46 protein-coding genes (1 of these 46 running past the window's edge) are annotated in these 46,204 nt (G+C 71.5%); 23 read left to right on the top strand and 23 right to left on the bottom strand.

Translation table 11 applies throughout. The features are described from left to right. Positions 1-170 precede the first annotated feature (170 nt). The 6 genes from BUB75_RS39030 to BUB75_RS39005 form a co-directional block, all read right to left on the bottom strand. Entirely contained in the window at positions 171-953 is a 783-nt protein-coding gene (locus tag BUB75_RS39030; protein WP_073264914.1) for an MBL fold metallo-hydrolase, read from the bottom strand. Between the two features lie 44 nt (positions 954-997). Continuing rightward, complete coding sequence (locus BUB75_RS39025; RefSeq protein WP_073264913.1) at positions 998-1,960, bottom strand: zinc-binding dehydrogenase; 963 nt, start codon at positions 1,958-1,960, stop codon at positions 998-1,000. A 76-nt stretch (positions 1,961-2,036) separates the two neighbouring features. Then, on the bottom strand, positions 2,037-2,405 hold the full coding sequence (locus tag BUB75_RS39020; protein ID WP_073264904.1) for a MerR family transcriptional regulator: 369 nt from the start codon (positions 2,403-2,405) through the stop codon (positions 2,037-2,039). A gap of 63 nt (positions 2,406-2,468) precedes the next feature. After that, entirely contained in the window at positions 2,469-3,521 is a 1,053-nt protein-coding gene (locus tag BUB75_RS39015) for an ABC transporter substrate-binding protein (RefSeq protein ID WP_073264901.1), read from the bottom strand. A gap of 20 nt (positions 3,522-3,541) precedes the next feature. Continuing rightward, positions 3,542-4,405 (bottom strand): ABC transporter permease, encoded by an 864-nt coding sequence (locus tag BUB75_RS39010; RefSeq protein WP_218618043.1) that lies wholly within the window; start codon positions 4,403-4,405, stop codon positions 3,542-3,544. Then, positions 4,402-5,244 carry an ABC transporter ATP-binding protein gene (locus BUB75_RS39005; RefSeq protein ID WP_073264900.1) on the bottom strand — a complete coding sequence of 281 codons (843 nt, stop codon included), beginning with the start codon at positions 5,242-5,244 and terminating at the stop codon, positions 4,402-4,404. Before BUB75_RS39005 ends, BUB75_RS39010 begins: the two co-directional genes overlap by 4 nt. Positions 5,245-5,571: 327 nt before the next feature. Here BUB75_RS39005 and BUB75_RS39000 point away from each other — a divergent pair, with 327 nt between their 5' ends. Further along, positions 5,572-6,489 (top strand): TauD/TfdA dioxygenase family protein, encoded by a 918-nt coding sequence (locus BUB75_RS39000; RefSeq protein WP_073264899.1) that lies wholly within the window; start codon positions 5,572-5,574, stop codon positions 6,487-6,489. A gap of 65 nt (positions 6,490-6,554) precedes the next feature. After that, on the top strand, positions 6,555-7,976 hold the full coding sequence (locus tag BUB75_RS38995) for an MFS transporter (protein ID WP_073264898.1): 1,422 nt from the start codon (positions 6,555-6,557) through the stop codon (positions 7,974-7,976). Here BUB75_RS38995 and BUB75_RS38990 read toward each other — a convergent pair. Genes BUB75_RS38990 through BUB75_RS38980 form a run of 3 tightly spaced genes read right to left on the bottom strand, consistent with a single transcriptional unit; the run spans position 7,963 to position 9,716 of the window. After that, complete coding sequence (locus BUB75_RS38990; protein ID WP_073264897.1) at positions 7,963-8,469, bottom strand: Clp protease N-terminal domain-containing protein; 507 nt, start codon at positions 8,467-8,469, stop codon at positions 7,963-7,965. The genes BUB75_RS38995 and BUB75_RS38990 overlap by 14 nt on opposite strands. A gap of 10 nt (positions 8,470-8,479) precedes the next feature. Beyond that, positions 8,480-8,701 carry a hypothetical protein gene (locus BUB75_RS38985; RefSeq protein WP_073264896.1) on the bottom strand — a complete coding sequence of 74 codons (222 nt, stop codon included), beginning with the start codon at positions 8,699-8,701 and terminating at the stop codon, positions 8,480-8,482. 10 nt (positions 8,702-8,711) lie between these two features. Further along, positions 8,712-9,716: an alpha/beta fold hydrolase gene (locus BUB75_RS38980; protein WP_073264895.1), complete on the bottom strand. Its 1,005-nt coding sequence runs from the start codon at positions 9,714-9,716 to the stop codon at positions 8,712-8,714. A gap of 87 nt (positions 9,717-9,803) precedes the next feature. On the opposite strand from BUB75_RS38980, the gene BUB75_RS38975 reads away from it, so the two are divergent. The 5 genes from BUB75_RS38975 to BUB75_RS38955 all read left to right on the top strand — a co-directional run bounded on the left by BUB75_RS38975 (position 9,804) and on the right by BUB75_RS38955 (position 15,765). Continuing rightward, positions 9,804-10,532 (top strand): TetR/AcrR family transcriptional regulator, encoded by a 729-nt coding sequence (locus BUB75_RS38975; protein WP_073264894.1) that lies wholly within the window; start codon positions 9,804-9,806, stop codon positions 10,530-10,532. Positions 10,533-10,603: 71 nt separating this feature from the next. Further along, the gene (locus tag BUB75_RS38970) at positions 10,604-11,347 is read left to right on the top strand and encodes an ABC transporter ATP-binding protein (RefSeq protein ID WP_073264893.1); all 744 of its coding nucleotides are present in this window, start codon (positions 10,604-10,606) and stop codon (positions 11,345-11,347) included. After that, positions 11,347-13,857 carry an ABC transporter permease gene (locus tag BUB75_RS38965; protein ID WP_218618042.1) on the top strand — a complete coding sequence of 837 codons (2,511 nt, stop codon included), beginning with the start codon at positions 11,347-11,349 and terminating at the stop codon, positions 13,855-13,857. Before BUB75_RS38970 ends, BUB75_RS38965 begins: the two co-directional genes overlap by 1 nt. Positions 13,858-13,900: 43 nt before the next feature. After that, positions 13,901-15,133, top strand: a complete 1,233-nt coding sequence (locus BUB75_RS38960) for a sensor histidine kinase (RefSeq protein ID WP_073264949.1) — start codon at positions 13,901-13,903, stop codon at positions 15,131-15,133. Beyond that, positions 15,121-15,765: a response regulator transcription factor gene (locus tag BUB75_RS38955; RefSeq protein WP_073264891.1), complete on the top strand. Its 645-nt coding sequence runs from the start codon at positions 15,121-15,123 to the stop codon at positions 15,763-15,765. The genes BUB75_RS38960 and BUB75_RS38955 overlap by 13 nt, the downstream gene beginning before the upstream one ends. On the opposite strand, the gene BUB75_RS38950 is transcribed toward BUB75_RS38955, so the two are convergent. Continuing rightward, positions 15,755-16,369: a TetR/AcrR family transcriptional regulator gene (locus BUB75_RS38950; protein ID WP_073264890.1), complete on the bottom strand. Its 615-nt coding sequence runs from the start codon at positions 16,367-16,369 to the stop codon at positions 15,755-15,757. The genes BUB75_RS38955 and BUB75_RS38950 overlap by 11 nt on opposite strands. 60 nt (positions 16,370-16,429) lie before the next feature. Here BUB75_RS38950 and BUB75_RS38945 point away from each other — a divergent pair, with 60 nt between their 5' ends. The 3 genes from BUB75_RS38945 (at position 16,430) to BUB75_RS38935 (ending at position 22,466) form a co-directional block, all read left to right on the top strand. Further along, the gene (locus BUB75_RS38945; RefSeq protein WP_073264888.1) at positions 16,430-17,341 is read left to right on the top strand and encodes an NAD-dependent epimerase/dehydratase family protein; all 912 of its coding nucleotides are present in this window, start codon (positions 16,430-16,432) and stop codon (positions 17,339-17,341) included. Positions 17,342-17,388: 47 nt separating this feature from the next. After that, the gene (locus BUB75_RS38940; RefSeq protein ID WP_073264886.1) at positions 17,389-19,614 is read left to right on the top strand and encodes an Hsp70 family protein; all 2,226 of its coding nucleotides are present in this window, start codon (positions 17,389-17,391) and stop codon (positions 19,612-19,614) included. Positions 19,615-19,700: 86 nt separating this feature from the next. Continuing rightward, positions 19,701-22,466 (top strand): helix-turn-helix transcriptional regulator, encoded by a 2,766-nt coding sequence (locus tag BUB75_RS38935; RefSeq protein WP_084742242.1) that lies wholly within the window; start codon positions 19,701-19,703, stop codon positions 22,464-22,466. Here BUB75_RS38935 and BUB75_RS38930 read toward each other — a convergent pair. Then, entirely contained in the window at positions 22,429-23,607 is a 1,179-nt protein-coding gene (locus BUB75_RS38930) for an MFS transporter (RefSeq protein WP_073264884.1), read from the bottom strand. The two genes, BUB75_RS38935 and BUB75_RS38930, sit on opposite strands and share 38 nt — an antisense overlap. 61 nt (positions 23,608-23,668) lie before the next feature. On the opposite strand from BUB75_RS38930, the gene BUB75_RS38925 reads away from it, so the two are divergent. Continuing rightward, entirely contained in the window at positions 23,669-24,679 is a 1,011-nt protein-coding gene (locus tag BUB75_RS38925; RefSeq protein ID WP_073264882.1) for an ArsR/SmtB family transcription factor, read from the top strand. Here BUB75_RS38925 and BUB75_RS38920 read toward each other — a convergent pair. The 3 genes from BUB75_RS38920 to BUB75_RS38910 are packed head-to-tail and all read right to left on the bottom strand — an operon-like array spanning position 24,673 to position 27,686. Further along, positions 24,673-25,074, bottom strand: coding sequence for an ester cyclase (locus BUB75_RS38920; protein ID WP_073264880.1), 402 nt, complete (start codon positions 25,072-25,074; stop codon positions 24,673-24,675). The genes BUB75_RS38925 and BUB75_RS38920 overlap by 7 nt on opposite strands. A gap of 48 nt (positions 25,075-25,122) precedes the next feature. After that, positions 25,123-25,758 (bottom strand): LuxR C-terminal-related transcriptional regulator, encoded by a 636-nt coding sequence (locus BUB75_RS38915; RefSeq protein ID WP_245806376.1) that lies wholly within the window; start codon positions 25,756-25,758, stop codon positions 25,123-25,125. Continuing rightward, the gene (locus BUB75_RS38910) at positions 25,758-27,686 is read right to left on the bottom strand and encodes a sensor histidine kinase (protein WP_073264876.1); all 1,929 of its coding nucleotides are present in this window, start codon (positions 27,684-27,686) and stop codon (positions 25,758-25,760) included. Before BUB75_RS38910 ends, BUB75_RS38915 begins: the two co-directional genes overlap by 1 nt. 137 nt (positions 27,687-27,823) lie before the next feature. Here BUB75_RS38910 and BUB75_RS38905 point away from each other — a divergent pair, with 137 nt between their 5' ends. From BUB75_RS38905 to BUB75_RS38895, 3 genes are all read left to right on the top strand, one after another. Then, a complete protein-coding gene (locus tag BUB75_RS38905; protein ID WP_073264875.1) occupies positions 27,824-28,390 on the top strand; it encodes a hypothetical protein in 567 nt (188 codons plus the stop codon). Positions 28,391-28,465: 75 nt separating this feature from the next. Continuing rightward, entirely contained in the window at positions 28,466-28,981 is a 516-nt protein-coding gene (locus BUB75_RS38900; RefSeq protein WP_073264874.1) for a GNAT family N-acetyltransferase, read from the top strand. Between the two features lie 30 nt (positions 28,982-29,011). Next, positions 29,012-29,383 (top strand): VOC family protein, encoded by a 372-nt coding sequence (locus BUB75_RS38895; RefSeq protein ID WP_073264873.1) that lies wholly within the window; start codon positions 29,012-29,014, stop codon positions 29,381-29,383. A gap of 26 nt (positions 29,384-29,409) precedes the next feature. Here BUB75_RS38895 and BUB75_RS38890 read toward each other — a convergent pair whose 3' ends face one another. Next, positions 29,410-30,150, bottom strand: coding sequence for a helix-turn-helix domain-containing protein (locus tag BUB75_RS38890; protein ID WP_073264872.1), 741 nt, complete (start codon positions 30,148-30,150; stop codon positions 29,410-29,412). A gap of 233 nt (positions 30,151-30,383) precedes the next feature. On the opposite strand from BUB75_RS38890, the gene BUB75_RS38885 reads away from it, so the two are divergent. The 3 genes from BUB75_RS38885 to BUB75_RS38875 are packed head-to-tail and all read left to right on the top strand — an operon-like array spanning position 30,384 to position 32,828. Beyond that, on the top strand, positions 30,384-31,052 hold the full coding sequence (locus BUB75_RS38885; RefSeq protein ID WP_073264871.1) for a DUF4097 family beta strand repeat-containing protein: 669 nt from the start codon (positions 30,384-30,386) through the stop codon (positions 31,050-31,052). Positions 31,053-31,080: 28 nt separating this feature from the next. Beyond that, entirely contained in the window at positions 31,081-32,049 is a 969-nt protein-coding gene (locus BUB75_RS38880; protein ID WP_073264870.1) for an ATP-binding cassette domain-containing protein, read from the top strand. After that, the gene (locus BUB75_RS38875; RefSeq protein ID WP_073264869.1) at positions 32,046-32,828 is read left to right on the top strand and encodes an ABC transporter permease; all 783 of its coding nucleotides are present in this window, start codon (positions 32,046-32,048) and stop codon (positions 32,826-32,828) included. The genes BUB75_RS38880 and BUB75_RS38875 overlap by 4 nt, the downstream gene beginning before the upstream one ends. A 71-nt stretch (positions 32,829-32,899) precedes the next feature. On the opposite strand, the gene BUB75_RS38870 is transcribed toward BUB75_RS38875, so the two are convergent. Genes BUB75_RS38870 through BUB75_RS38860 form a run of 3 tightly spaced genes read right to left on the bottom strand, consistent with a single transcriptional unit; the run spans position 32,900 to position 36,190 of the window. After that, on the bottom strand, positions 32,900-33,325 hold the full coding sequence (locus tag BUB75_RS38870; protein WP_073264943.1) for a thioesterase family protein: 426 nt from the start codon (positions 33,323-33,325) through the stop codon (positions 32,900-32,902). Between the two features lie 20 nt (positions 33,326-33,345). After that, positions 33,346-33,942 (bottom strand): TetR/AcrR family transcriptional regulator, encoded by a 597-nt coding sequence (locus BUB75_RS38865; RefSeq protein WP_073264868.1) that lies wholly within the window; start codon positions 33,940-33,942, stop codon positions 33,346-33,348. 34 nt (positions 33,943-33,976) lie between these two features. Next, the gene (locus BUB75_RS38860) at positions 33,977-36,190 is read right to left on the bottom strand and encodes an ATP-binding protein (RefSeq protein WP_218618039.1); all 2,214 of its coding nucleotides are present in this window, start codon (positions 36,188-36,190) and stop codon (positions 33,977-33,979) included. Positions 36,191-36,393: 203 nt separating this feature from the next. Between BUB75_RS38860 and BUB75_RS38855 the strand changes: the two genes are divergently transcribed. Both BUB75_RS38855 and BUB75_RS38850 read left to right on the top strand, forming a co-directional pair. After that, entirely contained in the window at positions 36,394-36,849 is a 456-nt protein-coding gene (locus BUB75_RS38855; protein WP_073264866.1) for a carboxymuconolactone decarboxylase family protein, read from the top strand. Between the two features lie 31 nt (positions 36,850-36,880). After that, positions 36,881-37,315 carry an iron chaperone gene (locus BUB75_RS38850; protein ID WP_073264865.1) on the top strand — a complete coding sequence of 145 codons (435 nt, stop codon included), beginning with the start codon at positions 36,881-36,883 and terminating at the stop codon, positions 37,313-37,315. 42 nt (positions 37,316-37,357) lie between these two features. On the opposite strand, the gene BUB75_RS38845 is transcribed toward BUB75_RS38850, so the two are convergent. Both BUB75_RS38845 and BUB75_RS38840 read right to left on the bottom strand, forming a co-directional pair. Then, a complete protein-coding gene (locus BUB75_RS38845; protein ID WP_073264864.1) occupies positions 37,358-37,996 on the bottom strand; it encodes a response regulator in 639 nt (212 codons plus the stop codon). Further along, entirely contained in the window at positions 37,984-39,195 is a 1,212-nt protein-coding gene (locus BUB75_RS38840) for a sensor histidine kinase (RefSeq protein WP_084742240.1), read from the bottom strand. Before BUB75_RS38840 ends, BUB75_RS38845 begins: the two co-directional genes overlap by 13 nt. A gap of 135 nt (positions 39,196-39,330) precedes the next feature. Between BUB75_RS38840 and BUB75_RS38835 the strand changes: the two genes are divergently transcribed. Next, positions 39,331-40,671, top strand: a complete 1,341-nt coding sequence (locus BUB75_RS38835) for an alpha/beta hydrolase (protein ID WP_143175698.1) — start codon at positions 39,331-39,333, stop codon at positions 40,669-40,671. Here the strand turns inward: BUB75_RS38835 and BUB75_RS38830 are convergent. Together BUB75_RS38830 and BUB75_RS38825 are read right to left on the bottom strand one after the other, a co-directional pair. Next, positions 40,647-41,969, bottom strand: coding sequence for an FAD-binding oxidoreductase (locus tag BUB75_RS38830; RefSeq protein WP_073264862.1), 1,323 nt, complete (start codon positions 41,967-41,969; stop codon positions 40,647-40,649). The genes BUB75_RS38835 and BUB75_RS38830 overlap by 25 nt on opposite strands. A gap of 15 nt (positions 41,970-41,984) precedes the next feature. After that, positions 41,985-42,452 (bottom strand): nuclear transport factor 2 family protein, encoded by a 468-nt coding sequence (locus BUB75_RS38825; RefSeq protein ID WP_073264860.1) that lies wholly within the window; start codon positions 42,450-42,452, stop codon positions 41,985-41,987. Positions 42,453-42,576: 124 nt separating this feature from the next. Here BUB75_RS38825 and BUB75_RS38820 point away from each other — a divergent pair, with 124 nt between their 5' ends. From BUB75_RS38820 to BUB75_RS38810, 3 genes are all read left to right on the top strand, one after another. Continuing rightward, a complete protein-coding gene (locus BUB75_RS38820) occupies positions 42,577-43,473 on the top strand; it encodes a LysR family transcriptional regulator (protein WP_073264858.1) in 897 nt (298 codons plus the stop codon). A gap of 98 nt (positions 43,474-43,571) precedes the next feature. Further along, on the top strand, positions 43,572-44,357 hold the full coding sequence (locus BUB75_RS38815; protein WP_073264856.1) for a hypothetical protein: 786 nt from the start codon (positions 43,572-43,574) through the stop codon (positions 44,355-44,357). After that, a complete protein-coding gene (locus BUB75_RS38810; RefSeq protein WP_073264855.1) occupies positions 44,354-44,869 on the top strand; it encodes an RNA polymerase sigma factor in 516 nt (171 codons plus the stop codon). Before BUB75_RS38815 ends, BUB75_RS38810 begins: the two co-directional genes overlap by 4 nt. Before the next feature lie 11 nt (positions 44,870-44,880). On the opposite strand, the gene BUB75_RS38805 is transcribed toward BUB75_RS38810, so the two are convergent. Next, positions 44,881-46,204, bottom strand: partial view of an ABC transporter permease gene (locus BUB75_RS38805; protein WP_073264854.1) — the 3' portion only. 1,160 nt of this gene lie beyond the right edge of the window; the window shows 1,324 of its 2,484 coding nt (coding positions 1,161-2,484); its start codon lies off the right edge, out of view; the stop codon is at positions 44,881-44,883.

The raw sequence follows: 46,204 nt of genomic DNA, 5'->3' as shown, positions 1-46,204 counted from the left end.
CCACTGCAACGACTACGACTACAACGACTGCTACAAGCCGCGCCGCCGTCGCCGCCACCACAAGAAGCGTGACTACTGCTGGGACTACGGCTACTGAGCCGAACCCCCCAACACAAACAAACGGCCGGGAAGCCCCAACGGGCTCCCCGGCCGCTTCACGTGAAGAGGCACTAAGCCAGGTCGGTCGGCACCCCCGGCTCCAGCCACCGAACACGGCTCCGGACGTCGTCGGACGCGGCGTCGAACGTGGCCCGCAAGTGGTCCTGGGGCTCGTGGAAGTGGCTCCAACCCTCGAAGTGCACGGGCACCGCGATCCGCGGCTGCGCCAGCTCGATCAGCCGGATGCCCTCCTCGCCGGTCATCGAATAACGCAGCGGCCCGGTGATCCCGAACTGGACGGCGCCCAGGTGGAGCAGCATCGTGTCGACGTCGATCCGCTCCGGGACCGCCCGCACCTCCGGGTAGAGCACGGTGTCGCCGGTCATCCAGAACTGCCCGTCCGGCCCGCCTTCCCAGGTGAGCGCGAACCCGACCACGTCTCCGACGATCGGGCGGCTCAGCGGCGGACCGTGCCGGCAGGGGGTCGCGGTCACGTTCAGGCTCGGCTTGCCCGGAGCTTCGAGCACGGTGGACGCCCAGGGCAGCAGGCCACGGACGTTCTCCGCGCCCAGCCGGCGCGCTCCGCTCTTCGTAGTGACCACCGCACCGGCGGACGGCAGCACGGCCCGCCCCGCGTCGTCGAGGTTGTCGGCGTGGTGGTCGTGGCTGAGCAGCACCACGTCGATGTCGCCGAGATCCGTCGCCGGTAACGCCGGCCCGGCCACCTTCCGCGACGCCGTGCCCCAACCGAACGTGTACCGGCGTCCGGGCGGGTCGAACGTCGGATCGGTGAGGATCCTCCAGCCGGCGACCTCGACCAACGCGGTCGGACCACCGAGATGGGTCACCTTCATGAAACGTGCCTCCCGTCGAGGGTGAGGCTTCATTGTGGGGGTGCTCAGCAGGGGCGGAGGGCGAGCTTGCCGATCGTGGAACTGGCCTCCATCTCGGCGAGGACCTTTGGTCCGTCTGCCAGGTCGTACACGGTGGGCCGTCCAGGCCGGAGCACCCCTGCCTCGCGGAGCGCGTCGAGCTCGCTCAGCAACTCCGCGAAGAGCGCCGTCCGGCTCAGCACCCCGATGTGCAGGCCCATGACCTGCACCGGGTGGACGAAGTTCAGCTCCCGGTTGCTCACCGACGCCCCGCCTGCCGCCATGCCGTAGACGACCACCCGGCCCGTGATGCGCTTCGCCGACGCCAACGCGGCGCGGAAGAGGTCACCGCCGACCGATTCGAGCACCAGGTCGACGCCTGCGCCGCCGGTCAGCCGGGCGACCTCGGCGACAAGGTCGGTGCTCCGGTGGTCGAGCACGTGGTCGGCCCGCACCGCGTGGTGCTTGCCGGGCGAGGCCACCCCGATCACCGTCGCCCCATAATGCCTGGCCAGCGTCGTCGCGGCCTGGCCGACGCCACCGGCGGCTGCGTGGATCAGCACGGTCTCGCCTGCGGTGAGACGACCCAGCGGCCGGAGTGCAGCCAGCGCCGTCGCCCAGTTGAGGACCAGGCCCAGCGCCTGCTCGTCCGACCAGCCTGGGGGAACCGGCAGCGTACCGGCGGCGGGTAGTACCGCGTACTCGGCGAACGCCCCGTAGCCGGTCCCGACCACGTGCGTACCGATCGTCGGTTCGCCGACCCCCTCGCCCAGCGCTACGACCTCCCCGGCCGCCTCGAAACCCGCCAGGTACGGCGCCTGCGGACCGTCCACGTAGGTGCCGCGGGTCTGCATGACGTCGGCGAAGTTGACGCCCGCGGCGCCGACCCGGATCAGGATTTCATCCGGGCCGGGCACCGGTACCGGCGCATCGGTGATCAGGCGCAGGTCGCGCGGGCCGTCGAGGGAAACCTGCTGCAGTGCTCGCATGGACCGGACGCTAAAACCCTGCCGCTTACGGCAGGGTCAAGCGCGGGCCGCCGGGCGTGCGGCCGAGAGGTACGTGTCAAGCGCGAGCCGCCGTACGTGCCGCCGACAAATAGGCGTCGAGCGCGTCGCGATTCCGCGTCAGGTGGCTGATCCGCTGGTCGAGGTGCACCCGCTGCCGCGCGACCTCTTCGATCAGGTAGTCGCACGGAACCTCCGGCAACAGCTCCGACGGTTCGTCGAGGTAGGGCAGGACCTCCCGGATCAGCCTGGTGGGTAGCCCGTTGTCGAGCAGGCCGCGGATCTGCCGGACGCGTTCCGGCGCACGCTCGTCGAACACCCGGTAGCCGTTGCTGCAGCGGCCCGACTCGATCAGGCCTTCCGCCTCGTAGTGCCGCAGCGCTCGGACGCTGACCCCGGTCGCCTGCGACAGTTCGCCGATCTTCACGCGGTGCCCCTTTCCCTCGACGTCGAACGTAACTCGACGTCGAGGGAGGGGACCACGCGTCGGTCAGGGGCAGCCGTTGGGCTGGAAGGCCTTCTCGACGTACGTCGGATCGATGCGCGCCGCGAGGTCGGCCTTGGCCGGCACGGCCTTGAGCCGGTCCTGGGTCACCAGGAACTCCGCGGTGAGCGTGAAGTTCTCCACGAGCCGTCCGGACTCCACGGTGCCGTCCGGCCCCTTGAACCAGCCGAGTTGCTCACTGTCCGGGACGTACGGGTAGCCCTTGGTCCCGGCGATCGCGTCCGCGGGTTTCACGCCGAGGATGCCCGCGGCCGGAGTGATGTACTTCGCCGCGTCCGGGCCGGTCAGGTGGTTCTGGGCGGCCTTCACCTGGCAGACCAGCGCCTGGACGACCTCGGGGTGCTGCTGCGAGTAGGAGTGCTCGACGACCAGCAGGCCCAGCGCGGCGTACCCGAGCTTCGCGATCTCCGCGGCGGTGACCACGACCCGTCCGCCGTGCTTCTTCAGGTCGAGCAGGTGGCCCTGGCTGACGTACGCGGCGTGGACGCGCCCGGACTTGTAGGCGGCGGCGATCGCGGCTTCGCTCTGGAAGCCGACGACCTCGACCTTGTCGGTCAGCCCTTTGGTCTTGAGCCAGCCTCGCAACTCGAAGTCGAGCGTCGAGCCGATCAGCGCGCCGATCTTCTGCCCCTCGAAGTCGGCGTCGGACTTGATCGTGTCGTCGACCACCAGGCCCGCGGAGTCCAAGCTCTCGACGAAGACGACGTCGATCGTCGTGCCGTTGCCGATCCCGGCCACCGCGGGCGGGTTGCCGACCCCGGAGATACCGGGGAACGCACCACCCTTGAGCTGCGTGATTCCGGCGACGCCGCTGTCGATCGGGACGAGTTTCAGGGTCACCGGCAGCTTGGCGGCCAGCTCCGGGTTGGCAGCGATGACCGACTCGGGGCCGGCCACGGCCCCCTTGAAGTACGCGAACTTCAAGGTCGGCTTGTCGCCGGCGCTCGCCGTGTCGCCCGAACCGCAGGCGGCGGTGAGCGCCAGAACCGGGGCGAGGAGCGCGGCCACCAGGGCGCGACGTCTACGGGATGAGGACACAGAGGACTCCAATGGGGGTTTCAGCGAGTGGAGGGGTCGGCGAAGCGCAGCGCGAGCCGCAACAGGCCGTCGGTGGCGAGCCCGAGCAGAGCGATCAGCACGATTCCGGAGAGCACGAGCGTGGTCTGCAGGTAGTTGCCTGCCTGCAGCGTCACGAAGCCGACGCCCTCGGTCGCGCCGACCAGTTCGGCGGCGATGATCGCCGACCACGCGCCACCGAGCGCCAGCCGCGCGCCGACGATCAGGCCCGGCAACGCGGCTCGTAGCCGCACCAGCGCGAGCGTGCGGAGCGTCCCCGCCCCCAACGCCCGGCTCGCCTGCTCCAGTTCGCGCGGGACGGCGTCCAGCGCACCGAGCGTCGCGATCGTCACCATCGGCGCGACACCCAGCGTGATCAGCGCGACCTTGGCGGTCTCCTCGATCCCGAGCCACACGACGAACAGCGGGATGAACGCGAGCGGTGGTACGGGTCGGAGGACGCCCAGCACCGGGTCGATCAGGTAGCGCAGTGCCCGGTTCGACGCCATCGCCGACCCGAGCGCCACCCCGATGGCCGTTCCGAACGCGAAGCCCAGGCCGACCCGCTGGAGGCTGGCCAGCGAGTGCCCGATCAGTGTCTCGCTGGCCGTCGGGTACGGCGTGCCGAGGTACTTGACCAGGTCGGCGAGGGTGGCGGTGACGGTCGGCAGCGTGACCGGGTCGTTGATGACGAGCGCGGCGATCTGCCAGACGACCGCGACGCCGATCAGGCCGGCCAGCCCCACCGCGAGGCGGGTCAGCTTCTGGCGTCGTGCGGATCGTCGCTGCTCGGTCAGTGCGGTGCCCGGCTCGGCGAGCGGCGGCCCCGCCGGGGTCTCCAGGAGCGCTTCGGTCACGGCGGTCACGAGGCCACCTCCGTCAGGCTGGGCAGCGTCGCATCGAGTTCCTCGCGGATGCGCCGCTTGAGCGTCAGGAACTCCAGCGTCTCGGTGTCCTCGACGCTGCGCGGCCGAGGCAGGTCGACGTCGATCGACGCCTTGATCCGGCCCGGTCCGCCGGACATCACGTGCACCCGGTCAGAGAGCAACGCGGCTTCCTCGACGTCGTGGGTGACGAAGACGATCGTCGTCGGGTGCTGCTGCCACAGGTCCAGCAGGAACCGCTGCATCGACGCCCTGGTGATCGCGTCCAGCGCACCGAACGGCTCGTCCATCAGCAGGAGCCGGGGTTTGTTGATCAGGACGCGGGCGAACGCGGCGCGGTGCCGCATACCGCCGGACAGCTCGTGCGGGTAGGCGTCGCGGAAGTCGGCCAGCCCGACGGTGTGCAGCAGGTTCTCCGCCTCGGCGGCGGCCTCGGCCTTCGGACGCCGCCGGGCGCGCGGCCCGTAGAGGACGTTGTCCCAGGTGGTCAGCCAGGGGAACAGCATCGGGCTCTGGAACAGCACACCCCGGTCGGCACCGGGGCCGGTGACGTCCTTGCCGTCGACCGCGACCGAGCCGCTGTCCGCGGGCAGGAACCCGGCCAGGATGTTGAGCAGCGTCGACTTTCCGCAGCCGGACGGGCCGAGCAGCGAGACGAACTCTCCGGGCTCGATCCGCAGGTCGACGTCGTGGAGCGCGGCGCGGTCGGCCTTGGTCCGGCGGCGTCCGCGGAAGCTCTTCCCGACCCCGCGGATCTCGACCGCCGCGCCCGCGGGGCGGGCGTCGGCGGGCGGGTCGGTCGTCGGCGTGTTAGGGGTCATGAGGCCGCCTCCACTGTGTAGTCCCATGAAGAGGGGAGCATCGTGGGGAGTCCTAGCGACCGAGGAGCGGAGCGGAGGAGGTGGACGGGGCGCACGGTCATGGGATGTCCTCGATCCGGGGTCGGGGGCGCCGGGAGCCCTCGGACGAAAGCACCGGCACCGCCGTCCGGGCAAGGTTCTTCGCGAAGCTGAAACAAAACCGATCGGAAAAGTAGAGAATTTGCCTGAGCTGCTGTTACAGCTTCGCCATCGGTCTAGACATGGCCCCGGGCGTCTGTGACCGTTGCGGGCCGAGCGGTCCGCTCGAGTCGTGGAAAGGATTGACCGATGACCAAGAACCTGGACGTCCGCCGGGTCGGTGGCCGGATCGGTGCGGAAGTGGTCGGCGTCGACCTCACCGAGCCGTCCGACGACGTCTTCCCCGAGATCAACGCCGCGCTCCTCGAGCACAAGGTGCTGTTCTTCCGCGGCCAACAGCTGGACGACCGGAGCCAGCAGCGCTTCCTCTCCCGCTTCGGTCCGCTGACCACCGCGCACCCGACCGTGCACTCCGCCGAGGGTGAGGCCAACGTCCTCGAGGTCAGCGGCGAGGAGGGCGTGCGGTCGAACAACTGGCACACCGACGTGACGTTCGTGGTGAGCCCGCCGAAGATCACCTCACTGCGGAGCCTGGTCGTACCGCCGTACGGCGGCGACACCGTGATCGCGAACTCGCAGACCGCCTACCGGGACCTTCCCGAGCCGCTCCGCCACCTCGCCGACCAGCTGTGGGCGGTGCACACCAACGACTACGACTACATCCAGCCGCAGTTCAACACCGACGCCGCCGACGAGTACCGCAAGGAGTTCACGTCCAAGACCTGGGAGACGGCGCACCCGGTGGTTCGTGTGCACCCGGAGACCGGCGAACGAGGGCTGTTCATCGGCGGGTTCGCACAGCGTCTGATCGGGCTGTCGGGCACCGATTCCCGCGACATCCTGCGCCTGCTCCAGACGTACGTGACCCGTCCGGAGAACACGGTCCGGTGGCGGTGGGCGCCCGGTGACCTGGTCGTCTTCGACAACCGCGCCACCCAGCACTACGCGCCGGACGACTACGGCGACCTGCCCCGCACGCTGCACCGGGTGACCGTGGCGGGCGACGTCCCGGTCGGTGTGGACGGTCGATCGAGCTACCGGATCTCCGGCGACGACGCGTCGCACTACACGCCGGTCGCCGAACCGGCGCTGGCCGTGACCGGCTGACAAAGGCCTGCTCCACGGACCGGGCCGACACCGGCCCGGTCCGCCTTCGTAGGAAAGCGAGCTCTGTGACGCCGTTCGCGACGACCGCTCCCGTCCGGGCGCGCCGGTCGGAGACCGTGCTGGCGGTGGTGTTGTGCGTGGCGACCGGCGGATACTCGGTGCTGCAGTCGCTGGTCGTGCCCGCGCTCGGCGTCCTGGAGGATGCGCTCGGCACCACCCCGAACGGCACCGCGTGGATCCTCACCGCCTACCTGCTCAGCGCGTCGATCCTCACGCCGGTGATCGGACGGCTGGGCGACCTCTACGGCAAGAAGCGGGCGTTGGTCGGCGCACTCGTCGCGCTCTGCCTCGGCGCTGGCGTCTCGGCGCTCGCCGACACGCTCGCGGTGATGCTGGCGGGCCGCGTCGTGCAGGGCGCGGGCGGCGCCGTCTTTCCGCTGGCGTTCGCGATGGTCCGGGACGAGTTCCGGCCGAATCGGCGCACGGCGGTCGTCGCCGCGATCTCGGCGGTGCTCAGCGCCGGCGGCGCGCTCGGCACCGTCGTCGCCGGACCGATCGTGACGCTGCTCGACTACCACTGGCTGTTCTGGCTGCCCGCGCTGGTCACGGCGGCGGCCGCCCTGGCCGCGTTGATCGCGGTGCCGGGTGAGGACGGCGTCCGCGCCGGACACCGACCTCCGGTCGGCTGGGTCAGCGCGGGGTTGCTCTCCGGATGGTTGACCCTCCTTCTGCTCGCGATCACGTACTTGCCCGGCGCGCTGCCCACGCTGCCGCTCGCGGTCGGTGCGGCGGTGGTTGCCGGGATCTGGTGGCGGGTCGAGTCGACCTCTCGTCATCCGCTGCTCGATTTGCGGACGCTCCGGCTGCCGGCAGTGCGGGTCACCAACCTGGCGACCGTGCTGCTCGGGTACGGCATGTTCAGTGCCTGGATGCTGATCCCGCTGATGCTCCAGCAGTCGCCGGACAGCGGTATCGGGCTCGGCGCGGACCTCACCGGCGTCGGCCTCTACATGCTCGTGCCGACCGCCGGGACGCTGCTGGTCACGCCGTTCGTGGGCCGCCTGGCCCGGTCTCGTGGCACCCGGTTCCCGCTGTGGCTCGGAGGCCTGCTCGCCGGCCTCGCCTACCTGGCTCTGGCCTGGTTCGGGTGGGCGGGCGGCCCCGGCGGACCGCTGGTGCTCTGCGGGATCATCCTGGTCGAGGGGGCGGGTATCGGTCTGGCGTTCGCCGCGGTGGCGGTCTCGGTGGTCGAGTCGGTGCCTGCCGACCAGGCGGGCGTCGTCTCCGGCGTCAACACGGTCATGCGGACGACCGGCGGCACGCTCGGAAGCACGGTCGCCGGCACCACGCTCGCGGCGATCACCGGCCCGGCGGGCGAGCCGGGTGCTCCGGCGTATCTCCTCGCGTTCACGCTCTGCGCTGCGGCACTCCTCGGCACCGCAGCGGTCGGCCGGCGCTTACCGGTGGCGCCCGTCAGCCAGCCGTGAGCGCCTCGCTCGCTGCGGTGATGAGTGCCGCGCGGTCCACGCCGAGATGCTCCATTACCCGCGCGGTCGTGCCGTGCTCCGGCTCGGCGACCGCGATCACCAGGTGCGCGGCGCGGATGCCGCTCGCGCCGTCGCGCTTGGACAGTTCCACGGCGCGCTGGAACGCCACCTGAAGGCTGCCCGTGCTGCGGTACGGCCCGCGGGACGGCGGTGCCGGCGTGCTCACCGAGCCCCGGCCGTCCGGTCCCGCCTCGACGCCGACCGACCGCAGCGCGTCTGCGTGCACCGCACCGATCGCGTTCCGCACGTCGTCGGCCGTGCGGTCGAACGTGCCCAGCGCGCGACGTCCGGAGTCGTCGGGCAGCGCGAGCGCGGCCAGCAGCAGGTGCTCCGCGGCCGGCGGGCCCTCGCCGGTGCGGGCCGCCTCCTGCTCCGCGGCCGTGAACAGCGTCTTCATCAGGGACATGTCCGCAAACTTCGTGCGCAGACTCATCGTTCTCCTTCTATTCGTCGAGGGGCTTGCGACGCTGCGGCGCGAGCCGCTTGTGCGCGGCCTGGGGTGTCATCCCCAGCGCCGCCCCGATGTCACTCCACGTCCATCCCTGCGCGAGGGCGTGATCGACCGCCGCGCGCTCCAGCGACGCGGCGAGCCTGCGCAAGGCCAGGACCGCCGCGAACGCTTCCGCCGGTCGATCCGCCGGCGGTACCTGCTGTCCTTCACCCACGTCATCAACCTTAGTTGATGGAGGCGCTTTCATCAACCTTGGTTGATAGCACCGGCCGAACCCTGGTGAGCAGCAGGTCGAGGAACTGGTCGGGGTGGCGGAACGACGCGAAGTGGCTGGCGTCCCGGATCAGCGCGAAGTCCTTGACCGGCGCGGTGACCGCGTCGAAGAAACTCCGCGCGGTCTCCGGCGGCGTGATCACGTCGAATTCGCCCTGGAAGACGAAGAACGGGATCGCGAACGTCGTCCCCTCGGCCCACTCGTCGATCGTCACGGACTCCAGCGCGACCTGCTCGGAGAAGTCCATGGCCTGCAGATACGTGCGCGCCTCGCGGAGCTTGTGCAGCGGGGAGAAGAGCAGCGAGCCGACGACGACGGTCTGCAGCGTCTTTCGGGTGAGCGGATCGGAGGCGACCGTGTGCTTGTTGTACTGCGTCCACTGCTCGGTGGTCCACGCCGACTCGTCCGGGCCCATCGCGGTGATCGCGGCCAGCGCCTTGCGCTTGCCCGCCGCGGTGAGCCGGTCGACCAGCGCGTCGTAGGCCGTGTGATCACGTCCGCCGGCGTTGATGTTCTGGTCCGTGCCGACGTAGGCCGAGAAGAGCTCGGGGCGCTGACGCGCCAGCCGCAGGCCGATGACCGACCCGAACGAATTCGCGACCAAGAGCACCTTTTCGACGCCGAGCGCGCCGCGGACGTGGTCGATCACCTCTAACGCGTCCCGGTACAGCTGCCGCAGGCTCATCTCGCCCTGACCGTCCGGCCCACCGCGCCCGAACGTCTTCCCGGCGCCGCGCATGTCCCAGCGCACGATCGTGAAGTGCCGCTCCCAGGCGCGTGTTCGGTGCGTGTAGATCAGGTTCGACGCACCTGGGCCGCCGTGAATCTCGACGATCACCGGGTTTCGCCGGTCGTCGCCCCGGAACGAGATCCACTGGTCGATCCCACTGATGCGGACGAACCCGGATTCGTCGATGCCGTGCGGAGAGGTGATGCGTAGACGCTTCGCAGACATTGCGTAACTCCTAAACTGTTTACGGCTTCAACAGAACGCTTTAAGGTATAAACAGTTCCGGTCCGGGAGTCAAGAGGAGGAGGTCGCATGGCGAGAGGCGCGCAGCCGCGTGACCTGCAGGCAGCCGTCGCGCTGCTGTGGGGGGAACAGGAGCAGCCCACCCGCGGCCCCAAGCCCAGCCTCGACCCCCGCCGCATCGCCGAGGCCGCTGTCGCGGTGGCCGACGCCGAGGGCTTGGACGCCGTCTCGATGAACAAGGTCGCCGCCGCGTTCGGCGTCTCGGCGATGGCCCTGTACCGCTACGTCCCGAGCAAGGCCGAGCTGGTCGAGCTGATGGTCGAGGCCGTGTGCGCGGAGCGGCCGGACCTGTCCGGCGCCGGAGACGACTGGCGAGCCCAGGTGACCGAGTGGGCCCGCCGGCACCTGGAGGTGTTCCAGCAGCACCCCTGGCTGCTCGCGGCCACCGCGATGCGCCGCCAGGCGATGGGCCCGAACCAGCTCGGCTGGATGGACACCGCGCTGGCGGCGCTACGGCCGAGCGGCCTGACCGCAGCCCACCAGCACCGCATCTTCCTGCTGGTCGTCGGCCTGGTCCGCAACCTCGTCCAGCAGTCGTCCGACTACGACGAGGAGCACGAGCGAGAGTGGAACCGCCTCAACGGTGAGCTGCTCGCGCGGCACGCCGATCGGTTCCCCGCGCTGACCGACGCCATCGCCGCCGGCGCGTTCGCCCCTCCGGCCGACGACCCGCTTGAGTTCGGCGTGGCCTGCATCCTCGACGGTGCTCAAGCGCTCATCGAGCGTCAGCAACGGTAGGGCTGTCCCTACCCTCCGGTTTCCCTGCTCGCCGTGTGTTTTCGGCGCCGCCCGCACACGACGCTGATGACATGCGAAACACGAGGTCGGACGGGCCGGTCGTACAGGTCGAGGACGTTACCAAGAGCTATTCCGGGGGTGCGGGCGTACGCGCGCTGGACCGGGTGTCCGTGGCGTTCGCACCGGGGACGTTCAACGCGGTGATGGGCCCGTCGGGCTCCGGGAAGTCGACGCTCCTGCAGTGCGCGGCCGGGCTCGACAAGCCGGACAGCGGTCGCGTCACGGTGGCCGGCGAGGACTTCACGCGGCTGTCGGAACCGCGGCTCACCCGAGCGCGGCGCCGTGCGGTCGGGTTCGTGTTCCAGTCGTACAACCTGCTGGACTCGCTGTCGGTCTGGGAGAACATCCTGCTGCCGCAGCGGCTGGCCGGTACGCGTCCCGACCGCGCCTGGGCTCGCGAGGTCGTCGGACGCGTCGGTCTGTCCGGACGCGAGCAGGACCGCCCCGCTCAGCTGTCCGGCGGCCAGCGTCAGCGGGTCGCGCTGGCCCGGGCGCTGGCTGCCCGGCCCGCGGTGATCTTCGCGGACGAGCCGACCGGCGCACTCGACCTGTCGACCGGCCGCGAGGTCCTCGCGCTGCTCCGCGAGGCCGTCGACGCGTTCGGCGCCACGATCGTCATGGTGACGCACGATCCGGCGGCCGCCGCGTGGGCGGACCGGGTGGTGTTCCTGGCCGACGGCCGCATCGTCACCGAACTGGCCGACCCGACCGCGGAGAAGGTCGCCGCGCAGATGATGGCGGTGAGCGTCCGATGATGCGGCTCGCCATCGGCATCCTCCGTCAGCACCGCGGTTCCTATGTCGGGACGTTCCTCGCCGCGGTGCTCGCCACCGCACTACTCGCCGGCGCCGGTCTGCTGCTGTCCTCGGTGCTGACCGCGAAGCCACCGGCCAACCGGTTTGCCGCCGCGCCGATCGTCGTCTCGGGCGACCGGGAGGTGAGCCTGACCACCACCACGCGGAAGGAGAAGGAGGGGAAGCCGGACAAGGTCAAGACGAAGACGAAGACCGAGCGGCTGACCGGCGCCGGGACGCTCCCGGCCGATCTGCGGCAGCGACTCGCGGCCCTGCCGGGCGTGTCGAAGACGATCGGGGACACCGCGTTCCCGATGGTTCTCTCGACCGAAGCGGGCCGACCGGTGCGCGGCGCTCAGGACGCTCCGGTGATCGGACACGGGTGGAGTTCGGCCGCGCTCACCCCGTTCACGCTGCGCGAAGGCCGAGCGCCGTCGACGGGTGACGTCGTCGTCGACGCGAACCTCGCCGCCGCAGGCGAGCTGTCGATCGGCAGCACCGTGCGCGTCACGACGAGGACCGGCGAACGCACGCTGCGCGTCGTCGGCATCGCTGCTCCGTCCGGCCGGGATTCACTGGCCGCGCAGGGCGCGGTGTTCGTCGCCGACCGCGAGGTCGCCGCGATCGCCGGCACCGATCTGCCGACGGCGATCGGGATCGTGCCCTCCCCCGGCGCCGACGTGCTCGAGGCGGTCCGCGATGCGGCAGGCGACGCACCGGTACTGACCGGCGACGACCGGGTGCGCGCCGATCTGCCCGGCGCGATGCCGGATTACATCGGTCCGATCTCGATCTTCGGCTTCACGATCGGCATCACCGCGTTCGCCGCGGTTTTCGTGCTGACCGGCACCGTGGCGCTGAGCGTGCGGCAGCGGCTGCGGGAACTCGCGTTGCTGCGCACCGTCGGCGCCACGCCGGGGCAGCTCCGCCGGTTGCTCGGCCGGGAGAGCGTCGTCCTCGGGCTGATCGCCGCGGTTCCGGCGCTGCCGCTGGGCGTCGTCGTCGCGCACGTCGTCGCCGCCCGGTTCCGGACGCTCGACGCCGTGCCCGCCCAGTTCACGGTCACCACGAACGTGGTCGTCCTGCTCGCAGCCGCCGCCGCGGGCACGCTGGTGACGTTCGTCGCCGCCCGGGTCGCGAGTCGCCGGGCCGTGCGCATCGCGCCGACCCAGGCGCTGTCGGAGACCGCGGCCACGCCGCGCGGGGGTAACGCCGTCCGCGGGGTGCTCGCGGTGATCACCGCAGCCGGCGGGGTCGCGGTCCTGACGTTCGTGCCGCTCGGTGGCCCGTTCGGCATGGGGATGAGCTTCGTGTCCTCGGCCCTGCTGCTGTGTGCGGTCGCCGCGCTCGGCCCGCTGGTGGTGCGGCCGCTCACCGCGGTGTTCGGCCGGCTGGCCACGCTCGGCGGAGTCACCGGTCGGCTGGCGGGCACCGTGACCCGGGTGGAGAGCAGGCGGGTGGCAGCGGTCGCGGTCCCGCTGGCGCTGATGTTCGCGATCAACGCGCCGATGCTGCTGAATAGCTCGTTACTCGCCCGGATCACGGCTGACGAGCAGCGCGCCCGGTTCGCGGCGGCCGACGCGCAGGTCACCGCGCCGACCGGCCTGCCGCTGGCCACCGCGGAAGCGCTGAGCCGCCTGTCCGGAGTCACCGGCACCGCGGCGACCGTGCCCACCCGCGTGATCGTCGCGAAGGGCGGCAAGCCCGAGGACTACGTCGCGCAGGGCCTCCTGACGACCGGTCGGGACAGCGTCCTCGATCTCGACGTCCGCGACGGCGCCCTGGCCGGGGACGGCACGTTCGCCGCGAGCCGCTATCTCACCGAGCTGTCCGGCTGGCACGTCGGTGAGGACGTCGAGCTCTGGCTCGCCGACGGACACCAGGTGACGCTGCGGCTGGCTGCGGTGTACGAGCGGGCCCGTGGATTCGGCGACCTGGCGCTGCCCGCGACGCTGGTGGCCGCGCACGATCCTCGGGGCCTGGTCAGCACGGTGTCGCTGCGCTACTCGGGTGAGGTCCCGGAGCAGATCCGGGCTCAGTGGCCGACGCTGCGGATCACCCCCTCGCTCGACGCCGCCCGCGCCGCCGACGCCCAGAACCAGCAGGGGGCCTGGGAGCTGATGGTCGTCATCTCGCTCGGCTTCACCGCGATCGCGGTCGTCAACACGTTCGCGATCGCCGCGACCGCACGCCGCAGGGAGTACACCGACCTGTGGCTGGCCGGCGCGACCACCGGCCAGGTGCAGGGCATGACGGCTCGGGAGGCCGCGATCACCGTTGGCATCGGGCTCTGCCTCGGTGCGGCGGTCACCACGATCGTGGTCGGCGCGTTCAGCACCGCGCAGGACGGGATCTTCCGCCTCGTCCCGGACGTCAGCATCTACCTGGGCCTGCTCGGCGGCATCGCCGCTCTCGGGCTGGCGGCCGGGACGCTGCCCACCCGCCTGGTCCTGCGCACCCGGACGCGCTGACGTGCTCACCGTCGCCCGCGCCGTGCGGTCTACCATCCTGGCGATGGTCAAAACGGTGGCGCGGGCGCTGGCATACCTGGTCAGCAGCATCGTCGCCGGAGCCGTCGGCGCCGCTTGGACGCTCGCGTCCGGCCTGCTGGTCACGCTGCTGATGGTGACCCAACTCGGTGGCCCGGCGTTTCTCGGTGCCGCGTGGGTCACCCGCCGCCTGGCCGCGCTCGAACGCCGTCGCGCCGGATGGGTCCTGGGGCAACCCATCGACCCGCCGTACACGCCGGTGAGCGGGACCCTCCGGGAACGCGTTGCCGGAACGGCGGCGCAGCCGGCCACCTGGCGGGACCTGGCTTGGCTGGTGACGCTGTTCCCGCTCGGGCTGACGTTCGGTGTCGCGGGCGTCGTGGTCGCCGCCGTCGACCTGGGGGCGATCCTCGCGCCCATCTGGGCCTGGGCGGTGCCGAACCCGCACGCCCCGTGGCCGATGAAGCCGCTGATGACCACAACGCCGGGGCGAATCGGTCTCACGTTCATCGGTCTGGCGCTGCTGCCGGTCGCGGTCTGGCTGGTCCGGACGCTCGCCCGGTGGCAGGCCACGCTGGCGCGGGTGCTGCTCGCGCCGGGGCTCCACGTCCGGCTGGTGCAGGAGACCGCACGCCTGGCGTCGACCCGGGCGCGAGTCGTGGACGCGCAGGCCGCCGAACTGCGCCGGATCGAACGAGACCTGCACGACGGCGCTCAAGCCCGCATCGTCGCGGCCGGGATGACGCTGGCACTCGCCGCCCGCCGAGCCCGCACCAGCGCAACAGCCGATCCCGACCTCGCCGACCGTATCGAGCTGGCCCGCCGCCAACTCGACGACGCACAAGCCGAACTACGCCGCTTGGTCCGGGGAATCCACCCGCCGATCCTCACCGACCGCGGCCTGCACGCCGCCCTCGCCGCGCTGGCCGCCGACAGCCCGCTCAGCGTCGAGCTGCGCGGCGACCCCGACGCCCGCTATCCGGCCGCGGTGGAGTCCGCCGCGTACTTCGTCGTCGCCGAGGGGCTGGCCAACGCGGCGAAACACGCCGACGCGGACACCTGCACCGTCGAGCTGGCCCGAGACCGGAACGTCCTCCGGATCACGATCACCGACGACGGCAACGGTGGTGCCGATCCGCAGGGCAGCGGGCTCGACGGGCTGCGCCGCCGGGTGGAGGCCCTCGACGGCGTGCTCACCGTCACCAGTCCCCCCGGCGGCCCGACCGTCCTGCACACGGAGTTGCCATGCGAATCGTGATCGCCGAAGACCTGCTCCTGCTGCGCGACGGCGTCGTGCGGTTGCTGACCGACACCGGCCACACGGTCGTCGCCGCGGTCGACAACGCACCCGCGCTGCTCGACGCCGTCACCGACCACCAGCCGGACCTCTCGATCGTCGATGTCCGCCTGCCGCCCGGCTTCCGCGACGAGGGGCTCCGGGCCGCGCTCCAGCTCCGCGCCTCCGACCCGGGCATCCGCGTGCTGATCCTGTCCCAGTACGTCGAGCGCGCGTACGCCGCGGAGCTGCTCGCCGACGGCAACGGAGGCGTCGGTTACCTGCTCAAGGACCGCGTCACGGCGCTGGACGACTTCCTCGACGCGATCGAGCGGGTCGCCGCGGGCGGCATCGTCATGGACCCCGAGGTCGTGCGGCAGCTCTTCGCCCGGAACGGCCGCCGCACCGGGCTCGAGGCGCTGACGCCACGGGAGCGCGAGGTCCTCGGCCTGATGGCGCAGGGGTTGTCGAACTCCGCGATCTGCGCGTCGCTGGTGCTGGCGCCGGTGTCGGTGGAGAAGCACATCACGAACATCTTCGCGAAGCTGGAGCTGCCGCCCGCCGACGACAGCCACCGTCGCGTCCGCGCGGTGTTGGCCTACCTCAACCAGTAGCGGCGGCCGGGCGGGGGGCGAGGCCCCGTAGCAGCGCGTCGAACGCGCCGTCCCAGTGGCGACGGGCCTCGTCGGCGCCGCCCAGCGCGCCGCGCAGTTCCAGGCTGCACAGGCCGTGGGCGAGGGCGTTGATGCGAACGGCGAGGTCGAGGGGCTCGGCCGGCTCGAAGACGCCCTCGTTCACGCAGCGGACGACGGCCGCGACCAGCGTGTCGAACGTCGGCTGGATCAGCGCGCCGGTCTCGGCGTCGGGGCGGAACTCAGGAACCGGCCGCCCGAACATCAGCTCGTAGAGGTGCGGGTTGGTCAGTGCGCTGGTGCGGTAGGCCCGCCCGAGCGCGAGCAGATCGCCGAGGGCGTCGTCGGTGCGGGGAACCGCCGCGAACGCTTCGCCGAGACGTTCGAATCCGGCCAGGAACATCTCCCGGACCAGGCCTGCCTTGTCGCCGAAGAGGCTGTACACCGCGGTCGTGGAGACGCCTGCCTGCTGGGCGACGCGGCGGGTGCTCAGCGCGGAAGGCCCTTCGGCGGCCAGGAGCCTGCCGCCCGCGTCGACGAGCTCGTGTCGCAGCTCGACGTAGTCCCGGTTTCTCGGTCTTGCCATGACGTCGAACCTAGCATAACGTCGTTACATAACAGCGTTACCAAACACGGGAGAGCCCTCATGCCCGACCTTCACGTCGTCCTCGGCGCCACCGGAGCCATCGGCGCGGCCGTCGTGGCCGAACTCGACGCCCGCGGGTATCAGGTCCGCGCGGTCAGCCGCGGAGGCACCGGGTTCCGCGCCGACATCACGACCACCGAGGGCGCGATCGCCGCCTGCGCGGACGCCGCCGTCGTCTACCAGTGCGCACAACCGCCGTACGGGCGCTGGTCCGAGGAATTCCCCGGCCTGACCCGGTCCGTCATCGCCGGTGTCGAGGCCGCCGGAGCGAAGCTGGTCATGGCCGACAACCTCTACGTCTACGGACCGGTCGACGGCCCGATGACCGAGAACCTCCCGCACACCGCCACCAACCCCAAGGGCCGCGTTCGCGCCGAGGTCGACCGCCTGATCCTCGACGCCCACCGGTCCGGCCGGATCCGGGCCACGCTGGGGCGCGCCTCCGACTACTACGGCCCCGGCGGCGTCAACACGACCCTCGGCCCGACCATCTTCGCCGCTGCGCTGGCCGGGAAGACCGCGCGGTGGGTCGGCGATCTCGACCAGCCGCACACCGTCCACTACCTGCCCGACGTCGCCGCCGGTCTGGTCACGCTCGGGGAGCGCGCGCAGGCCGACGGGCGCGCCTGGCACTTACCGGCCGCGGCGCCAGTCACCGGCCGGGAGTTCCTGGGCTTCGTCCGGGAAGCCGTCGGAGGCAACCTGAAGACCGCCGGGCTCGACCGCGGCATGCAGCGCCTGATCGGGCTGTTCAACCCGGTCGTGCGCGAGCTCGGCGAGACCTGGTACCAGCGCGATCGCCCGTTCGTCGCGGACGACTCCGCCTACCGGGATGCGTTCGGGCCCGCCCACGTCACCCCGCACGCCGAGGGCGTGGCCGCAACGCTCGACTGGTACCGGCGGAATTCCTGAGCCCGTGAGCGCCGTTGAGCACCCGGGCGGCGCTCTATTGTGGTCGCGTGGCAGCGGAGGGTTTCCGGCTCGGCGTCGACTTCGGCACCTCCAGCACGGTGGCCGCGCTCCGCAGCCCCGACGGCCGGATCCGCCCGTTGCTCTTCGACGCCTCGCCGCTGCTGTCCTCGGCCGTCTACGCCGGATCCGAGCTGCTGACGGGCGCGGACGCCGAGCGCGCCGGCTTCGTGGATCCGGGCGGGCTGGAGCCCAACCCGAAGCAGCGGATCGACGACGGCACGGTCTTGCTGGGCACGCGCGGGATACCGGTGGTCGACCTGATCGCGGCGGTGCTCGGGCGGGTCGCGGAGGAGGCGCGGCGGGTGGCGGGCGAGCCGCTGACCGACGTCGTCCTGACTCATCCGGCGTCCTGGCGCCGCGCGCGGCTGAACCTGCTGACCGAAGCCGCCGAACGCGCCGGCCTGGGACACGTTGGCTTCGTTCCGGAACCGGTCGCCGCTGCCACGTACTTCGCTGACGTCCTGGGGCAGCGGACCGCACCCGGTCGCTGCCTGGTGATCTACGACCTCGGAGCCGGGACGTTCGACGTCAGCGTCGTCCGGTCGGAGAGCTCGGCTCCGGAGGTCGTCGCAACGGCCGGGCTGCCGAACCTGGGTGGTCTGGACCTGGACGCGCTGGTCGTTGCGCACGCCAGAGCCTTGACCGGGGAGAACACCGACGAGTGGGAGCGGCTGGACCGTCCGCAGACGCGCGCCGACCAGCACGCGCGTAACACGCTGTGGCGAGGGGCGCGCGCGGCAAAGGAGCAGCTGTCCCGCCACTCCATGGCCGACGTCCACGTCCCGCTGGTCGAGTCGACGCTGCACCTGACCCGGGAGGAGTTCGAGAAGCTCGCGTTACCCCACCTGGAGCGGACGACGGCGCTGACCTCCCGGGTACTGCGGGACGCCGGGATTCCGCCGGACGACGTGAGCGGCGTGTTCCTGGTCGGCGGTTCGTCGCGGATCCCGCTCGCGAGCACGCTGCTGCACCGGACGCTGGAGATCGCACCGACGGCGCTGGACCAGCCCGAACTCGTCGTCGCGGAAGGCAGCCTGCACGCGAGCCGGCACGCGAGTGGGCACGCGAGCGGGCACGCGACCCCGCACGCGAGCGGGCACCCGAAGCCGCACGCGGCCTCGGTACGCACCGAAACCCCGGACGTTCTCGATACCGCGGAGACCCTGGAGACTCCTCCGCGATGGCGACTCCCGCGTCCGGCGTGGATCGCGGCCACCGCGGCGATACTCGTCATCGCGGTTGCCGCCGTTCTGCTCCGGGGCATGCTGCCGGGCGGCTCCGGCGGAGCGATCACCGGCGCCAAGTTCCTCGACACGCTCGACGGCAAGACCACCGGCGGCGACCAGCCGATTCGCAGCATCGCGTTCAGCCCGGACAGCACGATGCTGCTCACCGGTGGCGACACCCGGGTGCCACAGCTGTGGGACCTCGAGGCCCGCGACGTCACCGTGGAGTTCAGCACCGGCTACCAGGTGGCGGTCAGCGACGTCGCGTTCAGCCCCGATGGCAAGACCATCGCGTTCGTCGGCGGCCCGCTGAAGCTGTGGGACGTCGCGAACAACGAGCAGCGTGCCGGCGACGTCGGCTACGAACAGACCTTCGGCGTGACCGCGGTCGCGTTCAGTCCCACGGAGCCGCTGCTCGCGACCAGCGGCAACGACGGCGACGTGCTGTTCTGGAACACGACGACCGGCGCGCTGATCGGCGAGCGGCTGGAGGTGTACCAGAACGGCGACGTCACGCACGTGGCGTTCAGCCCGGACGGAAAATTGCTGGCCACCGCGGGCGGCGATGGCGCGATCCGATTCTGGGACGTCCGCACCCGCAAGCCGGTCGGTGCGGCGCTCACCGGGCATGACGGCGACGTGAACAGCCTCGCGTTCACCAGCACGGGTGGCACGCTGGTCAGCGGTGGCGAGGACGGCACCATCCGGTTCTGGAACGTCGCCGACCGGGAACCGATCGGCGAGCCGCTGACCGGCCACGACGGCCCGGTCTTCGAGGTCGCGTTTCACCGGGACGTGCGGACGGTGGCGAGCGCGGGCAAGGACGGCACCGTCCGGCTGTGGGACTTCATCGACCGCGAACAAATCGGCGAACCGCTGACCGGTCACGAGTCAGACGTCTACGACGTCGCGTTCAGCCCCGACGGCAAGTACCTCGCCAGCGCGGGTAAGGACCGCACGACTCGCCTGTGGGAGCTGCAGTCCTAGGTGGCCCCCCGTTCGGCGGTGACGCCGACTATCCTGAGCGGAGAATTAGTACATAACGGACCCATCCGGGTAGGTGCGCGATCGTCGTGGTAAGTGACCGGATCGTGGGCCGGGACCGGGAACGGCACCACCTCGCGGCACTGATCAGCGGTCTGCCGTCGGCCGGAGGGGCACTGCTCCTGAGCGGGGACCCCGGCGTGGGCAAGACCACGCTGCTCGACTTCGCCGCACGGCTCGCCGCAGGCCGGAACGACGTCCGCCGGCTGCGTGGCACCGAGTCCGCGGCACCGCTGCCGTTCGCGGCGCTCGGCGAACTGCTGTTCCCGTTCCGGCACCACCGCGCGCTGCTGCCGCGAGTGCAGCGGGCGAGCCTGGAAGCCGCGCTGGCGTGGGGTGAACCCCGCGCGGTGAGCCCGTACGCGGTCTGCATGGCCGCGCTGAACGTGCTCTCCCAGGCCGGTCAGCGCTATCCGCTGGTCCTGCTCATCGACGATCTGCAGTGGATCGACCCGGACTCCGACCAGGTACTCCGGTTCGTGGCCAGGCGACTCGCACCGGAGCGCGTCGCGCTGGTCGCCACGAGCCGGGATCCGGCGGACTCCACTACCGGAATTCCGAGCCTGGAGGTCGGCGGGCTGGCGGACAACGAATGCCGGCTGCTCCTCGACGCCCACGGGCTCTCGGTCGCGCCGGACGTGATGGCCACCGCGCTCGCGTTCGCCCAGGGCAACCCGCTGGTCCTGCTCGAATACACACATCGGCTGACGCCCGCCCAGCGCCGTGGGGAGGCACTACCGCCGACTGCGGTGAACGTCGTCGGTGGCCGGGCCGAGCAGGGCTGGGTCACCCGGCTGCGATCGCTGCCGCGCTCGACCCAGCGCGCGCTCGCCGTGCTCGCCGCCGCGCGGGAGACGACGCCGGACGTGGTGGAGCGTGCCCTGACCGCGTGCGGCCTGTCGTCCCACGACCTCGTCCCCGCCGAGGCCGGCCGTCTGGTGATCGCCGACGAGCGCGGTTACGACTTCGTCCATCCGATCCTGCGCGGGGTAACGCTGAGCGGAATGCCCGCGCCGGATCGCCGGGACATCTATCGAATGCTGGCTGCGGCGACCACCGGCGCCTGCCGCGCGTGGTACCTGGCCGGTGCGGTCGTCGGCCCGGACGAGGAGGTCGCCGACAACTTGGTCCAGGCGGCGTCCGAGGCCCGCCGGTGCGGTTCGTTCCTGGCCGCCGCGCAGGCCTGGCACCGGGCCGCCGAGCTGACACCGCAGCCGGAGAACTCCGCGGTCCGGATGCTGCACGGCGCCCGGGACGCGTTCCTCGGCGGCTCCTGCGACGACACCGCGGCGTGGTGTGCGACGGCGCTGAGCGCGACGACCGACCCACAACTCCGCGCCGACCTCGCGCTGTTGCAGGGCCGCGCCCTCACCTGGATGGGCCGGCTCGCCCAGGCACACCGGGTGATGAGCACAGCAGCCGAGGCGGTCGCGCCGACCGACACCGCTCGCGCGTGCCTGCTCGCCGGTGAATCCGCCGTCCCCGCGGGCATGCACGGAGACGTGGCAGGCAGCATCCGGGCCGCATTTCGTTGCGTCGAGTTCGCCGGGCCGGAACGGCGTCGGAACGGCATGGGCTCGCTGTTCCTCGGCCTGGCGCTCTCGGTGAGCAGCCGGATCGCGGAGGCCCAGGCCGAGCTGGATGACGCGCTGACGGCGCTGGCCACCGCGGATCCGGTCGACGCCGCCGACGTCGTCGGCCTGCTGGCCCAGGGCTGCGTGTTCCTGGAACGGTACGAGGACGCCCAGCGCCTGTTCCACCGGGTGCTGGAAGGCGCCGGCCGGGTGGACAACCCGATCGCGCACGCGTTCGCGTTCGGAGCGCGCAGCGCCCTGGGCTGGTGGCTGGGGCAGTGGCCGAGCGCGTACGCCGACGGCCTCGCCGCCGCATCGCAGGGTCGTGCACTGCGCCAGACCGGCGTCGCCGGAATGGCACTGTTCACGCTGGCCAGGCTGGACGCCGCTCGGGGTGATCACGCCGCGTGTGCCAGGCACGTTCGGGAAGCGACCGAGTCCCTGGACTTCTCCGAGTTCCGGACGATGCCGCTGAGCCGCGACGTCGTACTCGGCCTGGACTGCCTGACCCGCGGTGATTCGGCCGACGCCGCCGTCCACCTCGACCGGGCACGGGAGATGTCCGTTCGGTACGGCTGCACAAATCCGACCCTCCAACCGTTCGCGGCCGACCTGGTCGAAGCGCACGTCCGGTCGGGGAATCCGCAGGCTGCGAGGGATGCGCTCGGCTGGCTCGACGAGTCGGCCGAGCAGACCGGCCTCGTGTGGCCTGCCGCCGTCGCCGCCCGCTGCCACGGGCTGCTGGCCGAGGATCCCGACGCCGCGGACGCGGAGTACGAACGGGCGTTGGAGCTGCACGAGAAGCGTCCGGCGCCCTACGAGCGGGCCCGCACGTTGCTCTGCCGGGGTGAGGCGCTGCGCCGCAGCCGCCGCAACGCCCGATCCCGGGAGCCGCTGCTGGCCGCGCACCGCACGTTCGCGACGCTCGGCGCCCGGCCGTGGGTCGCGCGGTGCGAGGCCGAGCTGGCCGCGGGCGGGCACCAGCCACCGGGGCAGCGTCCGCCGGACGGACTCGACCGGCTCACCCCGCAGGAGCTCCAGGTGGCCCGGATGGTGGCCGACGGCCTGAGCAACGCGGAGATCGGCGCCGCGCTGTTCGTCTCGGCGAAGACCGTCGAGGCGCACCTGACGCGCAGCTACCGAAAGCTCGAGATCAGGTCGCGCACCGCGCTGACCCGTCTCGTCACCGCGGGCGGCCTAGCTGACTCACCACCCCGCTGACGCAGAGCAGCGCGACCGCACCGCCGCCCGCGATGACCAGGTGCACGGGGAAGAACTCGGCCGCCAACCCGGCGAGCGCCATGCCCAGGCCCTGCGTCGTCATCATGCCTGCGGTCAGCAGGGTCATCGCCCGGCCGCGGAGCTCCTCGGGTACGGCGGCGAGAAACCAGTCGTCCAGGCCGAACCTGTAGACGATGCCGCACCCGATACCGATCTGGCAGAGCAGCGCCCAGCCCACGCTCGGCTGCGCCAGGTACCCGAGCCCCGGCAGCGTCGCCAGCACCACCACCGGCCGCGACAGCCGGACCCTGGACCGATGGCTGAGCAGGTTCCCGGCGAGCAACGAGCCGCCGATCGCGCCGATCGGCATCCCGCACATCAGGATCCCCAACGCCGCCGGCCCTTCCCCCACCGCCGCGACGTAGGGCGTCAGCAGCACCTCGGACACCACGACGAACAGCGGCGGCACCCAGGCGTACAGGAGCAGCGCGCGGATCCGCCGGTCGGCGAACAGCTGCCGGATGCCGGTGAGCGACGCGATCGCCACCGTGCTGTCGCGGGCCGGGCGGGCGCGGGTGCCGAGCCCGAGCAGTACGGCGGACGCCAGGAACGTGCCGACGGTCAGCCCCAGCACGGCGCGGGGCTCGACGACCGTGAGCAGCAACCCGCCGGCGCCGAAGCCACCCAGCTGCGCGCCCTGCGACGTCACGCGAAGGGCGGAGTTCCCGAGAACAAAACGTTCCGGCCCGTCCAGCACGTCGCTCAGCGTCGCGGCCCGCGTCCCCACGAAGACCGGCGCGATCACGGCCAGCAGACAGCGCAGCACGAGCAGCCCGGCGACCGGAACGCCGGGCAGCGCCAGCCCGACGGCGCAGCAGGCGCAGACCAGATCACAGACGACGAGCACACGCCGGGCGGGAAACCGGTCGGCGACCGCCGACAGCACGGTGCCGCCGGCCACGTACGGCAGCAGCCCGAGCGCGAACGTCAGCGCGCTGAGCAGCGGCGATCCGGTGAGCCGGTACACCAGCACCGACAGCGCGAGCTCGCAAACCACGGTGCCGAGCATCGAGAGGGCGTGCGCGAGGAGAACCGCTCGGAACTCACCGACCGCGAGCACGGCCCGATATCCGAGGACCATGGCCGCAGCGTGCTGGCGTCGATGGGCGCCACCTAGTCTTTCGTCGGGAGGCGAATCACCGATGCCGCTACGCCTACGCTTCGCCGACGAAGATCTCTTACGGTGCCGTTTCGCAGTGTCGCCGCTGTGCGAGACGCACGAGGCGGTGCGGACGCTGCTCCGACCGTCGCGGCACGGCTACCACCACAGCTGGCTCCGCCGGTCCCGGCGGGTGCTGTCCGGCTTGGACCTGGCACCGCTCACACTGCTGATGCCGGCACGCGGCTACACGCCGGACTTCCTCGGTCCGCCGCCGGCTGCGCCTCTCGGCCGGGTGGCCGACTTCAGTGCTGAGATCGACGCTCTGCGCGGCACCGATCCGGACCTGGCCTTCCAGGAAATGACCAGGTCGTTCGCCAGTTGCGGCGCGGACCCGGAGACCCCGGCGCGGCGTGCGTTGCTCGCCGACCCGGCAGCCGCCGTCCACGCGCTGGCCGACGCCACCGAGCGCGCCTGGCACACGCTGGTGGCCGCGGACTGGTCTCGCCTGCGCGGCGTGCTGGAGGCCGACATCGCCGACCGGTCGCGCCGGCTCGCCGAGGGCGGCTTGCGGGCGCTCTTCGACGACCTCCATCCCGACGTCAGCTGGGCCGACGGGACGCTCTCGCTGCGCAGCGGCAGCACGGTGCTCGACCAGGAGCTCGCCGGGCAGGGCCTGCTGCTGATGCCGAGCGTCTTCGCCTGGCCGGACACGATCAGCGGATTCGCACCACCGTGGCAGCCGACCGTGATCTATCCCGCCCGTGGCATGGCGCGCACCTGGCAGACGCCACCCCGGCCACCGTCGGACGCGCTCGCTCGTCTGCTCGGCACCAACCGGGCCGCGCTGCTGTCCGGGCTGGAGGAGCCGACGTCCACGACGACGCTCGCCAGGCTGCACGGGCTGGCTCCGTCCACGGTGTCCGCGCACCTGGCCGTATTGCGCGACGCCGGCCTCGTCAGCGCGCGGCGGCAGGGTCACGAGGTGCTGTACCGACGGACCCAGCTGGGAGCTGACGTCACCTCGTCGGCTCGCATTTCGTCATATCAGTGACCCCACCCCCGCATCTGGTTCTGCAGCGCCTCGACGTCCAGCAGCGACCACACCTGGCTGATGCGGTCGTCCCGGAACCGGTAGAACACGTGCTCGGTGAACACGACCCGGGCCCCGGTCGGCGCCAGGCCCCGGAACGGTTCCCGCGGAGTGCAGTCGAAGCGCAACCGGCAGGCGACGACGTCGCCCTCCACGATCAGGTGCATCACCTCGAAGTACAGGTCGGGGATCCGGCGGACGTCGTCCTCGAGCAACGCGCGGTACTGCCCGGAGGTCATCGACACGTCGTTGTAGGTGAGGTCCTCGCAGACGAACGTCAGCAGGTCGTCGAAACGACGGTGGTTCAACGTCGCGATGTAGTTCGTGTAGTGGCTCCGCAGGTCGAGCGTCGACATCTCGCGACCCCATTCCGGCTTTCCACGGACAGCGCTGAGATACCCGGCTCAGGCGCGGAGGAACGTCAGCACCGCCCGCACGCGCCGGTGCTCGCGCTCGTCGGGGGCCAGGTCGAGCTTGGTGAAGATCGACCGGATGTGCGCCTCCACGGTCTTGATCGCCAGGTGCAGCTCGTCGGCGACCGCTGCGTTCGACAGGCCCTGCGCCATCAGTGCGAGGACCGCGCGTTCGCGTCCGGTCAGCGAGTCGAGCGGGTCCCGCTCGCGACGTCGTGCGACCAGGCGGGTCACCAGCTCCGGGTCGATGACGGTCTGCCCGCCGGCGACCCGCCGCAGGTCGGCGCCGAACGCGGCGAGGTCCGAGACCCGATCCTTGAGCAGGTAGCCGACGCCACCGTCGAACTCGGTGATCAGCCGGAGGGCGTGGTGCACCTCGACGTACTGCGAGAGCAGCATCAGTCCTACGGCGGGCGTGCTCGCCCGGATCGCCGCCGCCGTCTCGATGCCCTCGGCCGAGAAGCCCGGCGGCATGCGCAGGTCGATCACCGCCACGTCGGGCGGGTCGCGGCGGACCAGGTCGAGCAGCCGAGGCCCATCGCCGGCCTGACCGGTCACGACGAAGTCGATCTCGGTGAGGATCCTGGCCAGGCCTTCCCGCAGCAGCACTGCGTCGTCGGCGAGCATCACCCGCACGGGATCACCGTCCGCACTTGCGTGCCGGTCGGCTCGCTGTTGATGACCAGGCGAGCGTCGAGGAGCGCCAGCCGGTCGGTGAGGCCCTCCAGCCCGCTGCCGGGTCGCACGACCGCACCGCCGATCCCGTCATCGGCCACCTCCAGGACGAGCCCGTCGTCGGTCAGCTCGGCGCGCACGGTGACCAGGCCGGCTCCGGCGTGCTTCGCGACGTTGGTCAGGCACTCGCTCAGCACGAAGAACGCCGTGGCCTCGACTTCGGGCGCCAGGCGCCGGCCGACGTCCACGGTCAGGCGGACCGGCACCGCTGATCGGTCGGCCAGAAACTCCACGGCGGCCACCAGACCGTCCTGGGTCAGCACTGCCGGGTGAAGCCCGCGTGCGGTCTCCCGCAGCTCAGCGGTGGCCTCCAACAACTGGACGCGTGCGGCCTCGGCCTTGGCGCTGAGCTCCGCACTGCCCTGCGCCGTCGCCAGCCGGACGAGGCTGCCGAGCTCGAACGCCACGGTCACCAGGCGCTGCTGGACGCCATCGTGCAGATCGCGCTCGACGCGCCGCCGCGCTGCGTCGCCGGCAGCCACCAGACGCTGTGCGGTCGCGCGCAGCTCCAGGATCAGCCCGGCCTGCGCGGCGAGGTCACCGACCAGCCGCCGCTCAGCGGTCGAGAGCACTTCCCCGGGCGGCTTGGTGACGGTGAGGGCGCCCCGGAACCGTCCGTCGTGGACCACCGGGGTGGCCTGCAGCTCGGTCAACGCCCGCGGCGCAGCCGGGAGCGTTGAAGCCGGCCACGCGGACACCGCGCGCAACTCGTCGGGCGGACCGGTCCACAGCACCACCTGACGGGCCCTGGCTCCGTCCGCGATCGTCGCGCAGACGCCGTCGAGCAGGCCACCCGCCGGGGCTGCGAGGTGAGCCGACAACCGGGACAGAGCCTCGTACGGGGTGGCGCGACGCCCGTAGACGAGCCGGTCCGCGGCGCGCTGCACCCGTTGTCGCAGCGGCTCGAACGCCACCGCGACCACCGCGGTGGCGACCAGCGAGAGCATCGTGCCCTGGCCATCGAGCAACTGTCCGACGCCCGCGACGACCACGATGTAGCCGAGCGTCACGGCGACGGCCATCGTGCCGAACACCAGCGTCCGGTTGATGACCGGGTCGATGCCGTAGAGGTGGTACTTCAGGATCGCGGCACCTGCGGCGACCGGGATCGCCGGAACAGCCAGCACGCCGGGTAACGGCGACCGCAGGAGGACCAATCCCCCGACCATGATCAGCGCGGTGGCCGCGCCGGTGAAGACCACCCAGCGCACCTGGCGAGCCTCGTCGCTCGGCGCGCGCGCCAGGCGGACCACCAGGCACACGACGCCGGCCAGCTGGAAGAGCAAGTACGCCACGGCGCGGGCCACGTCGTAGAAGGCAGTGGCGCCCGCACTTCCCGGAAGGCTCAGCGGATGCGGCGCGACGAGCTCGGTGCGCGCGTACTCGACCGGCCACAGCGCGGACACCACGGCGAGCACGAGCCCGGCGACCGCGAGTACGACGACCACCGGCCGCCAACCCGGCGACGGCAGCCGTCCGGTGGGGAAACACATCAGCGTGACGCCGACCAGGACCAGCACCAGCGGCAGCGGCCACACGCCGAACCAACCGATCCAGGACGCACCGGGCAGCGGGCCGGGGTGCAGGCCGTACTGGCGTCCGGCGAACATCAGCGCGTGCGTGACCCCGACAGCGACGAACAGCCACCCCTCCCGGTTGCCCGGTCGCTGCCTGGTCACGTACAGACCGACCGTGGTGAACGCGACCGCGATCAGACCGTTGTGCAGATTCCCGAGGTGCACGCCCAGCGCAAACCCACCGACGACCAGCCCGGACGTGACGGCACCGATCGCCGGGCCGAGTAGTGCGGTCCGGGCCATGTCGGCATCGTGGCAGAGCCGTACGGCAAGCGGATCAGTGCTGACCCTGCACAAGTCCAGGGGCTGCGCTGATGCTGTAGAACGCCGTGGCGACCAACGTCAGGAACGCTCACCGCCGCCCTCTCGAAGGAGTCGCCATGAGGTCAGTTCCGGACTCACCCGTCGACCGGATCCTCACCGCTTCCCTGGTCGTCGCACCGTTGCTCCTGCTGCTCACCGACGTCCTGTACGCGCTCCGCGGTTGGGACGACTCCGGCGCCGCGATCGTCCACGTCCTGGGCTCGGCCGCGTTCCTACTCGTCCTGCTCCGTGTCCTGACGGTCACCGGCGGCGGCGCCTTCGGCGCTGCCTTGCTGATCGTGGGCGTGCTCGGCGGCGCGGGGAACATCGGCTACGGCTTCAACTCGATCCACGTCTCGCTCGGCGACACCGACCTGAATGACGCCTCCGGCGCTGCTGCGCTGATCAAGGTGCTCGGGCTCTGCTTCCCGCTGACGTTGCTGCTCATCGGCCTGGCCTACCGCCGCAGCCAGGCGCCGTGGATCGTCGCGCTGCTGGTGCTCGCGGCGGTGGTCTGGCCGATCGCCCACATCGCCAACCTCGGCTGGCTCGCGGTCCTGGGGAACGTCCTGATCGTCGTCCCGCTCGCCGCAATCGCCGCACCGACCCGCGCGCGGGTCCTCGAACCTGCCGCCGTCGACTGACGCGCCACCCGATCGACCCCCGTGCCGCCGCGCGGGGGTCTCGTCCTCGCCCGCGTTGCGGGCTAGCGTCGTTCCATGCAGACGACGACGCTGTCGGGGACGCTGGTGCGCCTGCGTGTGGCGACCGCGGACGACGTACCGGCACTGGCCGCGATCCGGTCGAAGCCCGAGGTGTACGACCGGTGGCGCGGCGGTGAGGACCTGACCGGCACGGTGGCCGGGGAACTGACCGAAGACGACGTCGTCGTGCTGGCCGTCCAATTCGAGGACCGCGTCGTCGGCGCCATCCAGTGGGGCGAGGAGGAGGACCCGGAGTACCGGCACGCCAGCATCGACATCTACCTGGATCCCGCGGTCCACGGTCGTGGCCTGGGCACGGACGCCGTCCGCACGCTCGCCCGGTATCTGATCGACGAGCGCGGTCACCATCGGCTGGTGATCGATCCGGCCGCCGACAACGAGGCGGCGATCCGGTGTTACGCGAAGGTCGGTTTCCGTCCGGTCGGTGTCATGCGTCGCTACGAGCGCGGCCCGGACGGCGGCTGGCACGACGGGTTGCTGATGGATCTCCTCGCCGAGGAACTGGCCTGAAGTGTCACACCCGCGTTCTACGGTCGGGCCATGACTTGGAAAATCGAACTCGTTCCCATTCCGGTGACCGACGTCGACCGCGCCAAGGCGTTCTACGTGAGCGTCGGGTTCAACGCCGACCATGACCACAAGGTGCACGAAGGCCTGCGGTTCGTGCAGCTGACGCCGCCCGGGTCGGCATGCTCGATCGTGATCGGCGACGGCGTCACCGAGCTGGCTCCCGGCACGCAGGAGATCCAGGTCGTGGTCCCCGACGCCGAGGCCGCGCGCGCCCAGTTGCTCGACGCCGGTGCCGAGGCGAGCGAGGTCGACGTCCAGCCCTGGGGCAACTTCGTGTACTTCCGCGATCCCGACGGCAACAAGTGGTCGCTCCAGGCGATCCCGTCCCGCCCCAACGGCTGATCCGCCGGGGCGCCCTAGAAGTGGCGTCAGGAGTCGCGTTCCGCGGGAGGGTCTGCGTCGACCTTCGAGTGGAGGACCGCGCGGGCTTGTTCGGCAGCGCGGATGAGGGCTTCGGTGACGAAGTCGAGGAAGCGGGCGGTGTTCTCCAAACGGGTGCCGGCAGGCGTGCCGACCCCCAGAATGTTGACGCCCTTGCGTGCGGTTTCGACGAGTAGCGCGTTGTCCTTGGCGCTGCGGATCATCGACTGGTACCAGAGGTCATCGTCGACGACGTAGCGCTCGCGGCGGCGCTCGTCGCGGACCCGGCGAACGAGTTCGAGGCCCTCCAGGAGCGCGACCGCCTTGGAGACCGACGCCGGGCTGACCTGCAGACGCTGGGCCAGTTCGGACGCGGTGAGGCTGCCGGAGTCGGTGGTGTAGAGGCAGGACAGCACCCGGGCCATCATCTTGGGCAGGCCTGAGGTCATGTAGACGGTGGTGAGCGTCTCCTCGTACTCGCGGACGGCCTCGGGGTCGCGTCCGTGGACCTGCGGAAGCGCTTGCCTCTCCGCAGGTGTCGCCTGACGGCGCCGGTGCGTGCGCTGCTGGGTAGCGCGCTGGGCCAGGTCGGCGCGGTAGCCGGTAGGGCCGCCGTTGCGCATCACTTCACGCGTGATCGTCGAGGTCGGCCGATCGAGGCCGCGAGCGATCTCGGCATAGGCGAGGCCGTCCGCTAGTCCCAGCGCGATCTGCTGGCGTTCCTGCTGGGTGAGTCTGCCTCCCGGCATCGCGGTTCCCCCTCGGTGTTCGGTGAGGCCTCCAACATAGCGTTCACTCTCATCCTATTGCAACGCTATTCGCCTCTCGTTGCGTTACCTTACAGGATCGTTGCAACAATATTTAGGCTCTGAGCTGCTGTTTTATCGATGTGGCGCAACTTCGTTGTTGCCTGATCTTTGAACGCAACGTAGCTTTTGCGTTGTCGGAAACACCGGCAAGCAGCCACACCGAGGAGCCCACGATGACCACGTTCGCCACCCCCGCCCCGATCGCCGCCGAGCTGAACGTCCCCGCCGGCCGGGTCCAGTTCGTCGCCGCTGACCGGACCGACACCACGGTCGAGGTCCGGCCCGCCGATGCCTCGAAGAACCGGGACGTCAAGGCCGCCGAGCGGACCACCGTCGACTACGCCGACGGCGTGCTGCGGATCCAGGCCCCCGCCGGGACCAACGCACTGCTCGGCGCGACCGGGTCGGTCGAGGTCACCGTGCAGCTGCCGGCCGGCTCCCGGGTCCGGACCCACTCGGCCGCGACCGAGTTCCGGGCCATCGGACGGCTGGGCGAGGTCAGCGTCGAAGGTGCGTACCAGGCGATCACGATCGACGAAGCCACCAGCGTGCAGCTGACCGCGATCGACGGGAGCGTCGAGATCGGCCGGCTCAACGGGCCGGCGCAGATCAGCACCCAGCGCGGTGACATCCGGGTCGTCGAAGCGGCCGGGCCCGGCACCGTCGAACTGACCACCCAGTCCGGGAACATCCAGATCTCTGCCGCCGCGGGCGTCTCGGCCTCGCTTGACGCCGGGACCGGTTACGGCCGAGTCAGCAACGCGCTGAAGAACGACGGCGTCGCCGGCCTGGAGATCCGCGCCACGACCTCCCACGGCGACATCACCGCCCGCAGCCTCTGACCCGCTGCCACCTCACCAGGAGAAACCCATGACCACCCTGGCCATCGCCGCCACCGGACTCCGCAAGTCCTACGGCGACAAGACCGTCCTGGACGGCGTCGACCTCACCGTCCCCGAAGGCACCATCTTCTCCCTGCTCGGCCCCAACGGCGCCGGCAAGACCACCACCGTCCAGATCCTCTCCACGCTCACCCGCGCCGACGCGGGTGAGGTCCAGGTCGCCGGCTACGACCTCACCCGCCAGGCCGACGACGTCCGCGGCGCGATCGGCGTCACCGGCCAGTACTCCGCCGTCGACAAGTTGCTGACCGGCGAAGAAAACCTGCTGCTGATGGCCGACCTGAGGCACCTCTCCAAGCGGGACGGGCGGCAGAAGGCCAAGCAGTTACTCGAGCAGTTCGACCTCGTCGACGCCGCGGCCAAACCCGCCGGAACCTACTCCGGCGGCATGCAGCGACGACTCGACCTGGCCATGACCCTCGTCGGGGACCCCCGCCTGATCTTCCTCGACGAACCCACCACCGGTCTCGACCCCCGCAGCCGCCGCGCGATGTGGCAGATCGTCCGGGAACTCGTCCACAACGGCGTGACGATCTTCCTCACCACCCAGTACCTCGAGGAAGCCGATCAACTCGCCGACCGCATCGCACTCCTCGACCGCGGACACCTCATCGCCGAAGGCACCGCCGACGAACTCAAGCGCCGCATCCCCGGCGGCCACATCCAGCTCACGTTCGCCGACACCCACGCCCTCGACGCAGCCCGTCAGCTCCTCAGCGCCGGCACCCCCGACCCCGAGGCCCTGACCCTCCAGGTCCCCAGTGACGGCGGCGTCGCCCCCATCCGGGAGCTCCTGACCCGCCTCGACCAGCAGGACATCCACGTCGAAGACCTGAGCATCCACACCCCCGACCTCGACGACGTCTTCCTCACCCTCACCGGCCAGCCCGCTACCCCCACCGCCACGGCGGCCCAGACCACGGAGGCCCTCCGATGAGCACCCTCGCCCTCGCCGCCCACGACTCGGCCACGATGGTTCGTCGCCAGCTCAAGCGCCTGATCCGCTACCCGTCCATGACCGTGCAGCTGGTCATCACCCCGGTCATCATCCTGCTGCTGTTCGTCTACGTCCTCGGCGGAACCCTCGGCAACGGTCTGGATACCGGCGGCGGTGGGCGCGGCGCCTACGTCAACTACATTGTCCCCGGCATCCTGCTCATCACCGCGGCGATGGCCGCCACCGGCACCGCCGTCATGGTCGCCACCGACATGACCGAAGGCATCGTCGCCCGGTTCCGCACGATGCGGATCTCCCGCGCCTCGGTCCTCACCGGCCACGTCGTCGGCAGCGTGATCCAGCAGCTCCTCTCGATGGCTGCGCTCCTGGGCATCGCACTGGCGATCGGCTTCCGCCCCAACGCGTCCGCGGTCGAATGGCTCGCCGCTCTCGGGCTGCTCACCCTCTTCGCCGTCGCGATCACCTGGCTCTCGGTCGCCCTCGGGCTGAATGCCTCCACCCCGGAAGCGGCCGGCAACGCGCCCATGCCGCTGATCCTGCTGCCCTTCCTCGGCAGCGGCTTCGTCCCCACCGACTCCATGCCCACCGTCCTGCGCTGGTTCGCCGAGTACCAGCCCTTCACCCCGATCATGGAAACCGTCCGCGGCCTGCTGCTCGGCACCCCGATCGGCAACAGCGGCGCGATCGCCGTCGCCTGGTGCGTCGGACTCGCCGCGGTCGGCTACCTCTGGGCCAAGAAGACCTTCAACAAGGCCTGACCGTGAACGGGCCGAACAGGGCCGCCAGACCCCACCGGGGTCCGGCGGCCCTGAGCCTTTTCCGCCCGCTGTTAGGTCCGCCTCCCGGACAGTCCGAGCATCTCCGGGCGGCGCGCGAACCGGAGCCAGTGCTCACCGGGGTCGGCGACCAGTCGCCGGGCACCGAGGTCCAGCAGGCCGCCCACGCTGTCGACCTCGGCGACCAGGCTGCCGTCGTCCACCCGGTGCAGCTTCTGGTGCACCCGTCCGGTGCGCCCGCCCGGCCAGTCGAACTCGCACGAGACGTCGACCGCGTGCCCGAGCCGCAGCTCCCGGCGGAACCGAACCATCGTCTCCAGCGTCACCGGCCCCAGGCCGGCGCGGCGGACCTCGTCGAGGTCCACGCCGGCCGCCTGGAGCAGCGACCAGCGGGCGTGGTCGGCGTACTGGAGATACACCGCGGTCGTGACGTGCCCCTGTGTGTCCAGCTCGTAGGCCCGAACCTCGACCCGAACCATGAACGCTTCGGTCGTCGTCACTACGCACCCCCGTCGTCGAGGTCGTCGCCGTGCGTGACGACCAGATCGACCACCGCGTCGAGGTGGCGAAGAAACCGGTCGCCGGTCGGATCGACGGTGATCTGCTGATCCACCAGTCCCTTCACGACCGCGGTCAGGACGTCGACATGGGCCCGCCCGACCACGCCGACCTCGGCGAGTGTGCGCCGCCAGACACCGAAGGTGACGCGGGCCAGCTCACGCGCTTCCGGCGATGGCGTGAAACCGGGGACTGTGCGCTGGGCCATCAGCTGGTACCGCTGCGGGTTCTCGACGCAGAATGCGGCGAACGCGGCCGCCGCGGTGCGCACGTCGTGCGGCCTGTTCGCTGCCAACTCGTCCAACCGGGTGCGGAAGTCCTCGTGCCCCTGCCGGTACAGCGCGTCGTACAGCTCCTGCTTGCTGGGGAAGTACCAGGCCAGCGACTGCGGCCGCATGCCCAGCCGGGTCGCGAGCGAACGGAGCGAGATGCCCGCGAGGCCGTCGAGTTCGGCTGATTCCCACGCGGCGGTGAGGATCTCGGTGAGCGTCTCCTGACGGCGCCGAGCCACCCTGTCGGTGACAGTTTTCTCTGTCATAGACAGGGAGAGTACGGCGTTCGACGGGCGGCGTCTACGGAAGCGCGTCCCGCGCTGCGCGGGCGACTTCCTCGTCGTGGGGTCGGCCCAGCGCACGGGCCAGCGCGATGACCCGGTCGAGCAGCACCAGCGCCTCGTCGTCGCGTCCCGCCACCCGGCAGGTCTCGGCGTAGCTGTGCAGGACGTCGATCTCCAACTGGACCTCGGCCAGCGGTTCCAGCAGCTCAGTGGCCCGCCGGTGGTGCTCGATCGCCTCGTCGTACGACCCGGTGATCCGCAGTGCGATGCCGAGGGCGTTGTGACACCACGCCTGGTTGTGCGGCAGTTCGGACACCTGCAACGCCTCGCGGAGCGTCCGCAGCGACTCCGCCGGGTCGTCCGGCGCCAGCGCGAGCCCCAGCGTCACCAGGCCGGCGACCCGAGCGGGCCCCGCGGCCCGAGCAACGGACGCCCGAGCGAGCTCGACGGCCTCACCGGGCCGTCCGAGGTGGAGCGTCACCCACCCCTCGAAGGCCAGCGCTTGGGACTGCCCGGCCGTGTTTCCCACCTTCTCGAACAGCTCGCGTGCCCGCCGGAAGTGCGCCTGTGCCGCTTCGAGGTCACCGAGATCGCGGCGCACGAAGCCGATCCGCAGCGCCAGCGCAGCGGCGACGTCGTCACCGGAAGGCCCAGCCTGCTCGGCCAGCTCGTACGCGGCGAGCGCCTCGGTGAGGCGCCCGGCGGCGGCGCGGGCGTAACCGAGGTCCGCGAGCAGCGCGGCCCGCTCCTGGTCGCGGCCGAGTCGTGCCGCGGCGGCCGCTCCCGCCTCCAGCATGCGCGCCTGGTCGTCGGTTCCGCGGTGCCGGAAGAACCAGACCCGCATGGCCTGCGGCAGCCCGGCCACCACCTCGTCCAGCCCGAGCCGCACCGCGGCGTCGAAGGCCGCGACCAGGTTGACGTACTCGAGGTCGAACCACTCCATCGCCCTCGCCGGATCGCCCGCCGACGGCTCCCTCCGCTGCGGCGAGGGCAGCGCGCGATCGTGGGTGACGGCCTGCGCCAGGTAGTGCCGCAGGACCCGCTGCACGGCGGCCTCGGCCTGCGGCGACGGCTCTTCGTCGGCGGCGAGGGCAGACGCGTACTGCCGGATCAGGTCGTGCATCCGGTAGCGCCCTGGCGCGAGTTCCTGGACGAGATGGGCGTCGACCAGCTCGTCCAGCACCGCTTCCAGCCGGCCGGGCGCCAGGTCGACGAGCGCGCCCGCGGTCACCGCGTCGAAGTCGGCGCCCGGCAGCATGCCGAGGAGCCGGAAGACGCGGCGCTGCACCGCGTCGAGCTGCTGCAGTGACATGCCGAACACGGCGTCGAAGCGACCGGCGGAGTCCCGCAGGCGCTCGGCCAGGACCGCCACCGTCCACCCCGGACGGTGCCGCAGCCGCGCACCCGCCATCCGCAGCGCCAGCGGGAGCCCACCGCACTGCTGCAGTACCTGGTCCACCCCGACGGCATCACCCAAAGCCAACCCCGCCGCCCGGCCGAACAGGCTCGCCGCGTCACCGTCGGCCAGCGGCGCCAGGGATACCGGCGGCACCCCGTCCAGGCTCACCAGCCGGTGCCTGCTGGTGATCAGCACCGCGGACTTCCCGGCGCCGGGCAGCAGCGGGCGCACCTGCTCCGCGTCGACCGCGTTGTCGAGCACGACGAGCGCACGGCGTCGGGACAGCTCCGACCGCCAGAGGGCCGACCGTTCAGCCGCGCCGGGCGGTGGATGCGTGACGTCCAGCGCGATCAACAGCCGGCCGAGCGCAGCCGGTGGCTCCAGCGGCTCCTGACCCGGGGTGAAGCCCTGCAGGTCGACGTAGAGCCCGCCGTCCGGATACGCCGGGGCGAGCCGATGAGCCACGTGCACGGCCAGGCTGGTCTTGCCCACGCCCCCCATGCCGTCGATCACGACCGCGCCCGCGGTGCGCAGCAGCTCTTCGACCTGCGCGGCCTCCGCGTCCCGGCCGGTGAAGTCGAACAGGTCGGCAGGCAGGTCGTTGCGACGCGGCGCGGGTGCCGCGCCGGCCTTGTTCGCCTCGGCCCACACCGCTCGCAGCGGCCGGGGGTCACGGCCCACGACCCGGCACAGCGCCACCACGGCGTCCCACGGCGGCACGAGCCGGCCGGTCAAGTACCGCGACAACGACGAGCTGCTCAGCCCCGAATCGCGGGCGAGGGCGCGCAGACTCAGCCCGCTCAGCTCCTTGATCCGAGCGAGCTGAGCCACCAGTCGCTCCTGCGGGCCGGCCACGTGAAACACCGTAGCGTCCCGGCCCGCGGCAACGGATCAGCACGATATCTGCCCTGGTCAGAGCATTTCCGGCTGTCCCACGGTGTCCCACGGACCACGCGGGGACAGACCCGCCGCTGATCAGATCACCCCTGTCAGCGAGACCGACGAACTCAGCGACACCGACGAAGGAGAGAACGATGACCACCGAGCGCATGCCGAACCCAGCGGCTCTGCTCCCCGAGGCCATGGACGCCCTGATGGCTCTCAACCGGGTCATCTCCGGAGCCGGGGTCGACGGCAAGCTACTGGCGCTCACTCACCTGCGGGCCAGCCAGATCAACGGCTGCAGCCCGTGCGTGGCCGGGGGCGCCCAGCAGGCCCGCAGGCACGGCCTGTCCGCGGAGCAGGTGGACACCGTCGCCGCCTGGCGGGAGACGCCCTGGTTCAGCGACGAGGAACGTGCCGTGCTGGCTCTGGCCGAGGCCGTCACCCGGCTCGCCGACCGGCCCGATCCGGTCCCGGACCAGGTGTGGGACGTGGCCGCCACGCATTTCGACCAGAAGGAACTGGCCGCGCTGCTGCTGAACATCGCGGTCACCAACACGTTCAACCGGCTCAACGCACCGACCCGCCGGCAAGCCGGCGCCTGGTAATCCCCCGAACCCTGAGAGAGGAACCACTGCCATGACCACCACGCAGAAGTACGACGGCTTCACCGACGACGAGCGCGACGCGATGAAGCAGCGCGCCAAGGAGCTCAAGACCCGCGCCCGCCGGGGCGCCAAGGCCGACACCGAGAGCGACGTGCTCGCGAAGATCGCCGAGATGTCGGAGTCCGACCGCGCGATCGCCGAGCGGCTGCACACCGTGATCAAGGCCGCCGCGCCGGTGCTCACCCCGAAGCTCTGGTACGGGATGCCTGCCTACGCCCGCGACGGCAAGGTCGTCTGCTTCTTCCAGAGCGCCGCGAAGTTCAAGACGCGGTTCGCGATGCTCGGCTTCAGCGACGAGGCGAACCTCGACGACGGCACGATGTGGTCGACCTACTTCGCGCTGACCGAGCTGGACGCCGACAACGAGGCCAGGATCAGCGCGCTCGTGAAGCAGGCCGTGAGCTGAACTCGCACGTGATCGGGGTATCGGGCCCGCCCGGTACCCCGATCAGCGGTGATCGAGGTAGCTGAGCACCGCGAGGACCCGCCGGTGGTGATGGGCATCCGGCGGCAGGCCGAGCTTGCCGAACATCGTGTTGATCACGTTGCTGACGGACTTCTCGGTGATCACCAGACGCTCCGCGATCGCCCCGTTCGAGTGTCCCTCGGCCATCAGCCGCAGTACGTCCCGTTCCCGGCTGGTCAGTGCGCCGAGCGTGTCCGGTCCGCGGAGCAGTTGCGCGACGACGTCCGGATCCATGACCGTGCCACCGTCCGCGACGGTCCGGATCGCGTCGACGAACTGACGGACCTCACCGACCCGATCCTTGAGCAGGTACCCGATCGCGCCGGCCCGGTCGGCGAGCAACTCGCGCGCGTAGAGCCGTTCGACGTACTGCGAGAGGATCAGGATCGGTAGTCCGGGAACCGCGCGCCGGGCGGCGAGCGCGGCGCGTATCCCCTCGTCGGTGAACGTCGGGGGCAGCCGGACGTCGAGCACAGCCACGTCCGGCCGGGCGTTGATGATCTCCTCCGCCAGCCGGGTGCCGTCCGGCGTCGCCGTGGCCACCTCGAAGCCGTAGACGCTCAGCATCCGGGTCAGCCCGTCCCGCAGTAACACCTGGTCTTCGGCGATCAGGACACGCACGGCAGCTCCATCTCGATCTCGGTCGGTCCGCCCAGCGGGCTGTGCACGCTCAGCGAGCCGTCAAAAGCCGACAGCCGACGCCGGATGCCGAGCAGGCCGGTACCCGCGGTGGGATCCGCGCCACCGCACCCGTCGTCATACACGCTGATGCGTAACGCCTCGCCGGCGTCGATCAACGTCACCAGCACGTGGGACGCGGCGCCGTGCCGGATCGCGTTGGTCACGGTCTCGGCGATCGCGAAGTACGCCGCGGACTCGACCGGCGCGGCCAACCGCCTCTCCAACCTCAGGTCGAGGTCGACCGGGACCGCGCTGCCCAGCACGAGAGCGCGCACGGCCTCGGCCAGCCCGCGGTCGGCCAGGATCGGCGGGTGAATTCCTCGCACGAGGTCACGCAGCTCGGTCAGCGCAGCGCCCGCACCGGCGCGGGCCTCGCTCAACATCACCTTCGCGACCGCCGGGTCGTCGTCGATGAGGTCCTCGGCGACACCGAGGTTCATCGCCATCGCCACCAGCCTGGCCTGGGCACCGTCGTGCAGGTCCCGTTCGATGCGGCGCAGCTCGGCAGCGGACGCGTCCACGGTGGCGGCGCGGTCGGTGGTCAGCCGGTCCACCTTCGCCGCGAGGTCGGCGGCTGCCGTCGGACCGAGCAGCGCTCCGGCCAGCCAGGTTTGCCCGCGGATCAGATAACGCGGAACGCGGGTGGCGACGACGACCAGGGCCACTCCGACCGGCACCAGCAGCCACGTGGTCGGCCCGGACCCTCCGACGAGTTCCAGGATGACCGGGTCGTATCCGGCTCGCTCCGGGAGGGCCGCACGCAGGATCGGCGCGGTCAGGCACTGCAACGCGGTCAACCAGAGCACGAGCGCCACCACGAAGCTCCCGGTACCGGCGACGAACTGGCAGACCAGCCAGGCCAAGTCGCGGCGAGTGGCCGGATCGACCAGCACCGCTCGCAACCGGAGGATCGGACCCGCGGGTAGCGGCCGATAGGGCACCGGGATCCCGACACGACGTCGCTGGAATCCGGCCAGCAGCCGGGAAGCCCACACCACCCCCGCGAGTAGTCCGAGGCCGATCCCCGCCGCGAGGCTCGCCGGCACCGCGGCGACGGCCAGCGCGATCAGGATCGGCGCGGGCAGCCCCAGCGCGGCGCCCGCGGCCAGCCACAACAGCTCACGCACTCGATTTCGCACGGCCTGACGGTAGGGCCCGACACCTCCGGCCGGGCAGGGTGCCAGCACCTGGGCGAACCGAGGCGTCGGCGCCCTGGGGCGCACGCGCGCTCTCGACCACTGTGGCCAATGACGGAAAGAGCTACAGGAGGCACGATGAAACGGCTAGTGCTAGCACTGGCGGCGCTGGTGACGATGATCGCGATGATGGTCGTATCGTCCGCAGCGTCCGCTGCCTCGGACGTCACGACCACCGAGGTTTCATTCACCAGCAGCGACGGCGTCACCCTGCACGGCACGGTGTTCGCCCCCCGCACCGCCACCGGGCGCCAGCCCGGCCTCGTCCTGCTCGAGGGTGCGGGCAACCGTGGCCGGTCGTACCTGCGTGCGGAGGCCGAGGCCTACGCACGTCACGGTGTCGTGACGCTGGCCTACGACAAGCGGTCGGTCGGGTATTCGCTGCTGAAGCGGGACTACGGGCTGCTTGCCGACGACGCGCTGGCGGCCGTCCGGGTACTGCGGACCCGCCAGGGCGTCGATCCCGATCGGATCGGTCTCTGGGCACTGTCCGAGGGAGCGTTCGTCGCGCCGATCGCTGCCGGTCGATCCGACGAGGTGGCGTTCGTGATCACGGTCGGGGCGGTCGGGGTCACCCCGGCGGCGCAGACCGCCTGGGCGTACGGCCCGTATCTCGAGCACGCCGGTGTCACCGGGCGCCTCGCGCGAACGCTGCAGACCACCGTGCTGGGCACCGCGATCGACGTCGGCCTGTTCCCGGAGTACGACTTCGACCCGGTGCCGGCCTGGGAGCGCGTGCGCCAGCCGGTGCTCGCCCAGTGGGGAGAGTTCGACCGTGACAGCGTGCCCAGGGAGAGCAGTCGGCTGATCCGCGAGGCGCTCGAGCGTGGCGGCAACACGCAGCACAGCGTCCGCATCGTGGCGTCGGTGAACCACAACCTGCACACGACCGCGAACGAGGGTTTCGACCGCCTGCCGACGCTGCCGGCCGGATACGCGGACGCCGAGGTGGCGTGGATCCACGATCCGTCCCGGACGCCGACAGGCGTCGAACTCGCCCCGGAGGCGCCCACGCCCGACCCGGTCGGCGCGGGAACCCGCTGGATTCTGGTCACCGGAGCAGTGATGGTCCTCGGTGGGCTGGCCTTCGGCCTGATCCGGGCCGGGCGGCTCCCGAAGGCCTTCCGGTGGCTCGCCGTGCTCGCTCCGGTCAGCGTGCTGTGGACGCTCTGCTACATGTTCTTTCTGCTGGCCTCCGCAGGCAAGGTGACCGGCCCGGTGGTCGCGGGGAGGCCGGTCGCCTGGCTGTTCACGCAACTGCTCGCCGTCGGCACCGTCGTGGCTGCCCTCGCGGTCCTGGCCGCCTGGCACCGCCCGTCAAAGCTGACATCGGCGGGGCGGATCCGGACCGGCGCCCTCACCGCGGTCGCCGCGCTCACGCTCCCCTGGACGATCTACTGGGGCCTGCTGTGGATCTGACCCGAATGGACAGGGAAGTTGCTGCGGAACACCCGCTCGGGGTCGCGATCATCCTTGACCGCCCGGAGCCGAGCGACCGCACCCGGGTGGAACGCGGCGCTGACGCTCTCCCCCGGCGCGAGGAACGTGAACGGCTTGCGTCCGCCGACGTGCGGGCCGAGGTCGGCGATCAGCTGATCCTCCCGGGCCCGAATGGCCGCCGCGGTGGCGGGCGTCGGCGCACCGAACAGGTAGATCGCATACGGCTCGGTCAACGGTCCGTGCGGACTGTCGGACGGCCCGGCCAGCGCGCCTCCCAACTGCCTGATTTGGACGCTCAGCAGCGGGTCGATCGGCGCGGCGACCACCGCCTTGAGCACCGCGTCGTCCAGCCCGGTCAGCAGCTCGCCGCGGAAGAGGCCGGGAGCGGGATCCACCGGTTCGGCGGTGATCGCGCCCACGTCGGCGATCGGAAGCAGACTCCGTCCGTCCGAGATCGGCGGACCGACCTCGTCCAGGGCGCGCAGCAGCGCTCGCCCCTCGACCGGGTCACCGAGGTAGGTGGCGTCGACCGCGACCAGCGGCGCAGCGCCCGGGAACTGCAGCAGGTCGGCCCAGACCGTGAGCTCGTCCGGCGCGTCGGTGGTGAGGTCGCGGAACGCCGCCAGCACGTCGGGTGCACGATCGGCGGGCCAGAGCACCCGCCCGCCGTACAGCGCGGGCGCCGGGTGCAGTCCGAACTCGACTGCGGTGACGATCGCGAAGTCACCACCGCCCCCGCGAAGTGCCCAGAACAGCTCGGCGTCGGTTTCGGCGGTCACCCGGGCGCGGCGCCCGTCGGCGTCGACGACGTCGAACGCGGTGACGCTGTCGGCAGCCCACCCGTACTTGCGGCCGAACCAGCTCAACCCGCCGCCGAGCGTGTAACCGACGACGCTGACCGCCGGGGAGCTGCCCGGGAGGCCGGTCAGCCCGTGTGGCCCGGCGACGGCCTGGACCTGGCCCCACGTCACGCCGGCGCCGACGCGAGCGGTGCGGGCGTCCGGGTCGACGCGCAGCTCGTCGAGCCGCCGGATGCGGAGCAGGACCACACCCTCGACGTCACCGGTGGCGCCGTGTCCGCTGGGCTGGGCCGCCACCGTCAGCCCGTGGGCGCGTGCGTGGCTGACCAGCGCGGCGACGTCGTCGGCGTCCTCGGCGTCGACCACCGCGGCCACCGGTTGTTCGACGGCGAGGTTCCACGGCCGCGCGGCGTCGGCGAAGCCGGCGTCTCCGGGCAACAGCACCCGTCCGCGGACGGCAGAGCGCAGGTTCTTCATACGGTTCTCCTCTGTTCAGGCGGTGAAGATCGCGGTCGGATCGCCGGTGAACCAGGCGTTGTCGATGCGGAGCTGCCGGATCACCCAGCGCTCGCCGTCGCGCACGAGCTCGACCTCGTAGAAGTTCTTCAGCAGCGCGAACACGCCGTGGTCGGCGCTGAGCAGGTGCTGGGCCTCGACCAGAGCGGTCAGCCGGGCGATGTCACCGTCGATCTCCACACGCGGGTTCGTGACCTGGTGGGTGGTGTCGACCCGCCCGGCGAACATTCCGAGGATCGTCGTCACGATCGTGTCCCGGCCGGACATCAGCGGCACCTGGGCGCCCCACTTGGCCGCCGTCGGCCGGAAATCCAGCTCGGCGTCCGCGGCGAACGCCGATGCGAACAGTTCCCGGTCCTTCCGGTCCTGGCCGAGACCGAAGCGGTAGAGCGCGTCGAGGATCTCGACGCGGTCGTGCAATAACGCCACGCGAGCAGCGGACATCGGTATTCCTTCGCAGGTCGATCGGTATCTCGTACGGATCAACCCTCGGACGAGCGCGGCGCCGGAACAACGCGCATCCGAGCGACAATCGTGAAGCCACGATTAACGATGCGGAGGTGCGGACATGCTGGAACGGCACGAGGTGGAGGCGTTCCTCGTCCTCGCCGAGGAGCTGCACTTCGGGCACACCGCCGAGCGGCTGCACGTCTCGACGGCCCGGATCAGCCAGACGATCAACAAGCTCGAACGGCGGGTCGGCGTGCCGCTGTTCAACCGGACCAGCCGCCGGGTGGAGCTCTCCCCCGTCGGGCGTCAGCTCTACGCGGACCTGCGGCCCGCCTGGGAGCAGATCGGCGCCGCGCTCACCAGCGCGATCGAGACCGGCCGCGGTTTCACCGGGACGCTCCGGGTCTCGTTCACCGGCGCGGCGGGCGGGCTGTTGCTGGTCGGCGTCACCGACCTGTTCCGGGGACGCCACCCCGACTGCGACGTCCAGATCCGGGAGGCGCAGATCGGGGAGCTGATGCCCTGGCTCCAGGAAGGCACCGTCGACCTGGCCCTGGCGACGCTCCCGGTCCGGGAGCCCGACATCGTCACCGGGCCGGTGCTGGTGTCCGAGGCCCGTTTCCTGGCCGTTCCGGTGGGACACCCGTTCGCCCGTCGCGACACGCTCTCCGTCGAGGACCTCGCCTCGGTCACGATGCTCCAGCTACCGGACACGCTGCCCGAGTCGATGCGCGCCGACCGCACCCCGGAGGTGACCCCGTCCGGTCGTCCGATCCGGACCGGTCGGTCGGCAGCGACGTTCCAGGAAATGATGACGCTCGTCGGCGCCGGCCACGGAGTCTTCCCGGTCGGCGCCAACGTGCGCCGCTACTACGTGCGGCCCGACATCGTCTACGTCCATCTCCAGGACGCTCCGCCGCTGCAGTGGGGGCTTCTGTGGCGCACTGACAACGCCACGGCACGCGTCCGCGCGTTCAACGACGCCGCGGTCGACCACGTGACCGCGGGCCGGTGACCCGTCGTCGAACTCACGACGGAGTAATCGGCTGGGCCCTGTAACGCTGGGGGTCCGATCCGGACAGGAAGGGGTGTCGCCCGACCCGAGGAGCACGGATGCCCCACGAACCGCACGACGAGCTCGACGCCTTGCTGGCCGCCCGCACCGGCCCGAGCACGGCCGACCTCGACACGCCGGAGATCAACGCGGCCCTGGACGCGCTCGGCGAACGCATCGTCGCCGGGAAAACCGCCGGGCCGTCGTTACGACCCCGTCGCCGCCGGGCCGTCATCGTCGCCGCGTCGGCCGCGTTGGCCGCCGCGCTCGCGGTCGGCGTCCCGGCCGCGGCCGACTGGATCGACCTGCGTACCGGCCAATTCGGTCCGCCCGGGACGACCGAGCAGGACACCAGCGAGTACCTCCGCGCCGACTCGCCGGAGATGGCGGCGCTGGTGGAGGAGTACGGCCGCGACTATCCGCTGCCGCCGGGCGGCGACTGGTCGGAAAGGCTGCAGGTCATCAGGTCGTACGCCGGTCCGGGCGAGTCCGGTCTCATCCAGGAGACCGGCGTCAGGCTGGAGCTCGCGATGGAGTCCGCCTGCCAGTGGCAGGGGTACTGGCTCGAGGGCCACGACCGCGGTGACGCCGCGCAGATGGCGCAGGCACAGCGCACTCTGGACGACATCCCCGACTGGCGGGTGCTGCGCGAACGCAGCGACGACGACGGCATCTACTACCTGAAGATCGCGAAGGCCGCTCGGCTTGGCGACGAACCGTCGGTCCGCTACCTCTACGACTTGAACTGCTCGGGCAAGATCTCGCCGACCGGCGCTCCGGTGACACCGGACCCCTCGATCAACGCGCCGGACTACCTGACCGACGCCGAACGGGCCGGCCGGTGAGCGCCGCCGAGGCGCGGACGCGCTTCGAGACGCTCTACCGTGCCCACCGCGCGCCGGTCCTCGCGTTCCTGCTGCGCCGCACGGATCAGCCCGCGGACGCCGCCGACGTGCTGGCCGAGGTGTTCACCACGGTCTGGCGCCGCATCGACGACGTCCCCGACGGGGACGCCGCCCTTCCCTGGCTGTTCGGCGTCGCTCATCGGTCGCTGGCCAACCACAGCCGTGGGCACCGGCGGCGCCTCCGGCTGGTCGACGCCTTGGCCAGCGCGCTCGGCCGCTTCACCCGGACGACGGCGGCCGGCGATCACCCGGTGTTGGACGCCGCTCTCGCCGAGCTGTCCGACGTCGATCGCACGATCGTCACGCTGACGGCCTGGGAGCAGCGCACGCCGGCCGAGATCGCCGCGATCCTCGACCTGACGCCGGGCACCGTCCGGACGCGTCTGCACCGGGCGCGGAACCGCCTGCGCACCGCGCTGGAGGAACCCTCGGCATCCCGATCGGCGGTGTGACGGAAGCGCCGTCACTCCTTGACCCCGATGTGCTCGACCGGCGGCGTGCGTAGCAGGCGACCGATCGGGAGCACGGTCGTGAGCAGCGCCAGCAGCGTCGCCCCACCGATGACCGCCGCACCACCGAGCGGCGGCACGTACGGCACCAGGTCGCCGGTCAGCGCCCGGACCACCGAGGCCAGCGTCCAGGCGGCGATCACCCCGCCGATCACCAGTGCCACGCCGAGCAGGCCCGCCTGCTCGGCGTGCACCATCCGTTTGACCTGACCCTTGGTGAGTCCGACGAGACGCAGCACGGCCAGCTCCCGGCGCCGGGCCAGCGCCGCCACCACCATCGTGTTGGCCGCAGCCAGCGCGGCGTACCCGACCAGGACGCTGATCAGCAGCTTGTTCGCCCAGGCGCTGACCGCCAGGTCGCGGGCCAGCCCGGCGGTGAGGTCGTCGCGCTGCACCAGCGCGCTGCCGGGATACCGGGCCGCCACCGCGGCGAGTGCCCGGTCGGTGTCGGCACCCGGCGCGGTCCGGATCAGGACCTGGTCGGCCGGCCCACCGACGGTCGCCGCAGCGAGCGTGAAGTCGCCGAATCCGAGGCCGCGCCGGTAGATCGCGACTACCCGCAGCTCGACCGGCGTGCCGTCGGCCAGGTGCAGGTTCGCGGTGTCACCCACGCCCCACCCCGACGAGGACGCCCGCAGGTCGGACACCGCGACTGTCCGCTCGTCCAGCGCGTCCAGGCTTCCGTCGGTGACGTCCAGGTCGACGGTGGCCGGCAGCGTGGCCGGGTCGACGGCCTGGGCTCCGGCGGCCTCGATGCCGTCCAACACCGGCGCGACCACGGTCGTACTGCGTACCGGCGTGGCCGCCTCGACGCCGGGCACCCGCCGGATCTCGTCCACCGCGGTGGCCGGCAGCCCCGCGTCCGACACCAGCGCCCGCTGGGCGAGCGTGCCGTCTCGGCGCTGGTCGACGGTGTTGCGCTCCAGGTTGTCCTGCAGGAACCAGACCGAACCGCCGAGCCCGACGGCGAGCACCAGCGCGGTGAGGACGGTCGCCGTGCCCCGGGCGTTCGCCCGCAGGTTCGCGGCCGCGAGGTACCCGCTCGATCGCCACAGCGTCCGGAGCAACGGATCGAGCAGCCGCGCGGCGAATCGGTTGATCTCCGGTGCGAGCAGGCCGACCGCGAGGACGAACAGGTAGAGCATGCCGGTCGCCGAGGACATCGCGACCAGGCCGCCGGTGCCGAGCGTCAGCGGGCCGAGGCTGGTGGCCGCGGCCAGCATCACCAGCCCGAAAACCCGCCGGACCCGGCCGCCGCGGACCGGCTCCACCGCGACC

Source organism: Cryptosporangium aurantiacum, from assembly GCF_900143005.1.
In the GTDB taxonomy this organism is placed as follows: domain Bacteria; phylum Actinomycetota; class Actinomycetes; order Mycobacteriales; family Cryptosporangiaceae; genus Cryptosporangium; species Cryptosporangium aurantiacum.
The sequence above is the reverse complement of the archived record's forward strand: the minus strand, read 5'-3'. Positions and strand labels throughout refer to the sequence as shown.

Bases quoted from the DNA above. Each gene is read 5' to 3' on its own strand.
- BUB75_RS38980 (WP_073264895.1), bottom strand. From the start codon at position 9,716: ATGTCTGCGAAGCGTCTACGCATCACCTCTCCGCACGGCATCGACGAA.
- BUB75_RS39000 (WP_073264899.1), top strand. From the start codon at position 5,572: ATGACCAAGAACCTGGACGTCCGCCGGGTCGGTGGCCGGATCGGTGCG.
- BUB75_RS38945 (WP_073264888.1), top strand. From the start codon at position 16,430: ATGCCCGACCTTCACGTCGTCCTCGGCGCCACCGGAGCCATCGGCGCG.
- BUB75_RS38990 (WP_073264897.1), bottom strand. From the start codon at position 8,469: ATGAGTCTGCGCACGAAGTTTGCGGACATGTCCCTGATGAAGACGCTG.
- BUB75_RS38915 (WP_245806376.1), bottom strand. From the start codon at position 25,758: ATGCTCGCCGACGACGCAGTGCTGCTGCGGGAAGGCCTGGCCAGGATC.
- BUB75_RS38835 (WP_143175698.1), top strand. From the start codon at position 39,331: ATGAAACGGCTAGTGCTAGCACTGGCGGCGCTGGTGACGATGATCGCG.
- BUB75_RS38975 (WP_073264894.1), top strand. From the start codon at position 9,804: ATGGCGAGAGGCGCGCAGCCGCGTGACCTGCAGGCAGCCGTCGCGCTG.
- BUB75_RS38930 (WP_073264884.1), bottom strand. From the start codon at position 23,607: ATGGTCCTCGGATATCGGGCCGTGCTCGCGGTCGGTGAGTTCCGAGCG.
- BUB75_RS38850 (WP_073264865.1), top strand. From the start codon at position 36,881: ATGACCACCACGCAGAAGTACGACGGCTTCACCGACGACGAGCGCGAC.
- BUB75_RS38820 (WP_073264858.1), top strand. From the start codon at position 42,577: ATGCTGGAACGGCACGAGGTGGAGGCGTTCCTCGTCCTCGCCGAGGAG.
- BUB75_RS38925 (WP_073264882.1), top strand. From the start codon at position 23,669: ATGCCGCTACGCCTACGCTTCGCCGACGAAGATCTCTTACGGTGCCGT.
- BUB75_RS38825 (WP_073264860.1), bottom strand. From the start codon at position 42,452: ATGTCCGCTGCTCGCGTGGCGTTATTGCACGACCGCGTCGAGATCCTC.
- BUB75_RS38830 (WP_073264862.1), bottom strand. From the start codon at position 41,969: ATGAAGAACCTGCGCTCTGCCGTCCGCGGACGGGTGCTGTTGCCCGGA.
- BUB75_RS38910 (WP_073264876.1), bottom strand. From the start codon at position 27,686: ATGGCCCGGACCGCACTACTCGGCCCGGCGATCGGTGCCGTCACGTCC.
- BUB75_RS38920 (WP_073264880.1), bottom strand. From the start codon at position 25,074: ATGTCGACGCTCGACCTGCGGAGCCACTACACGAACTACATCGCGACG.
- BUB75_RS38950 (WP_073264890.1), bottom strand. From the start codon at position 16,369: ATGGCAAGACCGAGAAACCGGGACTACGTCGAGCTGCGACACGAGCTC.
- BUB75_RS38855 (WP_073264866.1), top strand. From the start codon at position 36,394: ATGACCACCGAGCGCATGCCGAACCCAGCGGCTCTGCTCCCCGAGGCC.
- BUB75_RS38965 (WP_218618042.1), top strand. From the start codon at position 11,347: ATGCGGCTCGCCATCGGCATCCTCCGTCAGCACCGCGGTTCCTATGTC.
- BUB75_RS38870 (WP_073264943.1), bottom strand. From the start codon at position 33,325: ATGGTTCGGGTCGAGGTTCGGGCCTACGAGCTGGACACACAGGGGCAC.
- BUB75_RS38955 (WP_073264891.1), top strand. From the start codon at position 15,121: ATGCGAATCGTGATCGCCGAAGACCTGCTCCTGCTGCGCGACGGCGTC.
- BUB75_RS38885 (WP_073264871.1), top strand. From the start codon at position 30,384: ATGACCACGTTCGCCACCCCCGCCCCGATCGCCGCCGAGCTGAACGTC.
- BUB75_RS38890 (WP_073264872.1), bottom strand. From the start codon at position 30,150: ATGCCGGGAGGCAGACTCACCCAGCAGGAACGCCAGCAGATCGCGCTG.
- BUB75_RS39005 (WP_073264900.1), bottom strand. From the start codon at position 5,244: ATGACCCCTAACACGCCGACGACCGACCCGCCCGCCGACGCCCGCCCC.
- BUB75_RS39025 (WP_073264913.1), bottom strand. From the start codon at position 1,960: ATGCGAGCACTGCAGCAGGTTTCCCTCGACGGCCCGCGCGACCTGCGC.
- BUB75_RS38875 (WP_073264869.1), top strand. From the start codon at position 32,046: ATGAGCACCCTCGCCCTCGCCGCCCACGACTCGGCCACGATGGTTCGT.
- BUB75_RS38905 (WP_073264875.1), top strand. From the start codon at position 27,824: ATGAGGTCAGTTCCGGACTCACCCGTCGACCGGATCCTCACCGCTTCC.
- BUB75_RS38960 (WP_073264949.1), top strand. From the start codon at position 13,901: ATGGTCAAAACGGTGGCGCGGGCGCTGGCATACCTGGTCAGCAGCATC.
- BUB75_RS38970 (WP_073264893.1), top strand. From the start codon at position 10,604: ATGCGAAACACGAGGTCGGACGGGCCGGTCGTACAGGTCGAGGACGTT.
- BUB75_RS39030 (WP_073264914.1), bottom strand. From the start codon at position 953: ATGAAGGTGACCCATCTCGGTGGTCCGACCGCGTTGGTCGAGGTCGCC.
- BUB75_RS38880 (WP_073264870.1), top strand. From the start codon at position 31,081: ATGACCACCCTGGCCATCGCCGCCACCGGACTCCGCAAGTCCTACGGC.
- BUB75_RS38815 (WP_073264856.1), top strand. From the start codon at position 43,572: ATGCCCCACGAACCGCACGACGAGCTCGACGCCTTGCTGGCCGCCCGC.
- BUB75_RS38900 (WP_073264874.1), top strand. From the start codon at position 28,466: ATGCAGACGACGACGCTGTCGGGGACGCTGGTGCGCCTGCGTGTGGCG.
- BUB75_RS38895 (WP_073264873.1), top strand. From the start codon at position 29,012: ATGACTTGGAAAATCGAACTCGTTCCCATTCCGGTGACCGACGTCGAC.
- BUB75_RS38865 (WP_073264868.1), bottom strand. From the start codon at position 33,942: ATGACAGAGAAAACTGTCACCGACAGGGTGGCTCGGCGCCGTCAGGAG.